The sequence below is a fragment of the Pseudovibrio sp. Ad26 genome, from assembly GCF_001623285.1.
In the GTDB taxonomy this organism is placed as follows: domain Bacteria; phylum Pseudomonadota; class Alphaproteobacteria; order Rhizobiales; family Stappiaceae; genus Pseudovibrio; species Pseudovibrio ascidiaceicola.
Window position 1 is genome coordinate 57,672 of record NZ_LMCE01000159.1, and the last position, 44,856, is coordinate 102,527.

A 44,856-nucleotide genomic window follows, 5' to 3' on the forward strand; every position below is an offset into this window, starting at 1 on the left:
CGACTTCATCATGCCAAGTGTCGATGAAGCTGAAGTACTGACTGGCCTCTCCGATCCAGACAAGATCTGCGACTTCTACCTCAATCTGGGTTCAAAGAATGTCATTTTGAAGCTGGGCAAAGAGGGCGCGATGTACGCGACGACCTCTGAGAGAAAGCGCGTTGCTGGCAATCCAGTAGAAGCCATTGATGCCACCGGCGCTGGTGACTGCTTCTCCGGTTCTTTCTTCACCAACGTAGTGGCAGGTAAGTCACTGGAAGACAGTCTCAAATACGCCAACGCAGCAGCAGCGCTCACAACGCAAGGCTATGGAGCAGTCGCCCCAATCCCGACACGCGATCAGGTCGAAGCCTTCATGCAAGACCGCAGTATTTGATAGTGAGATTGTGAGAGGGCTCGCAACAAATGAAGCGAGCCTTTTCTATTTGAACTGATCCCCAAAGAAACCAATGTGATTTCGCATCTCACGACGTGCACCTTCAACATCGCGGGCTCTGATCGCATCCAGAATGGCCTTGTGCTCTTCAATCCCATGCCGACGTGCAAACTCAGGCAGCAACGGGTACAGTCCCTTGCTCATATTCATACCAACAAGGATCTGCGGCTTCATGACTTCGTAAACAGCCGCCGCATACTCATTCTTGGCAGCCTTCACGACCGCTGCATGAAACCGCATATCGCCATCAATGGTGCCAACAGAGTCTAGTCCGTCACTGTGAATCTGTGCCAGCGCTGCATCCAGCTCTGCCATCTCTTCATCTGTCCAGCGCTCAGCAGCCAACGCCGCCATCTCGCCTTCAAAGGCCATACGGGTTTCCTGGCATTGAATGACATCACCAATGCCGGAAATCGCAAACTCTCCCAGTGTAGGCGCAAAAGGCGTTGGAGTAACGTGCTCCCTGATGACAAAGCTGCCAGAACCACGCACAGTCTTGATGTAGCCCTCTTTACGCAGGCGCTCCATCGCACCGCGCACAACAGGACGTGAGACGCCATAACGCTCACACAGCGCATTTTCTGTCGGAAGCTTAAGACCTTCCGGAAATTCTCCGGAGTCGACAGCATCTTTCATCTTGTCGTAAACCGCATTCGAGAGGTTTGCTGGACGGGCCACCACTCACACTCCAATTATTCTTGTTTTTTAAGCTATTTGCAGCCTTGGAAGTTTATTAATTTACAACAGCCGCCCTAAGCTAACAAGCTTGCCACCCTAAACCGGACCCTTTGACGGCAAGCCTCTCAAACCAAATGAAATAAATATAAAAATCAGTTAGATAGAAGAATTCTAAAGGCTACGTCATAAGCGAACAACCATGTTCTCTAACCAGACTGCGACATTATGTAGTCTACTTATTTACAGCGCATCTTCCTAATATATCTGAGAGGGATTGTGGGGTCTCTCCAAGGTTGGGGGTGTTATTATGCGTCGACTTCCTTTTAAGACTATTCAGTGTGCGGCAACTGACTTCTGTGGCACCGTCGCTGTAACAAGTGTTCTTGTAGGCGTTCTCTATCTGATTTTCACATTCACATGAGATCTGCGAGTTTCTAACAGTTTGCAATGCAGGCATCTGTGGGGCAGTCAGTACTCCCTACTGGCGAACGTCTGCAACTTGATGCATTCTTGACTTTGATGCTCAAGTAATCTTCAGATGATTGTTCTATGATCGATGTTCTTCAACTAAGCCCTTATGCGCCCAATGAAATCAACGAGGAGCTGGAAAAATGCACCCCGCTCGCTCGCTATTGGTACCTTCAACAAAACGAAGAGCTGAGAGCTCAAACCTTGCCGAATATCCGCATCGTCGCAACCAAGGGCGATGTCGGCCTCTCCAGTGAGCTGATGGCAGAAATGCCCAACCTTGAGCTTATTGCGGTCTATGGCGCAGGTTACGATAAAGTTGACCTGAAACAGGCCCGCGATAGAAACATCATCATCACAACCACACCAGACGCCTTGACCGAAGCCGTGGCCGATCACGTCGTGGCCCTTGCTCTGGCATCCTCTCGCCGAATTGCAGAGGGAGACCGCTTTATCCGCAATGGGGACTGGCTCAATGGCAAATTAGGTATCGGCTACAGCCTGCGAGGTAAAACACTCGGCATCTTTGGATATGGACGCATTGGCAGAAAAGCCGCCAAAATTTTAGGCGGCACATTTGGCATGCAAATTTTGTACTGTGATCGCAACGCAGACCCGAAACAAGATAAACAATGCCGGTCCTCTCCGCTGGAATTGGCAAGCGAATCCGACGTGCTTGTCATTGCTGCATCTGGCAGCCCTGACACAAAAAATATTATAGATATTAATATATTAGAAGCTCTGGGCCCGAGCGGGCTTTTGATCAATATCGCCCGTGGTTCATTAGTAAACACTCAACATTTGATCACTGCACTTGAGAACAGAACACTCGGGGCGGCAGCCTTGGATGTATTTCCAGATGAGCCCAATGTTCCCAACGAGCTGATCACGTCCCCCTACACAACCCTGACCCCTCACCTCGCGAGTGCTACACTCGAAACAAGACGAGAAATGGGGCGTCAAGTGATTGAAAATATTTCATCTTACAGGAAAAATGGAGAAGTATTTAACCGGCTAATTTTCTAACCTATACGTAATCCAAATAACATTTACATAGAAAAAACAAAAATATAGCTCACACGCACACGATTCAGGTGTTATTGTCGCCTGATAATTCAACTTACTTTATAAATAAAGCAAATTCATGCCTTTAAGAAAATCCAAAGTTACTGTGTCCGATATTGCGAAAGCAGCGGGAGTATCCGTTGCGACTGTCTCGAATACCATAAATGACACAGGTCGAATGACCGATGAAACCAAAGCTCGCGTAAAGAAAGCTATGCAAGAGCTGGGGTTTGTCAGAGATTACAACGCCGCCAAACTCCGGTCAGGCCGTTCGCGACTGGTCGGCGTTCTCGTGCCGGATATTTCAATTCCATTTTACGCTGAGTTCTGCACTTCACTGGAAGCTGCTCTCTCAGAGCACGGCTACCTGCCCGTTATCGCCAATGTCGGCGAAGACACCAAGCGTCAGCAAACCATGCTTGAAGAAGTCATCGGCCACGGCGTCGCAGGCATCGCAATCAGCCCGAGCGCAGGCACGAAAAGAAGTGACTTCGAGATCGCCAACACGCGCAGAATTCCCGTGGTCACCTTCTGCCGGGAAATTGAAGGTCTGGCGATGGACTACATTGGCTCCAATAATTATCAGGCTGCCCAGCTGGCCACAAAGCATCTGCTTGAGCAAGGCCATCGCAAATTCGCAATGATTGCAGGCCTGCAGGAAACCATGCCGGGTCGAGAGCGCAAACGCGGCTTCTACGATGCCTTAAAAGCAGCAGGCATTCCTGAAACTGACATCCATGTGGAAGTATGTGGCTTTGATCGTGAATGCGGACGCATAAAAGCGCAGCAACTCGTCTCAAACAAGGCTGAGTTCACCGCCCTGCTCTGCCACAATGATCTTGTCTCAGTCGGCGCGGCAGCAGAACTCAAGAAAGCAGGCCGCAATATAGGCGAAGACTTGGCCGTCGTCGGCTTCGACAACCTGCCGGAAGGTGAAGCCTGGACCCCAGCGCTGACTTCGGTTGAAAGTTACCCGCGCACCATCGGAAAGGACGTTGCCAACTTACTCATCAAACGTCTGGATGGAGAACCAACACCAACCACCACAGAACGGGTAGAGCCGCATTTATTGGTACGCGACTCCTCCAGTTTTAAGGTCTAAGACCCCTTACTCAGGGCGCGGCTCGTCCCAAAGGCTTTCCCAGGTATACGGGCTGCCGGACAAGAAGTACTCATCGCCTGGAATAAAGCGATGGTTCTTGTCCAGATGCGCAATTCGGGACATATCATGCTCATCAAGATCGCATACAAGCGCCGCCAGGTTTTGCGCCAGACGTTCAGGATTACCTGACTTTGGCACAACGATAACCCCGTTCTGGATCGCCCATTTCAGCACCACCTGAGATGTCGTAGCGTCATGCTTCTCGGCAATCTCTTCAATGACAGGATGAGCGAGAACAACATCCTGCTTCTGCGCGTCCGTCAGATCCGCTGGAACACCACGTCCAAGCGGAGAGTATGCGGTCAGCGCAATGTTGTTGTGCAGGCAATACGAGCGAAGATCATTCTGCTGAAGGAAAGGATGCAACTCCACCTGATTAACAGCCGGAACAACCCGCGCTTCCATAATCAAATCTTCCAGCTTTTGCGTGCTGAAGTTGGAAACACCAATTGTGTTCGCCAGACCATCATCAAAGCACTCTTCCAGCGCTCGCCATGTATCCATCAGCGGCACATCTTCAAGCGAAAAATAATCTTCTGAACTGGTAGGCTTCTTCACGCCCGTCTTCAGCGCCACAGGCCAGTGCATGAGGTAAAGGTCAAGATAATCCAGCTGAAGGTCCGCAAGCGTCTTTTCCAGCGCGCCTCTCACATCTTCAGGCTTATGAAAGCTGTTCCATAGCTTGGAAGTGATGAAGAGTTCGCTGCGCTTGATGCCCTCTTCCTTCATGGCATCAGCAATCGCCTGCCCAATCTCAGCTTCATTGTCGTACATCATCGCGCAATCGATGTGGCGATACCCAGCAGTCAACGCCGCACGAAGTGCAGGATAGGTCTTACCCTCTCCAAAGTTCACCGTACCAAGGCCCAGCATTGGCATCTTGTAACCGGTAGAAAGTGTCTTGGATCGCATGATGCCCCCTCCAAAAAAGAAAACCTGCCAGCGAACGCCAGCAGGTTTCCTTACAACGTATTCCGCACCAGATAAATACCGATGCCCATCACGAGATTTGGTTTCGCCTCATTTGAGAGCAGAAACCTCAAGCCACGTATTTGTTCAGCACTTCAAGAGCCGCCAGCTTGCGGGAAAGATCTCCATCCAGCCACTGCTCCATAGCACCAAGAACACTCTCCTGAGCATAGCAGCGCAAACACGTTGCAGCTCCTGGAATAAGAACGCCATTTTCCATCTGCGCAGCTTCGAAAATCTCATCCAGATTACTGGTATCTGAGTTTGCACTCACAAGCTCCAGCGCAGTCACTCGCAGGCGGCGACGCGGGCTTTTGAGATAGCTACGCACATCAATGTTAGTGTCAGGTTTTCCGGCCAAAACTTTCAGCGCTGAGGCAGAAACAGCGTCAGTTTTGTCCTTCAGGGCTGCCGTCACAACCTTCTCAGCTTCTGGATTTGAGGAGGTGCCAAGCAGCTCAACACGCATTGCACGCACAGCCACATCATTCTCTGGTGGCAAAGCAAGGATACGCTCGATGGCTTCCTCAGAAAGCTCAAGCCCATTCTCAACCAAATGAACAAGGCTCTGACTTGCAGCAAACCGAACCTGCATCTGACGATCAGACAAAGCAGATACCAGCGCATCAATCAGTTCAGGCCGCTTCGCATCACCACATATGCGCAAGGCCAGCAAACGAATGTCCAGAGCAGGATCATCCGGACGACCTGGAACAACGCGCTTCTTCTCAATCAGTTCATTCGCAAGCTCAAGAAAGTGCATGTCTTTCTTACCAAGATCGACAGGCTCTTCAGCCAGCTTCTCAATCTCGTCTTCAGTGTTCAGGATCGCACCGAGCGTTGAACCCGGGAAGGCAACAACATTGTCAGGCAGATCTTCAACATTCTCAATAGCGCCCTCTGGCACGTCTTCAGCAACAATTGGATCAGCACCAGCAGTGACCTTGGCAACCAGCTCTTCAGCAGAAGGCTCTTCGGCTACAACATCTTCCTCAGCCACAACTTCATTCGGCGCCTGAGGCTCAATCACATTGCCTTCACGGTCGATCTGAATGCGCGGCTGCTTGCCGTCACCCTTGCCATTGCTACCGAGATCGGACGGATCCTTCTCTTTTGCGCTATCGAGAATATCCTGATCATGCGCTTCTGGCATCAACTTGCCAGAAACTGCCCAAACCAGTTGTACAGCAGCATTGTCCGCAATATCGCCCTCACCTTCAGCCAGCTTGGCCAGAGAGTTCAAAGCAGCAAGGCGGATTTCCTGTTCTGCACTTGTCACCTGCTCCTGCAAAACGGCTAGACCATCAACACTCGGCTTCTCACCGTGAAGCACGATAAACGCCTTCAACACCGCCTCTTCTTGACGGTGGACAGCAATCTCGCTCAACAGAGCCGCCGCAGCTTCAGTCTCAACTTTCGCAAGCACAGGCACCAGCGCAGCAACAAACGCATCACTCGCACTGCGCAAAGAGCGTTCAATCCGCTCAATCAGCGCATCCGGTTTGGTGATATCAGAAGAAGCCATCCGCCCAAGCGCCATAATACGCAGGGTTTCTTCCTCGTCTTCAAAAGCAACCGTTTCAAGCTTTGAGTAGGAAAGTTTGCCAGATGCCTTCAGCGCCAGGCGGCGCATTTGCGGCTCGCTGTCAGCCAGCAACACAGCCAGATCAGCTTCTTCACCACGGGCCATCAGCACTTCAGCTGCAGCAACACGCACATCAGGATCAGCGTCTGCGAACAAAACGCGTAGGATCTCACCAACCCGCTCATCCTTCGCAGAGGAAAGCGCTCGAGCCGTATGTTCACGCACGCGCGCAGAAGCGTCCGTCGCCAGAGATGCCAGTTCAAGCAATCCAGCAACACCCATTTCAGAAAGCGCCATGGTCACTTCCGGCCAAACTTCCTGACCAAATGGATCACGTGCAGCTTCCAACAAAGCCGCAGCAGATGCTTCACATTTCAACGTGCCCAGCGCCAGAATGGACTTGCGCTGCACATCCAGCCAGTCATCCCATTCAGCGCCATAACCGTCCCATGCAACATCATCTTCGCAACGGTCTTTAGCCAGCTTCGTCAGCCAGTCTTCCGCAACTGTCCCGCCAACAATTGCAAGTCCGTCAATGGCAGAAAGCTTCACTTCCAGCACTGGATCACTCTGCAAACTCCACAGCAGAACATCAGCATCCAGGCCCTTGCCTGCACTGATAAGAGCTTCAACCGCATCACTGCGGACGTCTTCATCTTCATCTCGCAACGCTTCAGCAAGCGCAGCATGAGCAGTCGAAGTGCCAAATTTTCCAAGAATTTGAGCGGACAAACACTTTTCGCGCTCTTCGCCGTTTGCAAGCAACTCACACAAGATTTTCACGAGCTTATCAGTAGCTTCGGTCTGCTCCACTGCAAAATCCTGATCTAAATGCCTGATGGAAACCGTCATGATTGGCTTTTCTCCTCAAGCGTATTCCCGAGTAGTGGACTCCGGTGTTCGGGCAAGAATACGCAAAACAAAAACTTAAAGCAGGTTGAAAACAAACTGACTTAAGGCCCACTTCTGCAAAACGGCTCAAGTGCGCGAGCCCCTTGGCACAAGCGGAAAAAGAACTGGCGGGATAGCCCCGCCAGCTCCTGATTTCCTATGCAATATCGCGACGTGCGAAAGACATAGACCGGAAACTATCCTTGTATGGGCTTGTGCCGATCTTTTTGATGCGACCAACACCCATCTTGTAGTTGTAGTTACCGCTGATCCAGTCCACCACGCGGCCAGACAGAGCGTTCGCTGGCTGTGCGGTGTGCAGGAAGTCCATGTAAAGCATGCCCTTCTTCAGCGCTGGGGTAACAATTGCTACCGCAGTAATAGCGCCTTCAGTCAGCTCGATATGGCCTTCATCCATCAGTTTTGTAAAGGTGAAGTCATCGCCTTCAATGCCCACTGTGGTGTCTGTCTGAACCGGAATACGGTCAGAGAAGAGCATCACGTAGTCACCGTTCTCGATACCGCGCTCTTTCGCATCATCTGGGTGGATTTCAACCCAGTTTTCAGGCCAGCGCTGCACGATGTAAGGACGACGACGGTCATCATAACCAGACTGCCAACGCTCGTTGATACGACCGGAAGTCACCCAAAGCTCATCATCCTTCGGCTTCATCCATGCCCAGTAATCGGAGAACAGGCTCCATGGGCTCTTCTGGATGTTACACTTACCAGTCTGAGAGTTGAAGTGAGTGAGCTTCTTGTTGTAGCGGTTGGAACCGGTTGGACCAGTCGCTGACAGTTCACGGGTTGTGTCATGCAAGCGCTGGGTACCCTGCAGGGTTCCGTCTTCAAGCATAACAACTGGGCCCTGAATACCATCAGTACCGAACTCAGCAAACTTCTCGTGAAGAGTCTTGCCTTCCTTCTGAGCAGCAACCTTCAGCATAAAGAAGTCTTTACGGCTGCCACGGGAGAAGCGTGCTGCTTCTTCAAGTACTTCGTTGGAGTCTTTCCAATCGTACCCTTTGAAGCCCATCTTCTTCGCGAGGTTCGCAACAATCCACCAGTCAGGTTTCGCTTCACCCGGTGCATCGTAGAATTTTGGATACAGACGCAGACGACGCTCACCGTTTGCACGGGTGAATGTATCTTCGCCCCAACCAGCAGCTGGGAACACGATATCTGCGAAACGTGCACCAATTGGATCTACGAGGTAGATGTCCTGGTTCACCACAACCATACCACCGCTATCTACACGCTTTTTCAGAGTGTCGATTATGGTCTGCTTGTCGTAAGAACGCACCTGATTTGGGTTCTGAACAGTCAGCTCTTCAAACTTTGCAGCAAGAGACTGGGAACCACACATGGACTGAATCCAGGTGTTGCCAATCACGTGAGCAAAGCGGGTGTGACCACTCATCAGATACCGGTCGGTATCCATTGCGCGACGACGACGGCCTGGCAGCTTCTCAGGAGACTTGTTGCGTGGGTAAGACCCACCCTTCAAACCACCACGCTGGTGACCACCAGCACGGCCAATGACCTGACCCGGACGACCGCCACAACCCGTGATAATACCAAGAGACGAAATCGCATTGGTGTTACCGGTGTTGTTGGACCAGTAGAAGCCCTTTTCGATCATGATAGACGTCTTAGGACGGGAGCCATCATCACGAGGCTTAGCCATCCACTCAGCAGCCTTGTAGATTTTCTCTACATCGATCTGAGCAGTTTCAGCAGCAGCTGTCGGTTCAAACTCATCCTGAGCCATCAGCCATTTAACGAAGTCGTCGTAGCCTTTGGTCTGGAATTTGCCCCAGGTCGTACGCCACTGCCATGGAGTGTTACGAGTACCCTGACCGAAGCCTGAGGAGCTCTCCCACTTGTTGTTGACCCAATCACGGATCCATTCAGCGTCTTGCCAACCGTTTTCGATGATCACACGAGCAATCGCGTTCACAACGAGAAGGTCAGTACCTGGCTGGATGTCGAGCCACAGACCACCATTCTTCTCCGCATAAGCCACACCAGCAGTACGGCGCGGGATCATGAAGATTGTCTTTTGACCGTTCTGGATGGCTGGCATAATCCAGTCAGTGAACAAAATGGTCTTGGACTCGTATGGATCGGTACCGCAGATCATCAGAGTCTCGGCATCTTTCCAGTCCTGATAAGAAGGACCAAAGTTGTCGAAACCAGCATCACGGAAGCCCGGAGTGGACGTCACATCAGATGGAGTGTCGTGGAATGTGAAGTTCGCAGTGCTAACAGAGCGCAGAGCATACTTGGAAATCGCGTAGGTGTTTTCCATGTAGCCGTAGGAGAATGTTTTCACGCAGAAAGCGTTCTCGCCGTGCTTCTTGATAACGTGCTTACCAACTTCCGCAGCAATTTCCAGAGCCAGATCCCAGGTGACCGGCATCAACGTACCGAACATGCGGATCATAGGTGACTTCAGACGATCACGAGTTGGGGTCTGAGGGTTGTAAACCTTCTTCGCCAGCGCACCACCACGGATAGAAGAGTTACCATTGATGTTTACATGCTTGGTATCTTTATCCGGAATGATGATCACATGGTGAGGTTCGCCCTTGTGCAGCACAACGTTGTACTGGTTTGGAGCAACCCATGGGCCCAGCGGATCAACCGGGAAGTCGACGCCAAAGGCATTTTCAGCGGCGTTTTCACCACCTACTTTTCCAGCCTTAACAGGCCAGCGATAGATCTTATAACCACACGCTACGATGCAATAATCACAAGCAGTGGAAAGAACATCAGCATCTACCGGAGGCAGCGGAATGTTTGTTCCAGGAATGTAGTAGGGAGTTGACATGTTTTACTCCTCACCCTTTGAGATTGTCGTAGCGGCCATAGATCAGCCCGAACATACCAACAGCGTAAACATCGTCGCCGTCCAGCTCGAGAAGAACCTGAGGCAGACTCTGGTAAGCCTGGCCGGAGATGAAGATACCGTGACGGGTTAGGTCAAAGGTGGTCAGGTGCAGTGGGCATGGACCCAGAGCCTTATCACCTTTCTGATAGGTACCCTGCAGCGGACCACCCTGGTGAGTACAGGTATAGTTGAACGCTACAATGTCCTTGTCAGAGCCAATACCGCCACCAGCTTCCTTGCCCAACTTAACAATCATGGACTCGCAATAAGCGCCTTCGTCCGGATAGTTAAAGTCGAGCGGTTCGTCTTCTTTCAGCTCAGAAAGCTTACAAATGAACTTGCGCTCATAAGTGGAGACCATCGCAGGCACCTTCGCAGAGGAAGGACCAGACTTGAGAGCCACCATAACGGTGAAGGTAGAAATACCGGAAGTCAGCAGGAACTGACGGCGTGTCATCACACAACGCTTGCCAGTTTTTGCAATTTCCTCAGGGCCGTTCACGACCTCAATCATCTCAGGAGAGACGGACTTAGGTTGATGTGTCATCTCCATCTCCTCTTAATTCGTTACAGCCGGAAGCGGTTCATACTCAGGAAGATCAGGTGTTTCCATGAGAAGACGCTCGCCAGTGAAGCTTTCAACGAAGGCCACCAGATCAGCTTTCTCTTTGTCAGTCAGACCGAGAGGTTTGATCAGGTCGGTTTTCGTTGCGGCCCAGTCGTTAGTGCCACCACCCTGGTTGTAGAACTCAACTACGTCTTCCAGAGTTTCCAACATGCCGTTGTGCATGTAAGGAGCGGTGTACTTGGTGTAACGCAGAGAAGGCACACGGAACTTGCCGAGGTCAGCATTCTGCTTGGTCACGAAATAAAGGCCCGGATCGTCCTTCCACTTGCGGTATTTCTCTTCCGTGGAGCCTTTTGCATAAAGCTCAAAGCGGAAGGTGATTTGCGCAAGTTCATCGTCTTCCCAACCGTCATAAGCTGGAACGCCGAGGTTGTAGTACTTCTGGTTGGAGATCAGAGCACCATCATGACAGGTAGAACACCCAGCCTTACCGGTGAACAGTTCCATACCGCGCTTCTGCTGATCACTCAGAGCATCATCATCGCCGAGCATGTACAGATCAAACGGAGTATCACGCTGAACGATTGACCGCTCAAATGCAGCAATCGCCATATAAGCGTCACGCATCAGAGGGTATTCGGTACCGAACACATCGTTGAAGCGCTCACGATACTCAGGAATAAACGCAAGGCGCGCTTCCATCATGTCGTCTTCACCGTTACCGGCAACACCACCACGAGCAGCTGTACGAGCTTCTGCTTCCAAAGATTTGGAAACACCAGTCCAGAACAGATTACCGTAATACGCAGTGTTCACGATTGTTGGTGAGTTACGCCAGTGAACTGTACCCGGATAGCCCAGAGAGATCTTGTCTGGGAAGTCCCAACCAAGCTCTGGCAAGTGACATGCCGAACATGGCATCGCACCGTTACCGGACAGACGTGGATCGAAGAACAGGAGCTTGCCCAGCTCAACCTTTTCAGGTGTCATTGGGTTATCTGGTGGAGAAGGAGGCTCACCCAAAGGAGCCAGTTCTGCCGGGCGTTTTTCAGCCGCTTGAACACCAGCTGCAACTGCAACAATGGAAACACCAGCAAGTGCAATCACACTAATGGTTTTTTTGAATGTTGTCATTTTAGCAGCCCCCTAGTTCTTCTTGTTTTTCCAGTCTTCGATCAACTCGTAAGAGTAATCGTCGGCTGTCCAAACATATTCAGGAGTATCGAAGCTGTCGCCAGACAAGGTCTTCAGGAACGCGACCAGATTGGCCTTTTCGCTGTTCTTCAGATTGAGAGGCTTCAGACGTGAGTCTTTGTTGACATCATCACCGCCACCCTGGTTGTAGAATTCTACAACGTCTTCAAGTGTCGCCAGCATGCCGTTGTGCATGTAAGGCGCAGTGTATGTCAGCTCACGAAGAGTTGGGGTCAGGAAGGAACGCTTGTTCTCTTCTTTATGATCCCGGATGAATGCACCCTGGTCTTCACGCAGGTTCATGTAGTTGTTAACGCCCATGAACTTCGCGTAGGTCACGTAGGTGATGTGACGCAGAGGATCGGACCAGATATCAGGGTTGTTAGGAACACCGATATTGTGTGGCTGATCATCTGTGAAGCGGTTACCGGAGTGACAGGAAGAACATCCTGCTTTGCCCATGAAGAGTTCATAACCGCGCCTTTCAGAAACGGTCAGCTCACCACGGTCAAACGCGGAACCTTGAGATGTAATGGATTTAAGGAATGCTTCTAAAGCACCACGAGCACCACCGTTAGATGGTTCACCCTTACCCGCAGCTTTAAACATTTCAACGTAAACAGGATCTTGCTTCATGCGCTCCTGCATGATGCGCATATCCATGTTCATGATGTAAGTCTCTGTGATCATACCACGAGAGACATCGTTCAGGTTTGTACCTAAACGGCCATCATGCATCCAGGCTGCCCGGTGTCCGACATTCGCCAGTGTTGGCGTATTACGGAAACCTTCTGTACCTGTATATGCAGTAGAAAGCTTTTCGCCGTCTGTGAACCCCTTAGCTGGATCATGACATGTTGAACAGCTAAGGTTGGTGTCACCAGACAAACGGCTATCATAAAATAAGCGTTTTCCCAGTTCTACAAGAGCAGGTTTCTGCTCTATCTTTGCAACAGGCCCTAAATCTGTTGCGAATGCCGCAGTGCTTGTCATCAAAGCAATCGACATACTGACGAGAAGGCGCATTGTTACCCCCAGTTTGGCTGGGATGATACTAACAAGATTCGTTGTCAGGCAGCATCGATCCCCGAATACGCATTATTTCTGCATGGAGGTGAAGTACTTTCATTGATTGCAATCAGAAGTCAGATTTAGGAGTTCTAAAGAATGATATTTTTTCACGCTCATCCGGTAACAAAATGTTGAATAAAAGTAATCCTTGGAATATTGATTTATATCAATGTCCTTGACTACAGGGGACTTTACGCCAAATCACGTAATAAGCGGGGAGCTTAACGCATGTCGGGGACAACCCCTCCAAAGATAGCGTCATCACTTGACCATCTTTCGTTTGAATGTGTTCAGGAATCCTGCGGTTTTAAGGGCGAGGAATGCCTTTGTCGTCCGATGCATCATCATTTCGAAAAAGCAGAATTACGTGCCGCCAGAACCATCGAGCTGAACGAAGGTGATCAACTGGCGCCAGAAGACTTTCCGGAACCTGTTGTATTCGCAGTTCTCAATGGCGTGATCGCTGTTGAGAGCCACTTAAGTGATGGACGCCGCTCCCTACTCACACTTCGCTTCCCAGGTGAGTATCTGGACATGAACCGTGCAGACCGTCACGCATCTGGTGAAGTCGTCGCTCTTGCGCCAACTTCAGTGAAGCTGGTTCCACGCAATGTCTTCGAAGAATTGCTGTTGCTGGACTCCAACCTGCGCCGCATCTACTGGCGCCGCGCGACTGATATCATGCACCAGCAGTTCGACCATTCCTCTGATCTGGGCAAGAAAACCCCAACAGAGCGCATGGCTTCCTTTATCTTTGAGCTCCGCAACCGCATGAGCATTCCACGCTTTGTGGAAGAGTTCACTCTGCCAATCTCCCGACAATCCATTGCTGACTATCTCGGCCTGCGTGCTGAGACCGTAAGCCGTGTTCTGAAGAGTTTGGAGAAGGAAGGCGCAGTCAAGCTCATTGGCAAGCACAAGATTGCCGTTCTGGACTTCAAAGGCCTGCGTAAAATCGCCAATGGAGCACGGCCGCGCCTGTCAAACCATCGCTGATCTGATCGCGCGACTTTAAGAGCTGGTCACAACGCCAGCTCTTCCCACCCTACTTACTCTTCTTCTACATTATTTATACGCGCAGTGATCTCATTCAGGCGTGTCAGGCTTTGCATCGTCATGGGCAGCATAATGGCCGCCTCCACGAACTCCCATGAGTAAGCCACGATGGAAAATATCATGCCTGTACTCATGTCAGGCAATCCAGCCGCCAGGATCAAATTGGACACAATAAACGCAATCTGAAACAGGAAAATCACACCATAAACGATGGCTTCCGTGTCAGAAAGACGAACTTCATGCATTCTTAGCGCACGCAGATGTCTCCAGACACCACGCCGACTCCCTCTCTCAAGCACATGCACCTGGTTCTCTGTCTCTGCATTCAGGGCGGAATTGAGCAAATAAAACCGACTGTTAAATGCCGAGTAAGTAAGCAGCATCAGAACGACGACAGTAAACGCCGACGTTGACAGCCACAAATGGAACCCTGCAAGCACCACGAGAGCGACAATAATCTGGATAACAGCTGAAAGCACTTCAGGTACTTCCTCCTCCAGATAGTCCACCAGCTCTCTGCTCATATTCAACCGCGCCGCTCGTTTCGAAACCGGCTTAGTCTGGTGCCTCTGATCCAGCTCCGCCCCCAAGTGGAGTCGGATTGTGCCATAGGCGCGGGTATCGTAAATCCGGCGCGCTACCGCGATCACCGTCAGCCCAACAAGAACACCACCCATTACAATGACATGGTCGAATGCCCCTTGAAGCAGGCCATCAATGGCAAACCCGATGAGCAACGGGATCAGTGCCATCAAGAAATTCTCTGCAAGAACACCCGCCCATGTAAGACAAATCCGATAGGGAAATGTCTTCACAAGGGTAGAAAGTCCAAGATGTCCTTCTAAACGCATGATGCCCTCAACACACAAATAATAAATTGTCATTTTAGATAATCTATTATCACACTGTGTCAAGGCCTGCTCATTCGGCAGTTAAGCAACCACCTCTTCAACACCAACCAATTCAAAGGAGCCAATCGGCGTCTCAACTCCGTTCAGCAACACTGCCAGCCGATGTTCTCCCTCATAATACCGACGTGTTGTGTTTGGCCGAATGCTATGTTTGCCTGAAGCACGAAGCGTCTGCCCAGCGCTCAACTCGCCTCTCCGCCATTTGAACACCTTTGGGGCCAGTGCCCCATTCGCTTTGCGATGGTAGATGACAAAGTCGAGCATAAACGGAACTGCCTTCTCAGAGGCATTGCTTATCTCCGCAGAAAAGGTCAGCCCTGATCCATAGACCACCTGATCAGTATCCAAGGCACTGCGCACCACACGCGTATGCTCTGCATCATACCCCAGCACAGCGAGGCTCGGCAGATGAGCCGCCTTCACATTGCTTCGCAACGCATGCCTTACCAGCCGCAATCTGCGCTCGGTTGATTGCTCGAGCCAGCGCCCGCAAACCTCAGCAGTTAAATCAGGGTGATCCTTGGAAATGTCGTTCAGATGATTGGCAACAGACCGGCGCACATACTCAGTCTCATCATCTTTAAGCTTCTCTAACAATGGCAGGCACTTATCAGGGGTCTCGATAAAGCCCTTTAATCGCTGTCCCCATGGCAACCTTGGTCGTGTTCCTTCAGAAACAAGCCGCCGCACATGCGCACATTCATCCTCAGCCCACTCTGCAAGAAGCGTCATCACCTCCTCTTCATAGCGTTCAATAAACGGACGAATAGCAAACTCAGCTGAAAAGCGACGCGTCATCTCTTTCATAGCAGCCATAGAGAGCTCAAATTTCTCTAGGCCATAAAGCAACACATAATCGGAGAATGGCATTGTGACGAAGCCGGAAAGCCCGCTTCCATCATTCTCCCAGACTGGCTCATCCTCCATAGCCAATGGAGCGGAGAGCGTCGCCATCATAACCCGCAGCGCTTCGCTATAATCCTCAGGAAGATAACGACGCAAGCAACGCGCCAGATGGAGCGAGCGCTCTTTCAGCTCCAACTCACTCAATCCATCCATGGCTTCAACTGTGAAACGAGAAGCAATAAATGAGGGATGAACCTCTGCCAAAGCAGAGGCCATCCGTTCAATTGATGCTTGATTGAAGACCTCTTTAAAAGGCTCAGCCATAAGTACCCACCACAATAAAGAATTCCATTGCACCAGCTTTGCGCGGCTGATGCTCACGGCTCATATCAATCAAAGAAAAATACGCCTGCCCGGCTTCATGTTGGCCAGCAGCAGCAAAAGCTTTCTCACTGGCACTGCTGTCTGCCCAAACAACAATATCAGCATAGGCACCATCCTCATGCTTCACCAAAGAACGGCGCACAAATCCTTTGTGCTCATTCAAAAACTCAGTCTGAAACCGCTCAGAAGCAGCAACAAGATCACTTTCACTCTTGCCCTCAGCAAGATGAAAAGGCGCAAACTCAATCACTTGGTTGGTCATCATTATTTTCCTTAAAAATTCGGATGACCTGCTTGTATGGACATATATGTCATTTAACGTCATATTTCTTTTATGAGCAATGAAAGAAGCCGAGCAACCAGAGCAACAGCCCTAAAACGCCTTGATAGGCTTGAGCAGATTGAAGCGCTGCTCAAATCTGATGAGTGCCCGACAACGCATGATCTGGCAAATGAACTCGGGATCTCTCAGAGAACTCTGTTCCGGGATCTGGAACTGCTCCGCGAGCGTGGTTTGCCCATTGAGGCGGATAAAGGTCGCGGAGGCGGCATCCGGCTTCAATCCCGCTGGGGTATCGGTCGGCTCAAGTTGGAATACAAAGAGGCGATAGACCTCCTTATCAGCCTCGCCATCGCAGAAAACATGCGCTCCCCTCTCCTGCTCGCCAGCCTGAAGCCGATCCGCCGTAAGTTGATAGCCTCCTTCTCTCCAGAGCTGCGCTCTCGCGTCGATACATTGAAGTCCCGCATCTGGATTGGCGAAACAGCCTCCCTTTATGTCTTTGGATCTTTTGAGGAATTTGACAGCGAAGCAATAAGTCCGGTCAACGAAGCCTTCTTGATGAGCAAGTACATCGACATCGCGTACAGCGATCAGAACGGCAAGCTATCCCACCGAACCATCGAGCCGCACTACCTCTTCCTGAGCTACCCTGTTTGGTACATCATGGCCTGGGACCACCTTCGCGATGCCGTCCGCACCTTCCGTTTAGACCGCATAAAATCCGCCCAAATGCACGACAAAAGCTTCACACAAAAACCCAAACAACCCTTCATAGACGCCATCGACGGCATAGAACCAACAACGCCTTAAGGGCTTTCGCATCTAGTCATCAAAGCTTCAACAAACATTCATAGGCCTGCCATGCGGTGCCCCTAACCAGAAAGCACTTAACCGCAAAACTATTCTGACAGGGGATTTTTCATGCGCGTTCTTCGCACTTCACTCTTGGGCGGCATTTCCGTTGCTATGTGGGCAGCTGGCCTTTCTGCTGCAAATGCATCTGAAGCAAAGTTCTTTAAACGCATCGCGACCATGCCAGTTTATGAAACTCTGGCGGAAGGCGTAGACCGCAAATCCGAAACCGTGGCTGAAATCATTGCTGCATCTGAAGACGGCAAGACCCTTGCGTTCACCGATGGACCACAGGAAGCAATCGTCTTTCTTGATGCAACCAATCCTGCACAGCCAAAGCCAGCAGGCCGCACAGCGCTAGGTGGCGAGCCGACTTCTGTTGCAATTTCAGGCAATTACACGTTCGCAGGCGTCAATACCTCTAAGAGCTACACCGAACCGTCTGGCTATGTCGCTGTCATCGACACAGCAACAAAACAGATTGTTGCGAAGTGCGATGTCAAAGGCCAGCCAGACTCCGTTGCTGTGTCCAAAGACGGCAAGTTTCTCGCAATCGCCATTGAAAATGAGCGTGACGAAGACCTGAACGATGGCGCTTTGCCGCAAATGCCCGCAGGTTTCCTCACAATCTTCGATCTGGACCAAAACGGCATGCCGAAAAACTGCGATGCCGTGCGTATCGTGGAAATGACAGGCCTTGCAACTGAAGGCGGAGATGATCCGGAACCAGAGTTTGTTTCCATCAACGGCAACAACCAAGCCGTTGTTACACTTCAGGAAAACAACTACCTCGCAATCGTTGACCTCGCTTCCGGCAAGATCACCAACCACTTTTCCGCTGGTACCGCGACAGCACAAAACGTGCCCGTCAAGAAAGCCCGCATCTCTGATGCTTCTGGATCAAAGGTAGATATTCCCCGTGAACCGGATGCTGTGGCCTGGATTGATGATAATCGCTTTGTGACGGCAAATGAGGGGGATTACAAAGGCGGGTCTCGTGGGTTCACCATCTGGAACAAAGACGGCACCATCGAGTTTGACAGTGGCAACCAGATGGAACATCTGGGCATGTCGCACGGGCATTACCCGGCCAAGCGTGCGCACAAGAAGGGCACTGAGCCAGAGGGCGTAACCGTTGGTAAGTTCGGCGGCGAGACCCTGATCTTCGTAAACTCCGAACGCGGAAACTTCGTAGCAGTGTACCGCGACACCGGCACCGAACCTGAGTTCGTCCAGTTCCTGCCAACGCACATCGGCCCGGAAGGCCTGCTCGCGATCCCATCCCGCAATCTCTTCGTTGTTGCCAACGAGAAGGACAACGTAAAGGACAAAGTCCGCGCCCATGTCGGTCTTTATGAGTTTGGCGCGACCTCTGCTGAGTACCCGCAGCTGGTTTCCAACATCGACCCGGAAACCAACGCACCAATCGGCTGGGGCGCGATCTCCGGCATGGTCGCAGACAAAACCGACGCCAACAAACTCTATGCCGTCTCAGACAGCTTCTACGACAACGCCCGCATCTTCACGCTGGATGTTTCCAAACAGCCCGTTGAAATCACAGGCCACATGGATCTGACCGGCGGCACCGCCAAGAAGTACGACCTCGAAGGCATTGCCCTGCGCAAAGACGGCGGCTTCTGGTTGGCATCAGAAGGCAACGCGAAGAAGGAAATGGAGCACTTCTTGCTTCAGACCTCTGCGCATGGTGTCATCGAAAAAGAGATCAAACTACCAGAGAGCCTCATCGCTCAAGCAAAACGCTTCTCTCTGGAAGGTGTGACCGAGTTCGAGATGAACGGCAAAAACCTCGTTGCAGTTGCTGTACAGCGTGAGTGGAACGACGATCCAAAGGGCATGACCAAGATCGGCATCTACAACCCTGCTGATGAGAGCTGGGGCTTTGTGCACTACCCGCTGGATGCACCGCGCAGCTCAGCCGGTGGTTGGGTCGGCCTTTCCGAAATCACATCTCTCGGCCACGGCAAATTCGCGGTTCTAGAGCGCGACAACAAAGGCGGCAAGGAAGCAGCCATCAAGCAGGTTACTGTGATCTCTCTGGAAGGCATCACCCCTGCCCCCCATGGCGCTGAGCTGCCAGTACTGACCAAGAAGGTAGCTCTCGATCTTCTCCCAGCCATGTCCGCAACCAACGGCTGGACACCGGACAAGGTTGAAGGTCTGGCAATCACCAAAGATGGTCGCATCCTCATCTCAACCGACAATGACGGCGTGGATGATGCCAACGGCGAAACTCTATTCTTCTCCATGGGTGATGCTACTCAGTTGAACTAACCTACTGGAATTCAGGAGATAACAAAGCCCGGTAGAGCAATCTGTCGGGCTTTGTGCTGTCTGCAAGGCAACTGCGCGAAGCCAAAGATCTGACGAAACAGCCCAACAGAAGTTGATATTACTACCTATAAACAATCTATGCATGCTGTATCAAACAATACAGCCATCAACTAAACTAAATCGCAACAATACAACCACCAGTTACTATTGATTCTCAATAAACACGGTGGCCTCATGCCAATATCTAATGTAAATACAATACAATCAACTGTTCAAATTGAAAGTAACACAAGCCTCGCGCAAGTTAATGCTAAAAACACGCAATCCTCAAGTTTGAATGATTCCGCCTTAAAGGCAGAACCGGAACACAAAACAGGCTTCTACTACGCCCCCTTCGCATCTGAGGATGTCTTACTTTTCGCCGCTGGCACCAATCAAGCCCGCAGTACCGCTGGTAAGGAACCACGCCATATTATCGTGGCAAATGATGCAGCTAAAACCAAACTGGAAACGCTCAAGCAGCAGCTGGTAGAAAAGAACCAGGCTCAGGCCAGTGACATTCGCGAAAAGGCAAATGCAGTCATCTCGGAGCTGAACCTTGAGGGATTTGAACTTCTGGATTTTGTATCATCAGATGCCTACACAGACATGCTGAAGCTGGCACAAAACTACTCCTTTGAAGCAGAGGTTCTGCAGCAGGCAAACATTATCAGCAATGAGAAAACCGGCATTCTGGGCACGCTGAAAAACGGTGAGAACAAAATCTACGTACTCGGCCACGGCGCTAACGGCTCTAACGAAATCTCCAGCAAACGAAGCGCCAGTGAGGAAGGCTATGAAACCGTCTCCTCAAAAGGGTTGGTTGAGCAATTCTCAAAAGGCGGTCTGGATAAATCATTCACCGATATACGCGTCGAAAGCTGTTACAGCGCAGATGCAACCGCGCCAGGATCATTTGATCCGGAAGAACTGAAACTTTCCTCCGAACCTGGCTTCATAGATGCACCAGACGATCCAGAACTCGACGGGACCAAAGTTTTCCCTTTTGCGCAATCCTTAGCGAATGAACTCAAGAGTGCTGGCTTTGAAAGCCCGGAAGTTGCCGGTTATCACGGCGCGGGAAAAGCCTACTCAGAAGATGCCCATCGATACCAGACACTCCACACAGACGATGCACCAGTGGCCAGAAGCTCTGATGTGCGGCAGATATTTATTCCGGTCTGAACCTACAGCTTTACAGAAGCCATCAGCCTAAGCGCATAAAGTCCAGCAAAACTCTTGGCCGGGCTTATTGCTTAACCTTTACATTTTGCCAGCCTGCTCAAGATAGCATCAGCTTGTGTCCAGAGGATCGCACTCCCCTCCTCTGCAATCTGATGCAGCTCAGAACAGCTCAGGCGCGTGGCAAGGGTGCTGCCAAAATCAGGCGAATGCACCGGGCTCGTATCCTTGAGGCCATACCATAACTGCACGTCCTGCTTGATGTTCTCAACGTTGAACGACCAGCGCCCCATCGCAAGCCGCGTATCACGGGCATAGCCGGCTGCCCCCTGAGCAAAGCCCGAGGCAAGCGCATCACAATAAAGAGGTGCAAACGATGCTGAGGCATAAAACGCGCGGTCTTCTTCCCCGCTCATCCCCTCAATCATCTGCCACAGCCAGTCTGCTGTCGCCATGCCTGTAATGTCAGCCTCAAGACGATCCGGATCATCGCAAGCCAAAGAAACCATACCCTTCAACTCATCAGGAAGCTTGGCAAACATATCGGGGAAAGCCAGCTCATCCTGACCGGACACAATCGCAACCCCATCAACAAGACCAGAAGCTGCCAGTGCCAATGCAAAGGGCGCCCCCTGCGAAAAGCCAATCGCAAACGCCTGATCGGCCTTCACAAAATCAAGTAGTTCTTTGATATCCTCTGCCCAGCTTTCAAAGTTTTTCTCAGGATCTGCACCGGACTTCCCCAACCCTGGACGATCAACTGAGAGAACACGCAGACCCAGATCCTTTGCGGTTTGCTCTCCAAACGGAATAGCAGAGGCCATTCCTGCACCCTGACACACAATCACGGGTAGCCCCTCAGCATCGCCCCATTCACTCCATGCAAGGGCGCGGTCACCGGGCAGAATTATTGTTCCTTCTTGCTGCTTCACAAACGTATTCCTCAATGCAAATTCAAAAGCTAAATCAACAATCTAATAAGGCAAATGATCTCTTCCTGCCCTTAAAGCTGCACCTAGCAAAACGGGTATTCAGTGCAAGATCAAGCCAGCAAACAGACTTTTCCCAGCCACGTAGACGCCTCCTAAAAAGAAAGCCCGGGGAAATTCCCGGGCCTTGTCGCTTAGTTCTTCGTAGCAAGTTGAGCACTCAACGAGCTAAGTTCTTCAACATGCCAGAACTCGTGGATCTTGCCGTTCTCAACGCGATAAACCTCAAAACCGGCAATATCAAAGGCATTGCCATTAGCTTCAGCACCAAACAGCCCATCAGTGTTGGTGCCTTTGTAACGCCAGTAGATCAGAACTTTATCATCACCGATTGGCTCAACCATACCAAGCTCATGGCGGGAGTCCGGTGCGCCTGCTGCCAGGGCTGTATAGGTCCCCACTGCAAACTGCTTGGCGTTTTGTCCCTCGCGGCCATTATAGTCCACCATGTCATCAGCATAAAAGGCTGCCAATTTGTCCGCATCAAAGGGACGGCTGTCCGCAACCTCATAAAATTTGCTCAGGAGGTCGGTGGCTTCAGTGGCACCAGCAACAGCAGTAGAGAGGGCTAGAGCTGCAGTTGCTACAGCGAGCTTCAGTTTGTTCATTGGTGTGTTTCCCTTGTTTTCATTAGGCAAACCCCATATGAAAGCAAAGAAGCATAACGTCTAGTACGCACTATTTTAGCAGCTAGTATACAAAAGGGTACTGCATACCATGAGCGATGACAGCAAAGACACACCTAGCGGAGCATTCATCGGTTATGAGACATGCCCTGTGCGCCGTACGCTTACCGTTTTGAATGGAAAGTGGAAGCCATTGATAATATACGAGCTTTTGCCTGCACCTTGTCGTTTCAATGAGTTAAAACGCAGACTGCCCGGAGTCTCTCAACGACTGCTGACGGCACAACTCCGCTCTCTTGAAGAGGACGGAATTGTCGATCGTAAAGTGATGGAGGTTGTTCCGCCGCATGTGGAATACTCCCTTTCAGAAAAGGGCAGATCCCTGCAGCCGGTCCTTCAGGCAATGGAAACCTGGGGGGAGAACGAGGTCAAAAACTTCCCGATCTCTTAGTCTTTACGCTCATAGTGGTAGGTGATCTTAGGTTTCTTCTTCGCAAACAGGATCTTGATAAGGACAAGGGGGATAACCACGGCAATTATCGCCAACATCAACCCGGACACAAATCCAAAGACGAGGAGGACAAATGCCAACACACCCAGAGCAAACAAAAGCGCAATTGCTCGTTCGGTCACATATTCCAGAAGCTTCAGCATCACCATCTCCAACGGGCATATCTTCCAAAAACGAGCGTCGGCTTTCGGTTCAAGATACACAAATAAACGTCCAAAACAGCGCCGTTGCTATGTGCGCTGTTTTGGAGCTACCCCAAGGGTACACCACTAGAAGATGGCGATGCAACTGAAGAGAATCAAGCGTTCTCGTGCTTTTTAGCTGCTGGGTTATTCCCCCGCTCAGCATTCAGCTCAGCAAATGTTTTGCCAGTGGCAACCATCTCCTCAAGCAACTTAGCAGGCTGCCAGAAGTAGGCATCCTCCTGCGCATACGCCTTGATATTATTGAGGATTTTCTCAAGCCCGATCTCATCCGCATACTGCATCGGGCCACCACGCCAACGCGGAAAACCATAGCCGTAGATCAGCGTCATATCCACGTCCAGCGGGCGTAAAGCAATGCCTTCCTCAACCACCTTTGCAGCCTCATTCACCATGGCTGCCATGTACCGATCAAGGATCTGCTCTTTTGAAAGGTTTTGTGCGTTGATATGTTTTTCTTTGCGTTCTTCGGTCAAAATTTCGAGAACAACCGGGTTTGGCGTGCCTTTCCGCGCGCCTTCCTCATAAACGTAGTAGCCCTTGCTGGTTTTTTGTCCAAACCAGCCTTGCTCACACATGCTGTCTGCAAATGTGAAATAGCGTTCACGTGGATCGCGGGTTGGCGCCTTCCGCTTGCGGGTCGCCCAACCGATATCGAGGCCCGCCAAATCAGCGACGGCATACGGCCCCATCGGGAAGCCGAATTCCAGCATCACTTCGTCCACCTCAAACGGCGTTGACCCATCCACCACCACAGCATCTGCAGCTGCGCGATAAGTCGCAAGAATGCGGTTGCCGATGAAGCCATCACAAACACCAGCCCGAACAGCGACCTTGCGCATGATTTTGCCAAGTTGGAAACCTGTCGCGATCACATCCGGAGCCGTCTTGTCTGCAACAACCACTTCCAGCAGTTTCATAATGTGCGCTGGAGAGAAGAAGTGGAGGCCAATCACATCTTGCGGGCGCTTGGTCACAGCAGCAATGGCATTCACATCCAGATAAGAGGTGTTCGTCGCCAGAACAGCGCCGTCCTTACAAACAGCATCCAGCTTCTCAAAAACCTGCTTCTTCACGTCGATGTCTTCAAACACCGCCTCAACAACCAGATCCACCTCAGAGAGAGAGGCATAGTCCGTGCTCAAAGACAGGTCTTCCGCAAAGATCCGTTGTTCCTGCTCAACTGAAAGCTTGCCCTTCTTAACAGCACCGCCAGTATTCTTGGCAATCGTCGCTTTCGCACGACTGAGAGCCTCATCATCCCGCTCAATCAAGGTAACAGAAAGCCCGTTCATCAGAGCACCGGTCGCTATGCCAGCGCCCATAGTGCCACCGCCGATCACGCCGATAGACTTCAACTCGCGTGGAGCGATGCCATCGATCTCAGGAAGCTTTCCGAGAGCGCGATCAGCAAAGAAGGCATGCGACAAAGCACGGTGCTGAGCCGAGTTCTTCAGCTCCATAAACATCTCACGCTCTTTCGCCATGCCATCTGCAAAACTGGTCTGGCTGGCAACCTCAATGGCTTCAACACACACCACCGGTGACTTCTGACCACGTGCCCGCTTGGCAACCGCAGCCTTGGCATCCGCAAACACTTTCGGCTCAACAGCCGCAGCAACCAACTCAGAGCAACGACGCAAAGGCGTTCCATTATCAATCACAGACCGTGCAAACGCGAGGCCAGCAGCAACCGCATCAGCTTCCTCGCTCACCTCATCCAGAATACCCGCAGCTTTGACAGCATCCGCTCCAACCTGCGCACCGCTCGGGATCATCTCTAGCGCTGTCTCATAGCCAGCTAAACGTGGCAGACGCTGCGTGCCGCCTGCACCCGGAATGATGCCCAGATGCACTTCTGGCAAACCAACCTTGGCGTCCTTTACTCCAACGCGGAAATGACAGCCCAGCGCAACCTCAAGCCCGCCGCCCAGTGCAACACCATGAATGGCAGCAATCACAGGCTTCGAGCAGGCTTCAATGCCATCAATCACATCAGGCAGATGCGGCTCAGTGGCAGGACGCTTGAACTCGCGAATGTCCGCCCCCGCAATGAACACCTTGCCAGCGCCAACAATTACCGCAGCCTTCGCCGCATCGTCTTCTTCAAACTGCTTGATACGCGCAACCAAATCCTGCCGGATCGCCAGAGACAACGCATTCACCGGCGCATTGCTCACGGTCATAACCGCAACATCACCACGCAACTCATAGGAAACCTGACCAGATGATTTAAATGAAGAAGACACTCGAAACTCCCTAAGGCAAAGCGCACTCCCGCGCTGCACAATTACTCGCAATTCCACGTAGTTTAACAGGGCACGGCAGGAATTCTAGTTGTAAAATACAATTCCAATATGCGGAATTGGAGAAGAGAAACTCGCCTACAGCGGTTCATCCAATCCATTAGGCAAGGAGATCCAGAGCACAGTTTGGGCATCTGGAGAATGGCGCGAAAGGTGGCCTTTGCCATGCGTATCCTCAATAAGCACAAACTCCCCAGCCCCGACGGTTCGAACTTCCCCGTCACTGGTTTCATACTCAACTGAACCATCAAGTCTCACGGTCAAAACCCGATCAGGAACCGTATGCCACTCCACCTGTCGCATCCCTGCTGGAATGTGGGAGAAACGAACACGTGAGGCCGGATAGCTGGCAGTCACATCAAACGGCACAGCATCGGGGTGCACCGACACTTTCTGCGTCGGTATCTCAACCTCACCAAAATGCGATTCTCCATCCAGCGTTGCATAAATCCTTAGACACTTCACAACAGCAGCCCCCTTCAATCTGACCAAGACATCGCGAGACCTACCTACCACGCTGCAACCAGTGCACGAAACAACCACCTTGGTCGGAGCTGTATCTCAGAGTTCATTCCCCAAAACAAAAAAGCCGGAGCAGATGCCCCGGCTTTCTCGTTTAGTCTTGGAAGTGTATCCCCGAAAAGTGGATACCGGTTTTCGGACAAGGATACGCCCGAAAACGACGCTTACTTGGAAGCGTCTGCCCAGCTCTTGATCAGCTCGTCGTAGTCAACGGTGATCGGAGTTGGTTTTTCGTTAGCCAGTTTGGCTTTCGGTGCGCCTGGCTGGTTCAGCCAGAAATCGCGATCCTTAACTTCGTTGAGCTTAGGACCACACTCGCCCTGAACACCAGCACGCTCAAGACGCTTCAGAACTTTGTCCTGAGCAGCCGCAAGAGCAGTCATAGCTTCCTGAGGAGTTTTCGCGCCTGAGGATGCATCACCAATGTTCTGCCACCACAGCTGAGCCAGCTTTGGATAATCAGGAACGTTGGTACCGGTTGGGGTCCACTGTACACGAGCTGGGGAACGGTAAAATTCTACCAGACCACCCAGATTAGGTGCACGCTCTGTGAAGGACGCGTCACGAACGTCACTGTCACGCACGAAGGTCAGACCAACGTGAGACTTCTTCAAAGAAGTTGTCTTCGCAACGGTGAACTGAGCGTAGAGCCATGCAGCTTTTGCACGATCTTCCGGGGTAGACTTCATCAGAGTCCAGGAACCAGCATCCTGATAACCCAGTTTCATGCCTTCTTCCCAGTAAGCACCCTTCGGAGAAGGAGCCATACGCCACTTAGGAGTGCCGTCTGCGTTCACAACTGGAATACCCTCTTTCACCATGTCTGCGGTGAACGCGGTGTACCAGAAGATCTGCTGAGCAACAGAACCCTGTGCCGGAACCGGACCAGCTTCAGAGAACACCATGCCAGGAGCTTCAGCCGGAGCGTACTTCTTCAGCCACTCGATGTATTTGGTGATGGAGTAAACCGCTGCAGGACCATCGGTTGCACCACCGCGCTCAACGGAAGACCCAGCTGGGGAACAACCGTTTACGCGAATGCCCCACTCGTCAACTGGCAGACCGTTTGGAATACCCTTGTCGCCAGCACCCGCCATGGAGAGCCATGCATCGGTAAAGCGCCAACCCAGGGATGGATCTTTCTTACCGTAGTCCATGTGGCCATAGACTTTTTCGCCGTTGATTTCTTTCACGTCGTTGGTGAAGAATTCAGCGATGTCCTCATAGGCAGACCAGTTAACCGGAACACCCAGCTCATAGCCGTATTTCGCTTTAAACTGAGCTTTGATGTCTGGGTTTGTGAACCAGTCATAGCGGAACCAGTAAAGGTTCGCGAACTGCTGTGTTGGAAGCTGATACAACTTGCCATCAGGGCCAGTTGTGAATGAGCGACCGATGAAGTCTTCAACATCCAAAGTTGGCAACGTGACCGCTTTACCAGTGCCAGCCATCCAGTCAGTCAGGTTACGAACCTGCTTGTAGCGAGCGTGCGTACCGATCAGGTCGGAATCGTTGACGTAAGCATCATAGATGTTCTCGCCAGACTGCATCTGGGTTTGAAGCTTCTCAACAACATCACCTTCACCGATCAGGTCGTGAGTAACTTTAATGCCGGTGATTTCGGTAAATGCTTTTGCAAGAACCTTCGCTTCGTATTCGTGGGTCGCAATGGTTTCAGAAACCACTTTGATTTCCATACCTTTGAAAGGCTCAGCTGCTTTGATGAACCAGTCCATTTCCTTCATCTGCTCTTCCTGAGAAAGAGTAGAAGGCTGGAATTCGTCGCTCACCCACTTCTTCGCGGCTTCCATGTCTGCAAAAGCAGAGCTGGATGCGCAAATCATGGCTGCAAAGCCAACGGACGCTAAAAGCTGACGTCTCATATATATTCCTCCCGACTATATTTTATTGCACTGAAAGTTCCCCTAAACATCAGTGCGGAGAAAAAAGCTCAATCCTAAACCCAGCGGAACACGCAAAACGCGTATGCCACACAGACCAACAGAGCCCACCAAAGGTTTGCGCTAACAAACCCAAGCCAAAACAGGCAGATAAACGCACTGCCCAGCAGCGAAACAAACAAGCGGTCGCCGCGTGTCGTCTCAAATCTCAAAATCCCGTGCCGCGGGCTTCCCCCCGGCACGAACCATTCCCAAACCGCCATGCTGGAGATCAGCAGGCCAATGGTGATGAAGAAAATCGCAGTCGGCGACGTCCAGGCCATCCAAGAAAAATCCATAATCGCCTCCTGTTTAAACGCGGCCCAGGGCAAAGCCCTTAGCGATGTAGTTACGTACGAAGTAGATCACCAGCGCACCCGGAATAATTGTCAGAATTCCTGCCGCTGCAAGTACACCCCAATCCATGCCGGAAGCTGAAACCGTACGGGTCATCGTCGCCGCAATCGGTTTAGCCGCAGTTGTGGTCAGCGTACGGGCAATCAGCAATTCCACCCAAGAGAACATGAAGCAGAAGAACGCTGCCACACCGATACCGCTTGCAATCAAAGGCATGAAGATCTTGCCGAAGAATTTCGGGAAGGAATAGCCATCGATATAAGCAGTCTCGTCAATCTCTTTCGGAACCCCAGACATAAAGCCTTCCAAAATCCACACAGCCAGCGGCACGTTGAACAGACAGTGCGCCAGAGCCACCGCAAGGTGTGTGTCGATCAGACCGAAGGCGGAATAGAGCTGGAAGAAAGGCAGCGCAAACACCGCTGGCGGAGCCATACGATTGGTCAGCAGCCAGAAGAACAGATGCTTGTCACCCAGAAACTTATAGCGAGAGAACGCATAGGCCGCTGGCAACGCAACCGCCACAGAGATAACCGTATTGAGCGCCACATAGGTGATGGAGTTGATATAACCGTTGTACCAGCTTGGGTCAGTGAAAATCACCATGTAATTGGCGAGCGTCGGCTCATCCGGCCACAAGGTGAACTTGCTCAGAATCTCCTGGTTGGTCTTCAGGCTCATGTTGAAGAGCCAGTAGATCGGCAACATCAAAAACGTGATGTACAAAGTTGGAACGAGGAAAGCATAGCGGCTTCCAGTTCTCTGTGCCTTTGCGCGGGTCCGGCTGCGTGGAGCCTGTCCACCAGCAGCAACACCACCATCAATGACTGCAGTTCCAGTTGTCGTAGACATGGTGCTTACTCCTCGCCTGCGTAATGTTTCTTCTCAGTCCCAATGTTGTTCATCGCGGTGTAGAACACCCATGAGAACAGCAGGATGATGAGGAAGTAGACGAGTGACATTGCAGCAGCTGGTCCAAGGTCAAACTGACCAATCGCCATCTTCACAAGGTCGATACTCAGGAAGGTCGTCGAGTTACCCGGTCCGCCACCTGTTACAACAAACGGCTCGGTGTAAATCATGAAGCTGTCCATGAAGCGCAGCAGAACCGCAATCAGCAACACACTGTGCATCTTTGGCAGCTGGATGTAACGGAACACCGCCCAACGGGACGCACCATCAATACGCGCTGCCTGATAGTAAGCCTCAGGAATGGAAACCAGACCCGCATAGCACAGCAGCACAACAAGGCTGGTCCAGTGCCACACATCCATAACAATCACGGTGGCCCATGCAGCAACAGGGTCCTGCGTGTAGTTGTAGTTGATGCCAAGAGAGTTCAGGAAGTAACCCAGCAGACCAATGTCCGCACGGCCAAACACCTGCCAGATGGTACCAACCACGTTCCACGGCACGAGCAGCGGCAGCGCCATCAACACCAGACAAACCGGCACGCCCCAGCCTTTTTTAGGCATACAAAGCGCAATGCCGATACCCAGCGGGATCTCAATTGCAAGAATGGAGAAGGAGAAAATCAGGTTACGGACCAAGGCGTCATGAAAACGCTCGGAGCTGAGCAGTTCCTGAAACCATTCAATCCCAACCCAGAAAAACTGATTGTTTCCAAAGCTGTCCTGAAACGCGTAGTTCACCACAGTCATCAATGGAATAACAGCGGTAAAGGACACCAGCAAAAGAACCGGTAAAACCATGAACCAGGCTTTGTTGTTTACGGTCTTTTCCATGGATCAAGCCCCCTCGCTTACGAGCCAGCTGTCGGCATAAAGGTTCGTCTGTGTTGGATCGAAGAGAGCCGTCGGGCTTTCCGGAATGCTCATGCCTTCGCCAACAATGGCATTCAGCGCAACACCTTCCATCTCACCACGCAGAATGCGGTAGCGGCCAATGTCTTCAACAGCGTTGACTTTCAACGGCAGACCTTCTCCGGCACCGCCAAGTTTCACAAACTCAGGGCGGATACCAACCTCGGTTTTCTGGGCGACTTTCTTCGGATCGAGACCGCATGGCAGCGGCACACTGTGCCCACCAACACGCGCCATGTTTCCATCCACCTCACACGGCAGAATGTTCATGCCCGGAGACCCGATGAAGTAGCCAACAAAGGTATGTTGAGGTTTGCGGAACAGCTCATCAGGCGTTCCAATCTGCACAACTTCGCCGCCATACATCACCACAACCTTATCCGCAAAGGTCAAAGCCTCGGTCTGGTCGTGGGTCACATAAACCATGGTGAAGCCAAACTGCTTGTGCAGATGCTTCAACTGCGAGCGCAGAACCCACTTCATGTGCGGATCAATTACGGTAAGCGGTTCGTCAAACAGGATCGCGTTGGTATCAGAGCGCACCAGACCGCGGCCCAGCGAGATCTTTTGCTTCTCATCAGCCGTCAGGCCCTGCGCCTTGCGCTTTGCCTTACTTTCCAGATCAATGATCCGTAGAATCTCGTTGACCTTCTGATCAACTTCAGCTGCCGGAACACCGCGGTTGCGAAGCGGAAACGCCAGATTGTCGTAAACAGACATAGTGTCGTAAACGACCGGGAACTGGAACACCTGCGCAATGTTACGCGCTTCGGTAGAAAGCTCCGTCACCGGTTTCCCATCAAACAGCAGCTCACCCTCGGACGGTGTCAGCAAACCGGAAATGATGTTCAAAAGTGTTGTCTTGCCACAGCCGGAAGACCCGAGAAGCGCATAAGCACCTCCGTCTTCAAAAGCCAGATTAACTTCCTTCAAAGCGTAGTCGCTCGGGCTTGTTGGGTTCGGCAAATAAGAGTGGCGAATGTGGTCGAGATCAATACGTGCCATGCTCGCCTCCTTAAGCCGGTTCATGCATGAGAGACGCAACAGAGCGGCCCTCATCATCAAAAATCATGAAGTTCTTGGCATCCACAAACACGTCGATCTTGGCATCCACGTCTACGTTATGAATGCCATGTTCCAGCGCCACCCAGCGGTGGTTCAGGCATGTCAGATGAATGTAGCTCTCAGAACCGGTAATCTCAGAAACATCAACAACCGCAGGAAGACACACAGCGTCTTCACTTGGGCGCTGCAGGTAGAGGTGATGTGGCCGGAAACCTGCTTTGTAATGTCCATCAGGAAGGCGTTTTTCTTCTTCAGAGGCCGGAATAACCGTGCCATTTGACGTGCGGAACTCACCCCCGCTCTTCGTCAGGCCCAGCAGGTTCAACGGCGGATCAGAGAAAGTCTGCGCAGTAACGATGTCCTGAGGATTTCGGTAAACATCGATCGTATCACCAAACTGCGAAACCTGCCCCTCATGCAAGGTGGCTGTACGCCCGCCCAGCAACAAAGCTTCTGTCGGTTCTGTTGTCGCATAAACAAACACAGCACCGCTTTCAGAGAAGATCTTCGGCAGCTCGTCGCGCAATTCTTCGCGCAGTTTGTAATCCAGATTCGCCAATGGCTCATCCATCAGCACCAGATGCGCCCCTTTGACCAGCGCACGCGCAATCGCAGTACGCTGCTGCTGACCACCAGAAAGGTTCAGCGGTGTTCTGTCCAGATAAGGTGTGAGCTTCATCAAGTCCGCTGCTTTGCGCACTTGCTTGTCAACATCAGCCCCTTTTACTCCCGCAACGCGCAGCGGGCTGGCGATGTTTTCATAAACCGTGAGAGCCGGGTAGTTGATGAACTGCTGATAGACCATCGCGACGTCGCGCTTGCGCACGGAAACACCGGTCACATCCTGTCCATTTACGAGCACTTGCCCTGCAGTTGGCGTGTCCAGCCCTGCCATCAAACGCATAAGCGTTGTCTTGCCTGACAGTGTTGGTCCCAACAATACGTTCAATGAACCACTTTCAAGACGCAAAGACACGTCGCGAATATGGTCCATACCGTCAACAGTCTTGCTGACGCCCCTTAATTCAAGCATGTTGCCCTCCCGGAACAGAAAGCGACCCGACTGCTTCCTGCGATACGCGCTGCTTGCACTGCGGTACCTTCATATTCCTGACTGTAATTCCAAAAAACAACTCGGTGGTCGAGCTGAATCTCTTAGTAAAGGTCCCAGCCTTTTAAAGAACTGCGCCGTTTTAGCAACGCTACGCATCTGTCAATTTTTCACGAGCCTCCTCGAACACCTTCAAGTTCTGCTTTCTTACGCAGCTCCGTCCCTACAAAGTGCCATTAGAGATCAAAATTAAACTACGTCCTAACCAACACGTCAATTTTCGTTTACAGTCGATTACGCGCATATTCGCGTAATTTCGAAATATAAGCGAAACCACTTAAGCGTCAATTCGAAAATTGACAAAACGAAACTCTCAGCTGTTATCCATTAGGATGAGAACGCACCCAGTGCGGCAGAAATGTTGAAGATCTGTCATTCTTGCATCTGTCAGCCTGAACCAATAACACGTTGAAAAGACTGCGCTGTTGACGCAAACTCTGTTTTAGTAAGCTAGCTAATATTTTCGCGGCGAAATAATTCGAACCTAAATTCCCTATTCAGATGTTCTCCACCGGGTGTGGTCAATTCATGAAACCACCTTGCTCAAACATCGATTCTGACAACCGCTTCCGAGGAGGCCCCCCTCTCCTCGCCCTCTTTCGCAAGCCCCCTTGCCCTTCAGGTAGATGCAACTCTATTGTCGTGTAGAGCAATAAAACCGAGGCAGCTAGCTTTGGTCGCTCTGGGAGGGGAACTGTATCATGGACTTTTGCCTACAGCTTTACAGCGCACGAAACTTCCAACCCTGGAAAGAGGTTTTTCAGGAAACAGCTCTCCTCGGCTACACACAGGTAGAAGGTTTCGAGGATCTCTACCCCACATTGGAAGCCGCTCAGACAGTGCGAGACCTCCTCGATCAGTACGACCTAGACATGCCCTCCGGCCACTTCGACCTCGAGGATCTGGAAGAGAACCTCGACCAGTGCATCAAGATCGCAGTCCTTCTCGGCATGCACACTATCTTCGCTCCCTACCTCACACTAGAACAACGCCCAACAACGAAGAAGGAATGGACCCTCTTCGCCCACCGTTTGGAGCACATGGCCAACACGCTCAAGCATAAAGGCTTCCACTTCGGCTGGCACAACCACGACTTCGAGTTCAAACCACTCCCGGACGGCACCATTCCCATGGAGCTGATCATCTCTGAAGCTCCCACCGTGGAATGGGAGGTCGATGCCGCATGGATCATCAAAGCAGGTCTGGACCCGCTGGACTGGATCGAAGCGCACGGCACCCGCATCACCGCAGTCCATATCAAAGACATCGCTCCGGAAGGCGAAGGCACAGATGAAGATGGCTGGGCAGATGTCGGCTTCGGCACCGTCCCATGGGCACATATTCTAACCGCCCTGCAGGAAAAGAGCCGTACCAAAATCTACATTCTGGAGCACGACGACCCGAACAATTTTCTCCGCTTCGCTGACCGTTCCTTAACCTCACTCAAAATGCTTGAGGGGGTGTAGGTATTTCGCCATAGACACGCCTTTCCCTTGCACTAAGGCAAATCGATTGTCTCCACTAAGGAGACGGCATAAGGGAGAGGTAGGATGAACAGACGAGAGTTTCTCGGAGCATCTGCCCTAACAATTTCCAGCGCCTATTACATGGGCATCGTTGCTGGACCAGTCTTCGCTGTAGCGGAAACAACAGACACCATCAAAAACGCAAAGGTCACCTACTTTGACGCCCGCCCCGGCGCGCGCTCCAGAGACGTTGGCTTCGATTCCGATGGCATGGTCTGGTATTGCGGACAGGCAGATGGCACGCTCACACGTCTTGATCCTGACAATGGAGAACTCCACCCGGTTTCACTGGGCGAAAACGCAGCCCCACACGGCGTGGTACTTGGCCCAGATAACGCTATGTGGGTCACCGAAGGTGGACAAAACGCCATCGCCCGCGTTGATCCGGCAACAGACGCCGTCACCCTCATTCCACTGCCTGCCGAATTCGCAGACGCAAACCTCAACACCGGTATCTTCGATCACGACGGCATCTACTGGTTCACCGGACAAAACGGCGTCTATGGCCGTGTTGATCCCGTCAGCCAAGAAATCGAAGTCTGGCCAAGCCCTCAAGGCCCCGGCCCTTATGGCATCACCGTCACTCCGCAAGGTGACATCTGGTACGCCTCCCTCGCAGGCAGCCACATCGCCAACATCGACAGAACCAACGGAAGCGCCCGCATCGTGACGCCTCCAACAAAAGAGCAAGGCGCCCGCCGCGTCTGGTCCAACTCAGAGGGTAAACTCTGGGTCAGCGAATGGCTCTCCGGTCAGGTCAGTGAGTACGACCCAAAGGCAGACACATGGCGCGCATGGCGCCTCCCCGGCAATGACCCACTGCCCTACTCAGTCTATGTTGATGAGCACGATAAGGTCTGGCTTACAGACTTCGATGCCGATGCAATCGTCCACTTTGACCCGGATACAGAAGAGTTCAGCAGCTTCCCAAGCAACAAAGCAGACGCTGACGTCCGCCAAATGGCAGGACGCAAAGGCGAAGCATGGGGTGGAGAATCCGGAACAGACAGGATCGTCCGTATCCAGTTTGATGAAGCAGAAACAACACCATCCTGACCGACAGCGTATCGGCGAAAAGAGGGCGCTCAATCGGGCGCCCTTTTCATTTAAAAGGAAAATGCCATCTGGTCTTTGTTGGCACTGGTTCCATGCGGAATACCTTCATGATCCAGCAGCCAGATCTTCGTATCCAGTCCGCCGCCAAAACCAACAAGAGCACCATTTGCCCCGATCACCCGATGGCACGGAATAACAATCGGCAGCGGATTTGCATTGTTTGCAAGTCCCACAGCGCGACTCGCGCCCGGATTACCCAGCGCCTTCGCCACATCGCCATAGCTGCGCGTTTCCCCAAACGGGATTGCGGCCAATTGCTCCCAAACGCTCTTCTGAAAATCAGTACCAATCAGCTTCCAATTGAGGGAGAATTCTTTGAGCTCACCAGCAAAATAAGCTTCAAGCTGCGCAATCAAATCCGCATACGGCTTGGCATCTTCCACCCAGCCGTCTTCAACAAACCGCCTGCGTGCACTTTCAGGAAAATGAAGAAATTCCAACCCACCAGCTTCCCCACCAATCAGCAAAGACCCAACCGGGCTTTCATAACTGCAATATGTGATTGGCTCTGAAACATTGGTCATAGTCATTCTCTCCCCCCGAAAACGCATGAAAAAACTCTCCACCACGATCAGCAGCGGAGAGTTCTTTAAAGCTTAGTGAAGGCGTCAGAGCTTAGCAAGCTCACGCTTCTCAATCAGCAGCGTAAGTAACCTGTTTTTGAACGCCGAGACCTTCAATGCCCAGCTCCATTTTGTCACCCGGCTTCAGATAAGTCTCTGGCTTCTGGCCCATACCAACGCCCGGAGGCGTGCCAGTGGAGATCACATCACCCGGCTGCAAGCTCATGAACTGAGACAGATGCGAGATCACCTGCGCCACATCAAACACCATGGTTTTGGTAGAACCGTCCTGATAGCGATGGCCGTTTACTTCCAGGTACATGGAAAGGTTCTGCGGGTCTTCCACTTCATCACGTGTCACAAGCCACGGACCAATTGGACCAAAGGTGTCAGCAGACTTACCCTTCACCCACTGGCCACTGCGATGCAGCTGGAAATCACGCTCAGACAGATCATTGACCACACAATATCCGGCCACATGATCCAGCGCGCCTTTTTCGCTCACATACTTGGTGTGCTTACCAATCACCACGCCCAATTCCACTTCCCAATCTGTCTTCACAGACCCGCGTGGAATCTCGATTTCATCATTCGGGCCACAAATAGCTGAGGTCGCTTTGAAAAAGGTTACAGGCTCTTTTGGTACTTCCATGCCGGCTTCAGCAGCATGGTCGGAATAGTTAAGGCCAATACAGATGAACTTGCCCACATTGCCGACACAAGCACCAATGCGTGGATTTCCTTCCACCAAAGGCAGGCTGGTCAGATCAAGAGCCGCAATCTTCGCAAGGCCCTCAGCACCCAGCGTGTCACCGGCAATATCTCCCACAACACCAGAAAGATCACGAATGTTGCCATCCGCATCCAGAATACCCGGTTTCTCGGCGTTCGCCTCACCAAATCTAAGGAGCTTCATGTCCTACCCTCTTTATTAAACTGACCAACCGCCATCAATGGCGTGCGTCTGCCCTGTTGTAAACGCGCTATCATCACTACCAAGGTACACAGCCAGTGCAGCAATCTCTTCTGGCTTGCCAATACGTCCCATAGGTTGACGCGCAATAAAATCTTTCATCGCCTGTTCGTAATTGCCCGTTGCCTTCAATCGATCATGCAGCGATGGACTATCGACTGTACCCGGACAAATCGCATTACAGCGAATACCTTTGGTCACGAAGTCTGCGGCAATCGCCTTGGTCAGGCCAATCACAGCCGCTTTGGAGGAGCAATAAACGAACCGGTTCGGAACACCTTTCAGAGACGATGCCACTGAAGACATGTTTATGATGGAACCACCACCATTCTCCAACATGGCAGGAATCGCCGCACGGCAAAGACGGTACATGGCTTTCACATTCAGATTGAAAGAGAAGTCCCAGGCATCTTCATCACAATCCAGAATCGTGCCGCTATGCACAAAGCCAGCGCAGTTGAACAGAATGTCCAGTGGCCCTACCGTCTTCAGGGTGTCTTGCACCTCATCGGCATTGGTCACATCCAGCTTCAGGCCTGTCACACCCTCAATCGCACTCAGCTCATCAAGTGCAGCCTCGTTGATGTCAGTTGCAAATACCTTGGCCCCCTCTGCAGCATAGGCTTCCACCGTAGAGCGGCCAATTCCCTGCCCCGCAGCGGTGATAAGAGCTGTCTTGCCAGTCAATCGTCCCATGTGTCCTCCCCCGGACTGAATCTCTTAAAAATATAGGCTCGGCCAAACCAACCAGAAACTCGGATTATTAGAAAGGAAGCACTGCTTATCGTCAAAACAAAAGGCAGGTGGTGCTTTGGCCCTCTCCCAAAGACCGCAGAAATCCGTCAGTTCACCAAATCACATAATGGCATAACTTAAATATAAAAACTTCTTTCAAATGTAAATTAGAAATTGACAAGGTCGAATTTTGCGTCAAAAAATATGCTCACATCAAACAGAGCTGATCATGGCAGACACACAGACATCGCAAGACAAAGCTGAAAAATACCGCGCTCCTGCTTTGGAGAAGGGACTGGATATTCTGGAACTGCTGTCCCAGTACGCATCCGGCCTGTCTCAGGCAGAGATCGCAAAAGCACTCGACCGGTCACCCAATGAGATCTACCGCATGCTCACCACACTGGTGCGCCGCGAGTATGTATCACGTTCCATAGAGGGCGACCGCTTTCAGCTCAGCCTGAAAATGTATTCCATGTCGCATCGCCACCCACCCGTCACGCGGTTGTTGGAAGCGGCGGTGCCCATGATGCGCAAAACGGCCAAGGACGTTCACCAGTCCAGCCACATCGGTATGGAGCATCAGGGAGAAATCGTTGTTGTCGCCAGCGTGGAAGCGCCGGGCAACTGGAGTTTCGTCCTCAAAACCGGCTCGGTCATCGGCCTCTGGAACACAGGCACCGGACGGGCAATCGCTGCCTTCCAGAAGCCGGAGATCCGAGAGCTCATGTACAACCAGCATGAGCGTGCACTCGGAGAACCGGAGATGAGCCTCGATGAATTCCGTGCCATTCTGGATGAAGTACAGGAACAAGGTTTCGTACGCATGCCGTCCGCCAGCACAGTCGGCGTTACAAATCTGGCCTTCCCAATTCTGGGACCAGACGGAAACGCAGTCGCTGCACTCAGCTGTCCATTCATGGAGCGCATCGACGATTTCAAAGCACCGGGAATTGAAGACGTTCAACAAGCCTACGCTCAGGTAGCGAAGGACATCACCAGCATTTATGGCACAGTGCCAACATAAGGAAATTGCTATGGGCTTGGGAGGGAAGCTGGCTCATCGACAATTGGGGGAAACAGATCTGCAACTGCCGACATTGGGAATCGGCGGCGCAGCATTTGGTGGGCTGTTCGCAACAGCTCCTCGCAAAGAGTCTATGAGCACATTGGATCGCGCCAAAGAGGTTGGTCTCACCTACATTGACACCGCCCCTTACTATGGCTTTGGCCGTTCAGAGCGTGTCATTGGAGATGCCGTGCGCAAGCACGACTACATCCTCTCCACCAAGGTTGGTCGCCTGCTGAAACCGGGCATGGCAGACAATCCGGCCCAGTTCGGCTGGCCAGACCCACTGCCCTTCCATCCGGCCTATGATTATTCGTATGACGGCATCATGCGCTCCTACGAGGCCAGTCTACACCGCACCGGTCTCGACCGACTTGATATCCTATTGGTGCATGATATCGGCACTGCGACCCATGGCCTGGAAGAAAACCGCCGCCATATGAAAGACCTGCAAGGCGGTATCAGGGCTCTTCAGGAGCTCAAGTCCTCAGGTGCTATTTCAGCAATGGGCCTTGGCGTGAACGAGACCGCCATTTGCATGGAGCTGATGCAGCAAGCCCACTGGGACGCCTTCCTCCTTGCTGGCCGTTACACCTTGCTGGAGCAAGCCCCTCTCAAGGATTTGCTGCCTGCCTGCACAAAGGCTCAAACCTCCATCATTCTCGGCGGCCCGTTTAACTCAGGCATCCTCGTTGGCGGCAACACCTGGAACTACGGAAGCGCACCGCCTGAAATTTTGGCCCATGTGACGGCGCTGAAAGAATGCTGTCAGGAGTTCTCTGTTGATCTGGCAGCAGCTGCCCTGCACTTCCCACTCGCGCACCCAACAATCGCCAGCGTTATTCCCGGCATGCGCAATCGCAGCGAGCTGGAAGATATCCTCAAATGGATCGCTGCCGACATTCCCGACGCCTTCTGGGCAAGACTAAAAGAACGAGACCTTCTTCCCGCTGAAGCCCCAGTCCCGTCTGGCAATCTCTTCTTCGAACAAGAGGTGAAGCATGCTTAGGATCGATGCCCACCACCATTTCTGGAAGCTTTCCCGCGGCGATTACAGCTGGCTCACGCCAGAGCTGAACGTCCTGTACCGCGACTTCCTCACCAGTGACATCCAACCCCTGCTCACACAGGCAAAGATGGACGGAACCATTCTCGTTCAGGCTGCAGACACAGTCGAAGAAACCCTCTTCATGCTGGAGCTGGCCGCAGAACACGACTGGATCCTCGGCGTTGTTGGCTGGGTAGACATGGAAGCAGCGAACGCGCCAGAAGTCATCAGTGAACTCTCCCAAAACCCAAAGCTCGTCGGCATTCGTCCGATGATACAGGACATTGAAGACGACGAGTGGATGCTGCAGGACAATCTGCACCCCGCCATTCAAGCCCTCATCGACAACAACCTGACACTCGACCTGCTGGTCCAGCCCCGGCACTTGCCGCACCTTAAAACCTTCCTCAGCCGCTATCCGGATCTGCGCGCAGTCATCGACCATGGCGCAAAACCGGATATCCGCAACAAGGCCATCGAGACGTGGTCCCAACACGTCAGCGACATCGCACGCACCTCCAAGGTCTGCTGCAAACTCTCAGGTCTCCTGACTGAGGCCTCCGAGAACGCAGAGATCGAAGACATCGCGCCCTACGCCTTTCACATTTTGAAATGCTTTGGTCCGGAGCGCGTCATGTTCGGCAGCGATTGGCCAGTCCTTCTCCTCGCAAATACCTATCAAAACTGGGTGGATATGGTGGAGCAGCTCACTGCTGACCTGCCACAGGCAGACTGGGAGGTCATCTTTGGTGGCACCGCTGCAAAGTTCTATCTCACCAAAACAATGGAAACTCTCTGAAATGTCGGCACCCATTCCAGCCAGCGTCAAACTTCAGCCAGCGGACAACGTCATCATCGCTACAAGAGCTTTGCAGCCGGGTGATAAGGCAGGCAATCTTCAGGTCCTCGACAATATCTCCGCAGGCCACAAAATCGCCGAACACAACATCAAGCAGGGACAAGCGCTGATCAAATTCGGCCAGACCATCGGCTTCGCAACAACGGACATTCAGGCAGGCGCTCATGTGCACTCGCACAACATGGAGTTCTCCGACCCCGGCGTGCACCACAGCTTCTGCAAGGACTACAAACCAACGCAATACGCCGAGCACCCAGAAGAGCGTACCTTCCTTGGCTATCACCGCGAAGATGGCAGTGTCGGCACCCGCAACTACATAGCAGTCCTCACCAGCGTAAATTGCTCCGCCACCGCAGCTCACCGCATCGCAGATGCTTTCAGTGATGAAGACCTGTTGCAGTTTGAAAATGTAGACGGTGTCGCCTCCTTCGCTCACGGCACAGGCTGCGGCATGGCAGGCGACAACGAAGGCTTCGCCAACTTGCAACGCGTCCTCTGGGGCTACGCCAAAAACCCAAATGTGGGCGGAGTTCTGCTGGTCGGCTTAGGTTGCGAAGTCAACCAGATCGACTTCCTACTGGACGCCTACGGCCTCAAGCAATCACCAACCTTCCAGTTCATGAACATTCAGGGCATGGGCGGCCTGCGCAAAACCATTGAAGCAGGCATTGAAAAAGTCAAAGCCATGCTGCCGGAGGTCAACAAAGCCTCTCGTCAACCGGCACCACTCTCCAAACTCATGGTCGGCCTGCAATGTGGCGGATCAGATGGCTGGTCCGGCGTCACCGCCAACCCTGCCCTCGGCTACGCCACAGACCTGCTTGTCAAATACGGCGGCACCTCGGTCCTTTCGGAAACCTCTGAGATCTACGGCGCTGAACACCTGCTCACCAGCCGCGCCGCCAACCAGAAGATCGCTGAGAAACTCGTGGAACGCGTCCGCTGGTGGGAGGACTACACCGCCCGCAACAACGGCACCATGGACAACAATCCCTCGCCAGGCAACAAACGCGGTGGCCTGACAACTATCCTCGAAAAGTCGCTCGGCGCAGTCGCCAAAGGTGGCACCACAGCACTAGAAGGTGTCTACAAATACGGCGAGCCAATCGAAACCAATGGCTTCGTCTTCATGGACAGCCCCGGCTACGACCCAGCCTCTGTTACAGGCCAGATCGCCAGCGGCTGCAACCTGATCGTCTTCACCACGGGTCGCGGCTCCGCGTTCGGCAGCAAACCATCGCCCACAATTAAGGTCGCCAGCAACACACCACTCTTTGAGCATATGCCAGAGGACATGGACTTCAACGCAGGCTCCATCATCTCCGAAGGCAGATCCATCGAAGAAGTCGGCACAGAACTGTTTGAGTTGATGATTAAGGTCGCCTCAGGTGAACACAGCAAGTCAGAAGCCCAGGGGCTAGGCGACTATGAGTTCGTCCCATGGCAGATCGGTGCGGTGATGTAACGGCGCAGCTACCCTCTGAATCTAGTACGGTATTCGCGCGGGGTCATACCTTTCACCGCGCGAAACTGCCTGTTGAAGTTGGCCAGTGCCGAGTACCCCACATTATGAGCAATCATTGAGACCGGTGCATCGCCGCCGGAAAGCTGCGCACACGCATCACCAATCCGAATGCGTTTCAGATACTCCGAGATCGTCTGCCCCGTATGGCGCTGAAACAACCGATGTACCCCGGAAACACTCAGCGCAGCAGTCTCGGCTAACTCTTCCAGAGACAATACACGCGCATACTCGGAGTGGATAAGCGTCAACACCCTGTCGATACGTTCATTGCCACCATCTGCACTGGAGAGCACCACAGGATCATGTGCCAGCTGCATGGCATATTCATCCTCTGAGAGATCAGCTAAAACCCTGAGGATGATAAACAAGCGCTCCAGTGGATCTTCCTCAAAGAAATTCTTGATCCTGGGCACTACGCGCCGCCGCGCCGCATCACTAAAGCTAAGCCCTGCCAACGCCCGCCGAAACAGCTTCTTCACTCCGGCCAGCTCAGACATTTCGCTGGTAATCCGCTCAATCCACTCCGGCTCAAACCAGATAACCAAAGCAACATGCGGCTTACCCTCATCAGGTCGGCTCTGCGAAGCCCATGTATGCGGGAGGTTAGGCCCAAGCAGAACAAGGTCACCATGACCATACTCTCCCACATGATCGCCCACATACCGCTGCCCTTCGGAGTTCAATGTCAGGGTCAACTCATACTCAGGATGGTGATGCCAGGAGAATGGAATGCCCTCATGAAGGCGCCGGTTCATGACCTTGAATGAACCGTCTTCAGACTCCGGCACCTTCTCCAGATATGATCTCATTTCACCCTCTGAACCAACAAGACGCCAGAATAGTATCAGTATCCGCTAGTTTAGAACAACTCTCACTTGTCGGAGTGGCTAAACTTACAAGTTCATTGAAGGATCTGGGAGGACCAAATGGACGCTGAACTGCTTGCAGACAATCACTGGGGCTCGACCGCAACCGACACCCAGCTGAAAGACATCAAGAAGACCCTGCCACTTCGGGTCTTGTCAGAAGAAGACTGGCAACACTGGATCACCCGCGGCTACGTCATTGTGCGTCAGGCCGTTCCGCAGGAAAATGTAGAGAGACTGGTTGATCTACTCTGGAAGTTCGATGAGAAAGATCCCAGTGATCCATCAACTTGGTACACCCCACAACGCCGCGCTCACAAAATGCAAGAGCTGAACAACGCGGGTATGCTGGAAATCTATAATCACCAGTACCTGTGGGATAACCGCATGCAACAACGCGTCTACGATGCTTTCGTAGACATCTGGGACCGAGAGGACCTCTGGGTCAGCATCGACCGCGCAAACCTCAACCCACCCAAGAAAAACCGCGACGGCAAACCCGGCTTCATCCATTGGGACGTAGACACATCCTTGCACCCTCAACCAATCAGCGTTCAGGGCGTTCTCTCATTGGTCAAACAGGATGAAGAAACCGGCGGCTTCCAATGCATTCCAAAGCTCTTTGAAGAGTTCGGGGACTGGGTCAAAACTCAACCAGAAAACCGCGATCCAAAACACCCTGACTACTCTGGTTTTGAGATCGAAAACATTGAAATGGAGCCGGGCGATCTGATGATCTTCAACGCCCTCCTCGCCCATGGCATCCGCCCGAATAACTCAGAAGATAAAGTACGCATCGCTCAATATATATCCATGTTCCCGTCTGAGCAGTCCAATGAAGACCTCCGGCAGGACCGCATCCACCAATGGCGCGATTTGGAGCCACCTCAAAGAGCATCTTTCCCTGGCGACCCAAGAGACTGGGAAAAGAAGAATGCCAAGACAGCCGACCTGACGGAACTCGGTAAGAAGCTACTGGGGCTGGAGCACTGGTAAAATAAAGAAAGACCATAGCATCCATGGAAGCTTTTGTCTTCTTGCACCGGGGTTTGAGCAGTTACGCGTAGCTGACCACCTCAAATTCAATGCCATCATCATCGTCAAAGTAGAACCGACGGCCAGGCTCATAATCAGCATGATTTCGGGTCTTGTACCCACCAGCCAAAACTTTCTTCTCAACGGCATCCAAGTCGCCAACAACCACACCTACATGGTTCAGACTGCCATGAGTGGCATACGTGTCTTCTTTCGTGGCATTGGTGTTTCCAAAGGAGTAAACAGCAATATAGCTTTCATCCGTTCCAACATGCACCGTCGTTCCCCCGGCACGCGCAGCACCCTGCCAACGAACATGCCAGTCAAACCAATCTGAAAGACGGCTTGCAGTTGCAATTGGGTCAGAAACGGTAATGTTTACGTGCTCTAAAAAACTCTTTGTCATCGCAATAGCCTTTCTTTTGACTTCTGATGACACCCTGTTTAGGAGTTCAAGTTAAGTTTAAGTCAAGCGCTATTTTTGAGAAACTTATGCAGCACACGGATATTATGACAATCGGTGAATTAGCCGAGAGAACCGGCCTCACCACCTCCGCTATCCGCTTTTACGAAACTAAGGGGATTGTCACGGCTAGCCGCAACTCAGGTGGTCAGCGCCGTTTTATGCGAGCCGACATCCGTCGTTTGTCCTTTGCATTAGTCGCGCAGGAGTTTGGCTTCACCATCAAACAGATTTCAGTACAGCTAGGCACTCTTCCGCCGGGCCGTGCTCCAAACAAAGCCGACTGGCAACGGCTGAGCGAACAGTTCAAAGTTCATCTGAATGAGCGTATCGCCCGCATGGAGCGATTGAGATCGCAGCTGGAAGGCTGTATGGGATGCGGCTGCCTGTCTTTGGACAAATGCGAGCTCTACAACGCCGGCGACGCCGCCTCCAGCTACGGCCGCGGCCCCCGCTTCGTCTATGGCGACAAGTCATTCAGAAGTGGCAGCTAGGCTGCACTTATCCGTGTTGTGATGTTTTCAAAGTTTTGGCAACAAAAAACCCGCCATCTCATTGAGATAGCGGGTTTAATATTTGGTTGCGGGGGTAAGATTTGAACTTACGACCTTCAGGTTATGAGCCTGACGAGCTACCGGGCTGCTCCACCCCGCGGTAATATGTTGTTCTGTTCATTTTGAAGATTTAGTCGGTGTGCTTTATTCATGCCCGGCGGCGCCCTACTCTCCCGCGTCTTAAGACGAAGTACCATTGGCGCAGGGGCGTTTCACTTCCGAGTTCGGGATGGGATCGGGTGGGGG

General features: G+C 52.1%; 42 protein-coding genes, 1 tRNA gene and 1 rRNA gene (1 of these 44 cut by a window edge). 16 read left to right on the forward strand and 28 right to left on the reverse strand.

Features of this window, described 5'->3' with window-relative positions:
- A protein-coding gene (locus PsAD26_RS28450) for a sugar kinase (RefSeq protein WP_063313096.1) crosses the window boundary here: on the forward strand, positions 1-376 show its final stretch. Its footprint begins 560 nt before the window's first position; only the last 376 of its 936 coding nucleotides appear in the window; its start codon lies off the left edge, out of view; the stop codon is at positions 374-376.
- Positions 377-421: 45 nt separating this feature from the next.
- On the opposite strand, the gene PsAD26_RS28455 is transcribed toward PsAD26_RS28450, so the two are convergent.
- Positions 422-1,114, reverse strand: coding sequence for a FadR/GntR family transcriptional regulator (locus tag PsAD26_RS28455; protein ID WP_063299709.1), 693 nt, complete (start codon positions 1,112-1,114; stop codon positions 422-424).
- A 549-nt stretch (positions 1,115-1,663) separates the two neighbouring features.
- On the opposite strand from PsAD26_RS28455, the gene PsAD26_RS28460 reads away from it, so the two are divergent.
- Both PsAD26_RS28460 and PsAD26_RS28465 read left to right on the forward strand, forming a co-directional pair.
- Positions 1,664-2,608, forward strand: a complete 945-nt coding sequence (locus PsAD26_RS28460; protein WP_063313097.1) for a 2-hydroxyacid dehydrogenase — start codon at positions 1,664-1,666, stop codon at positions 2,606-2,608.
- A gap of 118 nt (positions 2,609-2,726) precedes the next feature.
- Positions 2,727-3,749, forward strand: a complete 1,023-nt coding sequence (locus tag PsAD26_RS28465; RefSeq protein ID WP_084403866.1) for a LacI family DNA-binding transcriptional regulator — start codon at positions 2,727-2,729, stop codon at positions 3,747-3,749.
- Positions 3,750-3,755: 6 nt separating this feature from the next.
- Here the strand turns inward: PsAD26_RS28465 and PsAD26_RS28470 are convergent, their stop codons facing one another.
- From PsAD26_RS28470 to PsAD26_RS28495, 6 genes are all read right to left on the reverse strand, one after another.
- Positions 3,756-4,721: an aldo/keto reductase gene (locus PsAD26_RS28470; protein WP_063290482.1), complete on the reverse strand. Its 966-nt coding sequence runs from the start codon at positions 4,719-4,721 to the stop codon at positions 3,756-3,758.
- A gap of 127 nt (positions 4,722-4,848) precedes the next feature.
- Positions 4,849-7,215, reverse strand: coding sequence for a HEAT repeat domain-containing protein (locus PsAD26_RS28475; RefSeq protein ID WP_063290483.1), 2,367 nt, complete (start codon positions 7,213-7,215; stop codon positions 4,849-4,851).
- Between the two features lie 196 nt (positions 7,216-7,411).
- Positions 7,412-10,087: an arsenate reductase (azurin) large subunit gene (locus PsAD26_RS28480; RefSeq protein WP_063313099.1), complete on the reverse strand. Its 2,676-nt coding sequence runs from the start codon at positions 10,085-10,087 to the stop codon at positions 7,412-7,414.
- A 10-nt stretch (positions 10,088-10,097) separates the two neighbouring features.
- Positions 10,098-10,694 carry an arsenate reductase (azurin) small subunit gene (locus PsAD26_RS28485; protein ID WP_193757822.1) on the reverse strand — a complete coding sequence of 199 codons (597 nt, stop codon included), beginning with the start codon at positions 10,692-10,694 and terminating at the stop codon, positions 10,098-10,100.
- Positions 10,695-10,706: 12 nt separating this feature from the next.
- A complete protein-coding gene (locus tag PsAD26_RS28490; protein ID WP_063313100.1) occupies positions 10,707-11,849 on the reverse strand; it encodes a cytochrome c peroxidase in 1,143 nt (380 codons plus the stop codon).
- A 12-nt stretch (positions 11,850-11,861) separates the two neighbouring features.
- Positions 11,862-12,935: a cytochrome c peroxidase gene (locus tag PsAD26_RS28495; protein ID WP_063313101.1), complete on the reverse strand. Its 1,074-nt coding sequence runs from the start codon at positions 12,933-12,935 to the stop codon at positions 11,862-11,864.
- A 273-nt stretch (positions 12,936-13,208) separates the two neighbouring features.
- Here PsAD26_RS28495 and PsAD26_RS28500 point away from each other — a divergent pair, with 273 nt between their 5' ends.
- Positions 13,209-13,976, forward strand: a complete 768-nt coding sequence (locus PsAD26_RS28500) for a helix-turn-helix domain-containing protein (protein WP_208985920.1) — start codon at positions 13,209-13,211, stop codon at positions 13,974-13,976.
- Positions 13,977-14,029: 53 nt separating this feature from the next.
- On the opposite strand, the gene PsAD26_RS28505 is transcribed toward PsAD26_RS28500, so the two are convergent.
- From PsAD26_RS28505 to PsAD26_RS28515, 3 genes are read right to left on the reverse strand one after another with little or no spacing between them, the layout of a single operon-like run.
- Positions 14,030-14,920 (reverse strand): ABC transporter six-transmembrane domain-containing protein, encoded by an 891-nt coding sequence (locus PsAD26_RS28505; protein ID WP_082826909.1) that lies wholly within the window; start codon positions 14,918-14,920, stop codon positions 14,030-14,032.
- A gap of 48 nt (positions 14,921-14,968) precedes the next feature.
- On the reverse strand, positions 14,969-16,117 hold the full coding sequence (locus tag PsAD26_RS28510; RefSeq protein ID WP_063313102.1) for a DNA alkylation repair protein: 1,149 nt from the start codon (positions 16,115-16,117) through the stop codon (positions 14,969-14,971).
- Entirely contained in the window at positions 16,110-16,442 is a 333-nt protein-coding gene (locus tag PsAD26_RS28515; RefSeq protein ID WP_153041604.1) for a hypothetical protein, read from the reverse strand. The genes PsAD26_RS28510 and PsAD26_RS28515 overlap by 8 nt, the downstream gene beginning before the upstream one ends.
- A 69-nt stretch (positions 16,443-16,511) precedes the next feature.
- On the opposite strand from PsAD26_RS28515, the gene PsAD26_RS28520 reads away from it, so the two are divergent.
- From PsAD26_RS28520 to PsAD26_RS28530, 3 genes are all read left to right on the forward strand, one after another.
- Positions 16,512-17,270, forward strand: a complete 759-nt coding sequence (locus PsAD26_RS28520) for a WYL domain-containing protein (protein WP_063299698.1) — start codon at positions 16,512-16,514, stop codon at positions 17,268-17,270.
- Between the two features lie 111 nt (positions 17,271-17,381).
- Positions 17,382-19,604, forward strand: coding sequence for an esterase-like activity of phytase family protein (locus tag PsAD26_RS28525; RefSeq protein ID WP_063313104.1), 2,223 nt, complete (start codon positions 17,382-17,384; stop codon positions 19,602-19,604).
- 333 nt (positions 19,605-19,937) lie between these two features.
- On the forward strand, positions 19,938-20,828 hold the full coding sequence (locus tag PsAD26_RS28530; RefSeq protein WP_063313105.1) for a hypothetical protein: 891 nt from the start codon (positions 19,938-19,940) through the stop codon (positions 20,826-20,828).
- 71 nt (positions 20,829-20,899) lie between these two features.
- Here PsAD26_RS28530 and PsAD26_RS28535 read toward each other — a convergent pair whose 3' ends face one another.
- Entirely contained in the window at positions 20,900-21,757 is an 858-nt protein-coding gene (locus tag PsAD26_RS28535) for an alpha/beta hydrolase (RefSeq protein WP_063313106.1), read from the reverse strand.
- Positions 21,758-21,948: 191 nt separating this feature from the next.
- Positions 21,949-22,422 (reverse strand): ester cyclase, encoded by a 474-nt coding sequence (locus tag PsAD26_RS28540; protein ID WP_063313107.1) that lies wholly within the window; start codon positions 22,420-22,422, stop codon positions 21,949-21,951.
- Positions 22,423-22,531: 109 nt separating this feature from the next.
- Between PsAD26_RS28540 and PsAD26_RS28545 the strand changes: the two genes are divergently transcribed.
- Positions 22,532-22,891, forward strand: coding sequence for a helix-turn-helix domain-containing protein (locus PsAD26_RS28545; protein ID WP_063313108.1), 360 nt, complete (start codon positions 22,532-22,534; stop codon positions 22,889-22,891).
- On the opposite strand, the gene PsAD26_RS28550 is transcribed toward PsAD26_RS28545, so the two are convergent.
- The 9 genes from PsAD26_RS28550 to PsAD26_RS28590 all read right to left on the reverse strand — a co-directional run bounded on the left by PsAD26_RS28550 (position 22,888) and on the right by PsAD26_RS28590 (position 32,200).
- A complete protein-coding gene (locus PsAD26_RS28550; protein ID WP_139226397.1) occupies positions 22,888-23,094 on the reverse strand; it encodes a hypothetical protein in 207 nt (68 codons plus the stop codon). The genes PsAD26_RS28545 and PsAD26_RS28550 overlap by 4 nt on opposite strands.
- A gap of 155 nt (positions 23,095-23,249) precedes the next feature.
- Entirely contained in the window at positions 23,250-25,403 is a 2,154-nt protein-coding gene (locus PsAD26_RS28555) for a 3-hydroxyacyl-CoA dehydrogenase NAD-binding domain-containing protein (protein WP_063313110.1), read from the reverse strand.
- Between the two features lie 135 nt (positions 25,404-25,538).
- Complete coding sequence (locus PsAD26_RS28560) at positions 25,539-25,925, reverse strand: hypothetical protein (protein WP_063313111.1); 387 nt, start codon at positions 25,923-25,925, stop codon at positions 25,539-25,541.
- 221 nt (positions 25,926-26,146) lie between these two features.
- Positions 26,147-27,865 carry an ABC transporter substrate-binding protein gene (locus PsAD26_RS28565; protein WP_063308347.1) on the reverse strand — a complete coding sequence of 573 codons (1,719 nt, stop codon included), beginning with the start codon at positions 27,863-27,865 and terminating at the stop codon, positions 26,147-26,149.
- A gap of 74 nt (positions 27,866-27,939) precedes the next feature.
- Positions 27,940-28,221 carry a DUF2160 family membrane protein gene (locus PsAD26_RS28570; protein WP_063291455.1) on the reverse strand — a complete coding sequence of 94 codons (282 nt, stop codon included), beginning with the start codon at positions 28,219-28,221 and terminating at the stop codon, positions 27,940-27,942.
- Between the two features lie 13 nt (positions 28,222-28,234).
- On the reverse strand, positions 28,235-28,987 hold the full coding sequence (locus PsAD26_RS28575; protein WP_244271793.1) for a carbohydrate ABC transporter permease: 753 nt from the start codon (positions 28,985-28,987) through the stop codon (positions 28,235-28,237).
- A gap of 149 nt (positions 28,988-29,136) precedes the next feature.
- Positions 29,137-30,024 (reverse strand): sugar ABC transporter permease, encoded by an 888-nt coding sequence (locus PsAD26_RS28580; RefSeq protein WP_063313112.1) that lies wholly within the window; start codon positions 30,022-30,024, stop codon positions 29,137-29,139.
- 3 nt (positions 30,025-30,027) lie between these two features.
- On the reverse strand, positions 30,028-31,107 hold the full coding sequence (locus PsAD26_RS28585) for an ABC transporter ATP-binding protein (RefSeq protein WP_063313125.1): 1,080 nt from the start codon (positions 31,105-31,107) through the stop codon (positions 30,028-30,030).
- A 10-nt stretch (positions 31,108-31,117) separates the two neighbouring features.
- Positions 31,118-32,200: an ABC transporter ATP-binding protein gene (locus PsAD26_RS28590; protein WP_063298744.1), complete on the reverse strand. Its 1,083-nt coding sequence runs from the start codon at positions 32,198-32,200 to the stop codon at positions 31,118-31,120.
- A gap of 779 nt (positions 32,201-32,979) precedes the next feature.
- Here PsAD26_RS28590 and PsAD26_RS28595 point away from each other — a divergent pair.
- Positions 32,980-33,744 (forward strand): sugar phosphate isomerase/epimerase, encoded by a 765-nt coding sequence (locus tag PsAD26_RS28595; RefSeq protein WP_063313113.1) that lies wholly within the window; start codon positions 32,980-32,982, stop codon positions 33,742-33,744.
- Between the two features lie 84 nt (positions 33,745-33,828).
- Positions 33,829-34,860 carry a hypothetical protein gene (locus PsAD26_RS28600; RefSeq protein ID WP_063313114.1) on the forward strand — a complete coding sequence of 344 codons (1,032 nt, stop codon included), beginning with the start codon at positions 33,829-33,831 and terminating at the stop codon, positions 34,858-34,860.
- 50 nt (positions 34,861-34,910) lie between these two features.
- Here the strand turns inward: PsAD26_RS28600 and PsAD26_RS28605 are convergent, their stop codons facing one another.
- From PsAD26_RS28605 to PsAD26_RS28615, 3 genes are all read right to left on the reverse strand, one after another.
- Entirely contained in the window at positions 34,911-35,450 is a 540-nt protein-coding gene (locus PsAD26_RS28605; protein WP_208985921.1) for a methylated-DNA--[protein]-cysteine S-methyltransferase, read from the reverse strand.
- Positions 35,451-35,553: 103 nt separating this feature from the next.
- On the reverse strand, positions 35,554-36,399 hold the full coding sequence (locus tag PsAD26_RS28610) for a fumarylacetoacetate hydrolase family protein (RefSeq protein WP_063298749.1): 846 nt from the start codon (positions 36,397-36,399) through the stop codon (positions 35,554-35,556).
- A 15-nt stretch (positions 36,400-36,414) separates the two neighbouring features.
- A complete protein-coding gene (locus PsAD26_RS28615) occupies positions 36,415-37,152 on the reverse strand; it encodes an SDR family oxidoreductase (RefSeq protein ID WP_063313116.1) in 738 nt (245 codons plus the stop codon).
- A gap of 268 nt (positions 37,153-37,420) precedes the next feature.
- On the opposite strand from PsAD26_RS28615, the gene PsAD26_RS28620 reads away from it, so the two are divergent.
- Genes PsAD26_RS28620 through PsAD26_RS28635 form a run of 4 tightly spaced genes read left to right on the forward strand, consistent with a single transcriptional unit; the run spans position 37,421 to position 41,632 of the window.
- Positions 37,421-38,218 (forward strand): IclR family transcriptional regulator, encoded by a 798-nt coding sequence (locus PsAD26_RS28620; protein WP_063291447.1) that lies wholly within the window; start codon positions 37,421-37,423, stop codon positions 38,216-38,218.
- 10 nt (positions 38,219-38,228) lie between these two features.
- A complete protein-coding gene (locus tag PsAD26_RS28625) occupies positions 38,229-39,269 on the forward strand; it encodes an aldo/keto reductase (RefSeq protein ID WP_063313117.1) in 1,041 nt (346 codons plus the stop codon).
- Positions 39,262-40,107, forward strand: coding sequence for an amidohydrolase family protein (locus PsAD26_RS28630; RefSeq protein WP_063304462.1), 846 nt, complete (start codon positions 39,262-39,264; stop codon positions 40,105-40,107). The genes PsAD26_RS28625 and PsAD26_RS28630 overlap by 8 nt, the downstream gene beginning before the upstream one ends.
- A gap of 1 nt (position 40,108) precedes the next feature.
- Positions 40,109-41,632, forward strand: coding sequence for an altronate dehydratase family protein (locus PsAD26_RS28635; RefSeq protein ID WP_063313118.1), 1,524 nt, complete (start codon positions 40,109-40,111; stop codon positions 41,630-41,632).
- Between the two features lie 8 nt (positions 41,633-41,640).
- Here PsAD26_RS28635 and PsAD26_RS28640 read toward each other — a convergent pair whose 3' ends face one another.
- Complete coding sequence (locus PsAD26_RS28640) at positions 41,641-42,501, reverse strand: AraC family transcriptional regulator (protein ID WP_063299683.1); 861 nt, start codon at positions 42,499-42,501, stop codon at positions 41,641-41,643.
- A 117-nt stretch (positions 42,502-42,618) separates the two neighbouring features.
- Here PsAD26_RS28640 and PsAD26_RS28645 point away from each other — a divergent pair, with 117 nt between their 5' ends.
- On the forward strand, positions 42,619-43,554 hold the full coding sequence (locus PsAD26_RS28645) for a phytanoyl-CoA dioxygenase family protein (RefSeq protein WP_063313119.1): 936 nt from the start codon (positions 42,619-42,621) through the stop codon (positions 43,552-43,554).
- Positions 43,555-43,615: 61 nt separating this feature from the next.
- On the opposite strand, the gene PsAD26_RS28650 is transcribed toward PsAD26_RS28645, so the two are convergent.
- Positions 43,616-43,999, reverse strand: coding sequence for a VOC family protein (locus tag PsAD26_RS28650; RefSeq protein ID WP_063313120.1), 384 nt, complete (start codon positions 43,997-43,999; stop codon positions 43,616-43,618).
- 86 nt (positions 44,000-44,085) lie between these two features.
- On the opposite strand from PsAD26_RS28650, the gene soxR reads away from it, so the two are divergent.
- Positions 44,086-44,550, forward strand: a complete 465-nt coding sequence (soxR, locus tag PsAD26_RS28655; protein ID WP_063313121.1) for a redox-sensitive transcriptional activator SoxR — start codon at positions 44,086-44,088, stop codon at positions 44,548-44,550.
- 83 nt (positions 44,551-44,633) lie between these two features.
- On the opposite strand, the gene PsAD26_RS28660 is transcribed toward soxR, so the two are convergent.
- Together PsAD26_RS28660 and rrf are read right to left on the reverse strand one after the other, a co-directional pair.
- A tRNA-Met gene (locus PsAD26_RS28660) sits at positions 44,634-44,710 on the reverse strand.
- Positions 44,711-44,762: 52 nt separating this feature from the next.
- A 5S ribosomal RNA gene (gene rrf, locus PsAD26_RS28665) occupies positions 44,763-44,856 on the reverse strand; the annotation flags it as partial.

Bases quoted from the DNA above. Each gene is read 5' to 3' on its own strand.
- PsAD26_RS28460 (WP_063313097.1), top strand. From the start codon at position 1,664: ATGATCGATGTTCTTCAACTAAGCCCTTATGCGCCCAATGAAATCAAC.
- PsAD26_RS28465 (WP_084403866.1), top strand. From the start codon at position 2,727: ATGCCTTTAAGAAAATCCAAAGTTACTGTGTCCGATATTGCGAAAGCA.
- PsAD26_RS28470 (WP_063290482.1), bottom strand. From the start codon at position 4,721: ATGCGATCCAAGACACTTTCTACCGGTTACAAGATGCCAATGCTGGGC.
- PsAD26_RS28475 (WP_063290483.1), bottom strand. From the start codon at position 7,215: ATGACGGTTTCCATCAGGCATTTAGATCAGGATTTTGCAGTGGAGCAG.
- PsAD26_RS28480 (WP_063313099.1), bottom strand. From the start codon at position 10,087: ATGTCAACTCCCTACTACATTCCTGGAACAAACATTCCGCTGCCTCCG.
- PsAD26_RS28485 (WP_193757822.1), bottom strand. From the start codon at position 10,694: ATGACACATCAACCTAAGTCCGTCTCTCCTGAGATGATTGAGGTCGTG.
- PsAD26_RS28490 (WP_063313100.1), bottom strand. From the start codon at position 11,849: ATGACAACATTCAAAAAAACCATTAGTGTGATTGCACTTGCTGGTGTT.
- PsAD26_RS28495 (WP_063313101.1), bottom strand. From the start codon at position 12,935: ATGCGCCTTCTCGTCAGTATGTCGATTGCTTTGATGACAAGCACTGCG.
- PsAD26_RS28500 (WP_208985920.1), top strand. From the start codon at position 13,209: ATGTCGGGGACAACCCCTCCAAAGATAGCGTCATCACTTGACCATCTT.
- PsAD26_RS28505 (WP_082826909.1), bottom strand. From the start codon at position 14,920: ATGACAATTTATTATTTGTGTGTTGAGGGCATCATGCGTTTAGAAGGA.
- PsAD26_RS28510 (WP_063313102.1), bottom strand. From the start codon at position 16,117: ATGGCTGAGCCTTTTAAAGAGGTCTTCAATCAAGCATCAATTGAACGG.
- PsAD26_RS28515 (WP_153041604.1), bottom strand. From the start codon at position 16,442: ATGATGACCAACCAAGTGATTGAGTTTGCGCCTTTTCATCTTGCTGAG.
- PsAD26_RS28520 (WP_063299698.1), top strand. From the start codon at position 16,512: ATGAGCAATGAAAGAAGCCGAGCAACCAGAGCAACAGCCCTAAAACGC.
- PsAD26_RS28525 (WP_063313104.1), top strand. From the start codon at position 17,382: ATGCGCGTTCTTCGCACTTCACTCTTGGGCGGCATTTCCGTTGCTATG.
- PsAD26_RS28540 (WP_063313107.1), bottom strand. From the start codon at position 22,422: ATGAACAAACTGAAGCTCGCTGTAGCAACTGCAGCTCTAGCCCTCTCT.
- PsAD26_RS28545 (WP_063313108.1), top strand. From the start codon at position 22,532: ATGAGCGATGACAGCAAAGACACACCTAGCGGAGCATTCATCGGTTAT.
- PsAD26_RS28550 (WP_139226397.1), bottom strand. From the start codon at position 23,094: ATGCTGAAGCTTCTGGAATATGTGACCGAACGAGCAATTGCGCTTTTG.
- PsAD26_RS28565 (WP_063308347.1), bottom strand. From the start codon at position 27,865: ATGAGACGTCAGCTTTTAGCGTCCGTTGGCTTTGCAGCCATGATTTGC.
- PsAD26_RS28570 (WP_063291455.1), bottom strand. From the start codon at position 28,221: ATGGATTTTTCTTGGATGGCCTGGACGTCGCCGACTGCGATTTTCTTC.
- PsAD26_RS28575 (WP_244271793.1), bottom strand. From the start codon at position 28,987: ATGTTGCCGATCTACTGGCTCTTCAACATGAGCCTGAAGACCAACCAG.
- PsAD26_RS28580 (WP_063313112.1), bottom strand. From the start codon at position 30,024: ATGGAAAAGACCGTAAACAACAAAGCCTGGTTCATGGTTTTACCGGTT.
- PsAD26_RS28585 (WP_063313125.1), bottom strand. From the start codon at position 31,107: ATGGCACGTATTGATCTCGACCACATTCGCCACTCTTATTTGCCGAAC.
- PsAD26_RS28590 (WP_063298744.1), bottom strand. From the start codon at position 32,200: ATGCTTGAATTAAGGGGCGTCAGCAAGACTGTTGACGGTATGGACCAT.
- PsAD26_RS28595 (WP_063313113.1), top strand. From the start codon at position 32,980: ATGGACTTTTGCCTACAGCTTTACAGCGCACGAAACTTCCAACCCTGG.
- PsAD26_RS28600 (WP_063313114.1), top strand. From the start codon at position 33,829: ATGAACAGACGAGAGTTTCTCGGAGCATCTGCCCTAACAATTTCCAGC.
- PsAD26_RS28605 (WP_208985921.1), bottom strand. From the start codon at position 35,450: ATGACTATGACCAATGTTTCAGAGCCAATCACATATTGCAGTTATGAA.
- PsAD26_RS28610 (WP_063298749.1), bottom strand. From the start codon at position 36,399: ATGAAGCTCCTTAGATTTGGTGAGGCGAACGCCGAGAAACCGGGTATT.
- PsAD26_RS28615 (WP_063313116.1), bottom strand. From the start codon at position 37,152: ATGGGACGATTGACTGGCAAGACAGCTCTTATCACCGCTGCGGGGCAG.
- PsAD26_RS28620 (WP_063291447.1), top strand. From the start codon at position 37,421: ATGGCAGACACACAGACATCGCAAGACAAAGCTGAAAAATACCGCGCT.
- PsAD26_RS28625 (WP_063313117.1), top strand. From the start codon at position 38,229: ATGGGCTTGGGAGGGAAGCTGGCTCATCGACAATTGGGGGAAACAGAT.
- PsAD26_RS28630 (WP_063304462.1), top strand. From the start codon at position 39,262: ATGCTTAGGATCGATGCCCACCACCATTTCTGGAAGCTTTCCCGCGGC.
- PsAD26_RS28635 (WP_063313118.1), top strand. From the start codon at position 40,109: ATGTCGGCACCCATTCCAGCCAGCGTCAAACTTCAGCCAGCGGACAAC.
- PsAD26_RS28640 (WP_063299683.1), bottom strand. From the start codon at position 42,501: ATGAGATCATATCTGGAGAAGGTGCCGGAGTCTGAAGACGGTTCATTC.
- PsAD26_RS28645 (WP_063313119.1), top strand. From the start codon at position 42,619: ATGGACGCTGAACTGCTTGCAGACAATCACTGGGGCTCGACCGCAACC.
- PsAD26_RS28650 (WP_063313120.1), bottom strand. From the start codon at position 43,999: ATGACAAAGAGTTTTTTAGAGCACGTAAACATTACCGTTTCTGACCCA.
- soxR (WP_063313121.1), top strand. From the start codon at position 44,086: ATGCAGCACACGGATATTATGACAATCGGTGAATTAGCCGAGAGAACC.